The organism is Nonomuraea angiospora (assembly GCF_014873145.1).
GTDB classification, from domain to species: domain Bacteria; phylum Actinomycetota; class Actinomycetes; order Streptosporangiales; family Streptosporangiaceae; genus Nonomuraea; species Nonomuraea angiospora.
Genome location: NZ_JADBEK010000001.1, coordinates 680,013 through 737,683 on the forward strand (window position 1 = coordinate 680,013; position 57,671 = coordinate 737,683).

Annotated in this window: 48 protein-coding genes (1 of these 48 only partly in view); 28 read left to right on the top strand and 20 right to left on the bottom strand. The window is 71.5% G+C overall.

Annotated features, from left to right (window positions below; all coding sequences use genetic code 11):
- Positions 1-79: 79 nt before the first annotated feature.
- Positions 80-538, top strand: coding sequence for a hypothetical protein (locus tag H4W80_RS03035; RefSeq protein ID WP_192783652.1), 459 nt, complete (start codon positions 80-82; stop codon positions 536-538).
- Between the two features lie 32 nt (positions 539-570).
- Here the strand turns inward: H4W80_RS03035 and H4W80_RS03040 are convergent, their stop codons facing one another.
- Positions 571-1,362: an SDR family NAD(P)-dependent oxidoreductase gene (locus H4W80_RS03040; protein WP_192783653.1), complete on the bottom strand. Its 792-nt coding sequence runs from the start codon at positions 1,360-1,362 to the stop codon at positions 571-573.
- 86 nt (positions 1,363-1,448) lie between these two features.
- On the opposite strand from H4W80_RS03040, the gene H4W80_RS03045 reads away from it, so the two are divergent.
- Together H4W80_RS03045 and H4W80_RS03050 are read left to right on the top strand one after the other, a co-directional pair.
- Complete coding sequence (locus H4W80_RS03045; RefSeq protein ID WP_192783654.1) at positions 1,449-2,300, top strand: helix-turn-helix transcriptional regulator; 852 nt, start codon at positions 1,449-1,451, stop codon at positions 2,298-2,300.
- Positions 2,301-2,553: 253 nt separating this feature from the next.
- Positions 2,554-2,787 carry a hypothetical protein gene (locus tag H4W80_RS03050; RefSeq protein WP_192783655.1) on the top strand — a complete coding sequence of 78 codons (234 nt, stop codon included), beginning with the start codon at positions 2,554-2,556 and terminating at the stop codon, positions 2,785-2,787.
- An 86-nt stretch (positions 2,788-2,873) separates the two neighbouring features.
- Here the strand turns inward: H4W80_RS03050 and H4W80_RS03055 are convergent, their stop codons facing one another.
- A complete protein-coding gene (locus H4W80_RS03055; RefSeq protein ID WP_192783656.1) occupies positions 2,874-5,252 on the bottom strand; it encodes an ExeM/NucH family extracellular endonuclease in 2,379 nt (792 codons plus the stop codon).
- A 361-nt stretch (positions 5,253-5,613) separates the two neighbouring features.
- Here H4W80_RS03055 and H4W80_RS03060 point away from each other — a divergent pair, with 361 nt between their 5' ends.
- Together H4W80_RS03060 and H4W80_RS03065 are read left to right on the top strand one after the other, a co-directional pair.
- Complete coding sequence (locus H4W80_RS03060; RefSeq protein WP_192783657.1) at positions 5,614-5,979, top strand: ester cyclase; 366 nt, start codon at positions 5,614-5,616, stop codon at positions 5,977-5,979.
- A gap of 57 nt (positions 5,980-6,036) precedes the next feature.
- On the top strand, positions 6,037-6,750 hold the full coding sequence (locus H4W80_RS03065) for an NAD(P)-binding domain-containing protein (RefSeq protein ID WP_192783658.1): 714 nt from the start codon (positions 6,037-6,039) through the stop codon (positions 6,748-6,750).
- A 34-nt stretch (positions 6,751-6,784) separates the two neighbouring features.
- Here H4W80_RS03065 and H4W80_RS03070 read toward each other — a convergent pair whose 3' ends face one another.
- Positions 6,785-6,997 carry a hypothetical protein gene (locus tag H4W80_RS03070; RefSeq protein ID WP_192783659.1) on the bottom strand — a complete coding sequence of 71 codons (213 nt, stop codon included), beginning with the start codon at positions 6,995-6,997 and terminating at the stop codon, positions 6,785-6,787.
- A 32-nt stretch (positions 6,998-7,029) separates the two neighbouring features.
- Between H4W80_RS03070 and H4W80_RS03075 the strand changes: the two genes are divergently transcribed.
- Entirely contained in the window at positions 7,030-7,770 is a 741-nt protein-coding gene (locus H4W80_RS03075) for a VOC family protein (RefSeq protein WP_192783660.1), read from the top strand.
- 100 nt (positions 7,771-7,870) lie between these two features.
- Here H4W80_RS03075 and H4W80_RS03080 read toward each other — a convergent pair whose 3' ends face one another.
- Positions 7,871-8,899 (bottom strand): helix-turn-helix transcriptional regulator, encoded by a 1,029-nt coding sequence (locus H4W80_RS03080; RefSeq protein ID WP_192783661.1) that lies wholly within the window; start codon positions 8,897-8,899, stop codon positions 7,871-7,873.
- A 137-nt stretch (positions 8,900-9,036) separates the two neighbouring features.
- Between H4W80_RS03080 and H4W80_RS03085 the strand changes: the two genes are divergently transcribed.
- Together H4W80_RS03085 and H4W80_RS03090 are read left to right on the top strand one after the other, a co-directional pair.
- Positions 9,037-9,432 (top strand): RidA family protein, encoded by a 396-nt coding sequence (locus tag H4W80_RS03085; RefSeq protein ID WP_185078401.1) that lies wholly within the window; start codon positions 9,037-9,039, stop codon positions 9,430-9,432.
- A 77-nt stretch (positions 9,433-9,509) separates the two neighbouring features.
- Positions 9,510-9,986 (top strand): DUF488 domain-containing protein, encoded by a 477-nt coding sequence (locus H4W80_RS03090; protein WP_225963210.1) that lies wholly within the window; start codon positions 9,510-9,512, stop codon positions 9,984-9,986.
- Positions 9,987-10,284: 298 nt separating this feature from the next.
- Here the strand turns inward: H4W80_RS03090 and H4W80_RS03095 are convergent, their stop codons facing one another.
- From H4W80_RS03095 to H4W80_RS03115, 5 genes are all read right to left on the bottom strand, one after another.
- Positions 10,285-10,950: a DUF4097 family beta strand repeat-containing protein gene (locus H4W80_RS03095; protein WP_192783663.1), complete on the bottom strand. Its 666-nt coding sequence runs from the start codon at positions 10,948-10,950 to the stop codon at positions 10,285-10,287.
- 175 nt (positions 10,951-11,125) lie between these two features.
- On the bottom strand, positions 11,126-12,013 hold the full coding sequence (locus H4W80_RS03100) for a hypothetical protein (RefSeq protein WP_192783664.1): 888 nt from the start codon (positions 12,011-12,013) through the stop codon (positions 11,126-11,128).
- Between the two features lie 189 nt (positions 12,014-12,202).
- Positions 12,203-12,370 (bottom strand): hypothetical protein, encoded by a 168-nt coding sequence (locus H4W80_RS03105; RefSeq protein ID WP_192783665.1) that lies wholly within the window; start codon positions 12,368-12,370, stop codon positions 12,203-12,205.
- Between the two features lie 167 nt (positions 12,371-12,537).
- Complete coding sequence (locus H4W80_RS03110; RefSeq protein WP_192783666.1) at positions 12,538-13,167, bottom strand: cysteine hydrolase family protein; 630 nt, start codon at positions 13,165-13,167, stop codon at positions 12,538-12,540.
- A 226-nt stretch (positions 13,168-13,393) separates the two neighbouring features.
- Positions 13,394-14,608, bottom strand: a complete 1,215-nt coding sequence (locus tag H4W80_RS03115; RefSeq protein WP_192783667.1) for an FAD-dependent monooxygenase — start codon at positions 14,606-14,608, stop codon at positions 13,394-13,396.
- 192 nt (positions 14,609-14,800) lie between these two features.
- Between H4W80_RS03115 and H4W80_RS03120 the strand changes: the two genes are divergently transcribed.
- Positions 14,801-16,027, top strand: coding sequence for a helix-turn-helix domain-containing protein (locus H4W80_RS03120; RefSeq protein WP_192783668.1), 1,227 nt, complete (start codon positions 14,801-14,803; stop codon positions 16,025-16,027).
- Positions 16,028-16,303: 276 nt separating this feature from the next.
- Here H4W80_RS03120 and H4W80_RS03125 read toward each other — a convergent pair whose 3' ends face one another.
- Entirely contained in the window at positions 16,304-29,647 is a 13,344-nt protein-coding gene (locus H4W80_RS03125; RefSeq protein ID WP_192783669.1) for a Tc toxin subunit A-related protein, read from the bottom strand.
- 393 nt (positions 29,648-30,040) lie between these two features.
- Between H4W80_RS03125 and H4W80_RS03130 the strand changes: the two genes are divergently transcribed.
- Complete coding sequence (locus H4W80_RS03130; protein WP_192783670.1) at positions 30,041-32,857, top strand: hypothetical protein; 2,817 nt, start codon at positions 30,041-30,043, stop codon at positions 32,855-32,857.
- 120 nt (positions 32,858-32,977) lie between these two features.
- Here the strand turns inward: H4W80_RS03130 and H4W80_RS03135 are convergent, their stop codons facing one another.
- From H4W80_RS03135 to H4W80_RS03145, 3 genes are read right to left on the bottom strand one after another with little or no spacing between them, the layout of a single operon-like run.
- Positions 32,978-33,649, bottom strand: coding sequence for an HAD family hydrolase (locus tag H4W80_RS03135; RefSeq protein WP_192783671.1), 672 nt, complete (start codon positions 33,647-33,649; stop codon positions 32,978-32,980).
- A gap of 45 nt (positions 33,650-33,694) precedes the next feature.
- Complete coding sequence (locus H4W80_RS03140; RefSeq protein ID WP_318786676.1) at positions 33,695-35,134, bottom strand: ATP-binding protein; 1,440 nt, start codon at positions 35,132-35,134, stop codon at positions 33,695-33,697.
- Between the two features lie 51 nt (positions 35,135-35,185).
- Complete coding sequence (locus H4W80_RS03145) at positions 35,186-35,944, bottom strand: hypothetical protein (protein WP_192783672.1); 759 nt, start codon at positions 35,942-35,944, stop codon at positions 35,186-35,188.
- Between the two features lie 201 nt (positions 35,945-36,145).
- Here H4W80_RS03145 and H4W80_RS03150 point away from each other — a divergent pair, with 201 nt between their 5' ends.
- From H4W80_RS03150 to H4W80_RS03160, 3 genes are all read left to right on the top strand, one after another.
- Positions 36,146-36,967, top strand: a complete 822-nt coding sequence (locus H4W80_RS03150; RefSeq protein WP_192783673.1) for a hypothetical protein — start codon at positions 36,146-36,148, stop codon at positions 36,965-36,967.
- Positions 36,968-37,435: 468 nt separating this feature from the next.
- The gene (locus H4W80_RS03155) at positions 37,436-37,612 is read left to right on the top strand and encodes a hypothetical protein (protein ID WP_192783674.1); all 177 of its coding nucleotides are present in this window, start codon (positions 37,436-37,438) and stop codon (positions 37,610-37,612) included.
- A 240-nt stretch (positions 37,613-37,852) separates the two neighbouring features.
- Positions 37,853-39,007, top strand: a complete 1,155-nt coding sequence (locus tag H4W80_RS03160) for a glycosyltransferase (RefSeq protein ID WP_225963211.1) — start codon at positions 37,853-37,855, stop codon at positions 39,005-39,007.
- A 16-nt stretch (positions 39,008-39,023) separates the two neighbouring features.
- Here H4W80_RS03160 and H4W80_RS03165 read toward each other — a convergent pair whose 3' ends face one another.
- On the bottom strand, positions 39,024-40,430 hold the full coding sequence (locus H4W80_RS03165) for an MFS transporter (protein ID WP_318786677.1): 1,407 nt from the start codon (positions 40,428-40,430) through the stop codon (positions 39,024-39,026).
- A 107-nt stretch (positions 40,431-40,537) separates the two neighbouring features.
- Between H4W80_RS03165 and H4W80_RS03170 the strand changes: the two genes are divergently transcribed.
- Positions 40,538-40,762, top strand: a complete 225-nt coding sequence (locus H4W80_RS03170; RefSeq protein ID WP_192783676.1) for a hypothetical protein — start codon at positions 40,538-40,540, stop codon at positions 40,760-40,762.
- Between the two features lie 8 nt (positions 40,763-40,770).
- Here the strand turns inward: H4W80_RS03170 and H4W80_RS03175 are convergent, their stop codons facing one another.
- A complete protein-coding gene (locus tag H4W80_RS03175; protein ID WP_192783677.1) occupies positions 40,771-41,187 on the bottom strand; it encodes a RidA family protein in 417 nt (138 codons plus the stop codon).
- Positions 41,188-41,209: 22 nt separating this feature from the next.
- Positions 41,210-41,800, bottom strand: a complete 591-nt coding sequence (locus tag H4W80_RS03180; RefSeq protein ID WP_225963212.1) for a TIGR03086 family metal-binding protein — start codon at positions 41,798-41,800, stop codon at positions 41,210-41,212.
- Positions 41,801-41,858: 58 nt separating this feature from the next.
- On the opposite strand from H4W80_RS03180, the gene H4W80_RS03185 reads away from it, so the two are divergent.
- Positions 41,859-42,347, top strand: a complete 489-nt coding sequence (locus tag H4W80_RS03185; RefSeq protein ID WP_318786678.1) for a MarR family winged helix-turn-helix transcriptional regulator — start codon at positions 41,859-41,861, stop codon at positions 42,345-42,347.
- Positions 42,348-42,368: 21 nt separating this feature from the next.
- On the opposite strand, the gene H4W80_RS03190 is transcribed toward H4W80_RS03185, so the two are convergent.
- A complete protein-coding gene (locus H4W80_RS03190) occupies positions 42,369-43,145 on the bottom strand; it encodes an SDR family oxidoreductase (protein WP_192783679.1) in 777 nt (258 codons plus the stop codon).
- Positions 43,146-43,344: 199 nt separating this feature from the next.
- On the opposite strand from H4W80_RS03190, the gene H4W80_RS03195 reads away from it, so the two are divergent.
- Positions 43,345-44,220 (top strand): helix-turn-helix transcriptional regulator, encoded by an 876-nt coding sequence (locus H4W80_RS03195; protein ID WP_192783680.1) that lies wholly within the window; start codon positions 43,345-43,347, stop codon positions 44,218-44,220.
- A 5-nt stretch (positions 44,221-44,225) separates the two neighbouring features.
- On the opposite strand, the gene H4W80_RS03200 is transcribed toward H4W80_RS03195, so the two are convergent.
- The gene (locus H4W80_RS03200) at positions 44,226-44,828 is read right to left on the bottom strand and encodes a TetR/AcrR family transcriptional regulator C-terminal domain-containing protein (RefSeq protein ID WP_318787601.1); all 603 of its coding nucleotides are present in this window, start codon (positions 44,826-44,828) and stop codon (positions 44,226-44,228) included.
- On the opposite strand from H4W80_RS03200, the gene H4W80_RS03205 reads away from it, so the two are divergent.
- A complete protein-coding gene (locus H4W80_RS03205; RefSeq protein ID WP_264086059.1) occupies positions 44,805-45,149 on the top strand; it encodes an ester cyclase in 345 nt (114 codons plus the stop codon). The genes H4W80_RS03200 and H4W80_RS03205 overlap by 24 nt on opposite strands.
- Positions 45,150-45,151: 2 nt before the next feature.
- Here H4W80_RS03205 and H4W80_RS03210 read toward each other — a convergent pair whose 3' ends face one another.
- Entirely contained in the window at positions 45,152-45,838 is a 687-nt protein-coding gene (locus tag H4W80_RS03210) for a GntR family transcriptional regulator (protein ID WP_192783683.1), read from the bottom strand.
- 218 nt (positions 45,839-46,056) lie between these two features.
- Here H4W80_RS03210 and H4W80_RS60135 point away from each other — a divergent pair, with 218 nt between their 5' ends.
- Genes H4W80_RS60135 through acnA form a run of 11 tightly spaced genes read left to right on the top strand, consistent with a single transcriptional unit; the run spans position 46,057 to position 57,348 of the window.
- A complete protein-coding gene (locus tag H4W80_RS60135; protein WP_225963213.1) occupies positions 46,057-46,611 on the top strand; it encodes a type 2 periplasmic-binding domain-containing protein in 555 nt (184 codons plus the stop codon).
- Positions 46,566-47,201 (top strand): ABC transporter substrate-binding protein, encoded by a 636-nt coding sequence (locus tag H4W80_RS60140; RefSeq protein WP_337960011.1) that lies wholly within the window; start codon positions 46,566-46,568, stop codon positions 47,199-47,201. Before H4W80_RS60135 ends, H4W80_RS60140 begins: the two co-directional genes overlap by 46 nt.
- Before the next feature lie 10 nt (positions 47,202-47,211).
- Positions 47,212-48,960, top strand: a complete 1,749-nt coding sequence (locus tag H4W80_RS03220) for an ABC transporter permease (protein ID WP_192783684.1) — start codon at positions 47,212-47,214, stop codon at positions 48,958-48,960.
- Entirely contained in the window at positions 48,953-50,050 is a 1,098-nt protein-coding gene (locus H4W80_RS03225; RefSeq protein WP_192783685.1) for an ABC transporter ATP-binding protein, read from the top strand. The genes H4W80_RS03220 and H4W80_RS03225 overlap by 8 nt, the downstream gene beginning before the upstream one ends.
- A 5-nt stretch (positions 50,051-50,055) precedes the next feature.
- Positions 50,056-51,126: an isocitrate/isopropylmalate dehydrogenase family protein gene (locus H4W80_RS03230; RefSeq protein WP_192783686.1), complete on the top strand. Its 1,071-nt coding sequence runs from the start codon at positions 50,056-50,058 to the stop codon at positions 51,124-51,126.
- Positions 51,123-51,770 (top strand): aspartate/glutamate racemase family protein, encoded by a 648-nt coding sequence (locus tag H4W80_RS03235; protein ID WP_192783687.1) that lies wholly within the window; start codon positions 51,123-51,125, stop codon positions 51,768-51,770. The genes H4W80_RS03230 and H4W80_RS03235 overlap by 4 nt, the downstream gene beginning before the upstream one ends.
- Positions 51,767-52,972, top strand: coding sequence for a 3-oxo-tetronate kinase (gene otnK, locus H4W80_RS03240; protein WP_192783688.1), 1,206 nt, complete (start codon positions 51,767-51,769; stop codon positions 52,970-52,972). Before H4W80_RS03235 ends, otnK begins: the two co-directional genes overlap by 4 nt.
- Positions 52,969-53,580 carry a 3-oxo-tetronate 4-phosphate decarboxylase gene (otnC, locus tag H4W80_RS03245; protein ID WP_192783689.1) on the top strand — a complete coding sequence of 204 codons (612 nt, stop codon included), beginning with the start codon at positions 52,969-52,971 and terminating at the stop codon, positions 53,578-53,580. Before otnK ends, otnC begins: the two co-directional genes overlap by 4 nt.
- Positions 53,577-54,632, top strand: coding sequence for an Ldh family oxidoreductase (locus H4W80_RS03250; RefSeq protein WP_192783690.1), 1,056 nt, complete (start codon positions 53,577-53,579; stop codon positions 54,630-54,632). The genes otnC and H4W80_RS03250 overlap by 4 nt, the downstream gene beginning before the upstream one ends.
- On the top strand, positions 54,620-54,772 hold the full coding sequence (locus tag H4W80_RS03255; RefSeq protein ID WP_192783691.1) for a putative quinol monooxygenase: 153 nt from the start codon (positions 54,620-54,622) through the stop codon (positions 54,770-54,772). Before H4W80_RS03250 ends, H4W80_RS03255 begins: the two co-directional genes overlap by 13 nt.
- Positions 54,769-57,348 (top strand): aconitate hydratase AcnA, encoded by a 2,580-nt coding sequence (acnA, locus tag H4W80_RS03260; protein WP_378525993.1) that lies wholly within the window; start codon positions 54,769-54,771, stop codon positions 57,346-57,348. Before H4W80_RS03255 ends, acnA begins: the two co-directional genes overlap by 4 nt.
- Here acnA and H4W80_RS03265 read toward each other — a convergent pair.
- Positions 57,296-57,671, bottom strand: partial view of a TetR/AcrR family transcriptional regulator gene (locus tag H4W80_RS03265; RefSeq protein WP_192783692.1) — the end only. The gene runs 377 nt beyond the window's last position; only the last 376 of its 753 coding nucleotides appear in the window; its start codon lies beyond the right edge, outside the window — the gene reads right to left on this strand; the stop codon is at positions 57,296-57,298. The genes acnA and H4W80_RS03265 overlap by 53 nt on opposite strands.

The window sequence follows — 57,671 nt, forward strand, 5'->3', positions numbered from 1 at the left end:
CGACACCTGATCGACTACCGGCGTCGCAACGGACAAGGCCGGCCCACCAGGCTCCGCCCATCAGCGTGAGGAAAGAAAGATGGCATCGATCGTCTTCGGGGCTTTCGCCGTCGTCGCACTGACCGTGGGCGTGGTGCTGTTCCTCGTGCTGAGGCGCAAGCCGCACACCCGGGCCGGGGCGTACGTCAGCGCGGCGTGCCTCTTCCTGGCCGCGGGGTTGCTCGCCATGGGCTCCCTCTCCTTCGCGAGCCTGGAAGCGTCCGCGCTGCGGACCTTCACGCCGGAGGAGCGCGCGGCCGCGGTGCCGTGCGACGCGGCGATCCTGGGGGCCGAGGAGACCTCCAACAAGCTCAACGGACGCTACATCTGGACGTTGCGGCTCCGCGTGACCCCTCAGGCCGGCGAGCCTTACGAGATCGAGCGCACGGCCCGGCTGACCTCGTCCATGGGGGAGCGCCTGGAGCGGGGGAACGTCGTGCTCGCCTGCCTGGTGACCCCCGCCGACCACACCCGGATCGAGATCTCGGCCCTGGCCTGAGCCCGAGCCGCCTCAAGTGCCAGAGCCGGCGGTCAGGCGCGTGCGCCGCCGTCCACCCTGAGGACAGTGCCGGTCACGAAGGAGGCGCGGTCGCTGAGCAGCCAGGCGGCGGCCTGGGCGATCTCGTCGGGATCGGCCGCGCGGCGCAGCGGGGTGCGGTCCTTGATCCGCTCGACGAGACCGGGGGAGTGCTCCTCCCACGTACGGATCATCTCGGTCAGCGTGCCGCCGGGGGCGATCGCGTTGACGCGGATTCCTTCGGGGCCGTACGTGATCGCGGCCGACTCCGTGAGGCTGTTGACGGCCCGCTTCATCGCCCCGTAGGCGGGCAGTTCGGGGTTGCCCATCAGGCTGCCGACGCTGGAGTTGTTGACGATGGCGCCGCTGCCCGCGGTGGCGCGGATGGCGGCGATCTCGGCGGCCATGGCCAGCCACGGGCCCTTGAGGTTCACGGCGTAGAGGCGGTCGAAGTCGGCCTCGGCCACCTGGTCGATCGGGCCGGGCGGCGTGATGGTCGCGCCGTTGTTGAAGGCGACGTCGAGCCGGCCGTACAGGTCCACGACGCGATCGACGGCGGCGCGCACACTGGCCGCGTCGGCCAGGTCGCACACCACGTAGCCGGCGGTGCCGCCCGCCGCCCGTACCTCCTCGGTCACCGCTTTGAGTTGTTCCTCCGTACGGGCCGCGAGCAGCACCCGGGCGCCCTCCCGGGCGAACAGCCGCGCCGCGGCGGCGCCGATGCCGCGTCCGGCGCCGGTGATGAAGGCGACCTTGCCTGCCAGTAGCCCCGTGGACGTCTCGTGGGCGGGAATGGTGTTGTGCATGACAGCGAGCCTGCGCCGGTGCGCCGGGCTTATCCAGGTACAACCGGTACATGCCTGAACTGCGCACATTGGTGCAAGGTGGGAGTATGGACAGACGAGAACTGGCGGCCTTCCTGCGCAGCAGGCGCGAGCGGATCATCCCCGCTGACGTGGGGCTGCCTGCCGGGCCGCGCCGCCGTACGCCCGGGTTGCGCCGCGAGGAGGCGGCGCAGCTGGCCTTCATCTCGACCGAGTACTACACCCGGCTGGAGCAGGCCCGCGGCCCACGCCCGTCGCAGGAGGTGCTGGCCGGGCTGGCCCGGGCCCTCCGCCTGTCCGACGCCGAGCGCGACCACCTCCACCGCCTCGCCGGCGCGCCGCCCGCACGCGTGCCGGGGCCCTCGCGCGAGGTGCGCCAGAGCATCCTCGACCTGCTGCGGCGGCTGCCGCAGGCCGCCGCGATCGTGACGTCCGCGATGCACGAGATCATCGCCTGGAACGACCTGGCCGCCGCGCTCATGGAGGACTTCTCCGCCCTGTCGCGCCGCGACCGCAACCTGGTGCGCCGCGTCTTCCTCGGGCCGCACCCCCAGGGACGGCGGCTGTACGGGGTGTCGGACGCGGACGAGTTCGCCCGCCGCTCGGCCAGCCACCTGCGCGCCACCGCCGCCCGCTACCCTGACGACCCCGAGGTGGCCGAGCTGGTGCGCGAGCTCCATGAGGGAAGCGAGGAGTTCGCCCGGCTGTGGGACTCCCACGACGTGGCCGGCGCACCCGCCATGACGAAGACGTTCCAGCATCCGCTGGTGGGCCCGGTCACCGTCAACTGCGACGTTCTCGACATCACCGACCGGGACCAGCGGGTCGTGATCTACACCGCCGTCCCCGGCTCACCCTCCGAACAGGCGCTGCGCCTGCTGGCGGTCGTCGGCACGCAACGCATGGACGTTCCGACCTGAGATCGTCGCCGGTCAGCGTGGCGACGGCCGGTAAGCTGTTGCGGCTCCACGGCCGCTTGCGCTATTGATCATGAATGTCGTTGGTAAGGGCGATCCGGGCGGCTGGAGCCCGGGCTGGAACTGATCAGCCAGGCCCGCGGCGACAACGGTCAGCTCTGGCTCGGTGCCGCGCGGATCGAGCGGGCGTGGGCGATTCGCGGCGCCTCCTACGCCAGATATGTGGGTGAGGAGCGCCTCGCGCTCGGGTGATCCGGTGACGGCCATGGTGCCGCCGGCGCACTTCGAGATCGTGTGGAGCGAGATCAACGACACCGAGCAACCCGCTCAAGACCTCCTGGAGGCCTACTTCGGCGACTCCGCCGTGGCCGACTCGCTGATCGAGGCGGCCGACAAGTGGCGTGACGGCAACCGGCCGCATCCGCGTGCCCTGGACGCCACGCACCTGTTCGGTGCCGCGTTCGTGCGCCGGGAGCTGGGGCTTGCCTAGGCGGAGGGCTGGCACGTCGGGTCCGGCGGGGACTTCGGGAATGCGGCGGGCCGCGGCGGTGTCGCCGCCGCGGCCCGCGGACGATCTCAGAGCTTCAGGCCCACCAGCAGGGGGTCGTGGTCGGAGGAGCGGAACGGGTCGGGCGCGTACAGGGAGGGCGGGTTGAACTCCGTGTTGTAGTCCATGAACCGGCCCTCGTCGGAGTTGATGTGCCAGATGGTGGCGCCGGTCACCAGCTTGCTCGCCTTCCTGTCGGCCAGCACGTGGTCGAGCTCGCCGGACAGGCCGTCGAAGACGTAGCTGTAGCGGTCGTCCTTCTTGACGTACGTCTTGCTCAGGCTGGTCAGCCCGCCGTCCTCGAACGCGTGGATCGGGTCCTCCTCGCCGTAGGCGTTGATGTCGCCGAGGACGAGCACGTTCTGCAGCTTGAGGCTGTCGCTCAGGGCCAGCACGGCCTTGGCCTGCTTGACGCGCTTGGCGTTGTAGCAGGACTGACCGTCGCCCTGGTCGGCGTCGTCACCGGCGGCCGGGCCGTCGGCGTCGGTGCAGCCCTTGGACTTGAAGTGGTTCACCACCACGGTGAAGGGCTTCCCGCTGCCGCCGGCCTTGGTGAAGGTCTGCACCAGCGGCGGCCGGTTGAAGATCGGGTCGGACGACGACCGCGCCGGACCGGCCGGGGTGACCTTGGCCGGCTGGTAGATCAGCGCGGTCTGGATGAGGTCGGTGCCCGGGTTGGGGTGCGTGATCGCCTTGTACGTGCCGGCGCCGGCCTTGGCGTTGAGCGCGTCGACCAGGGTGTTGAGCGCCACGTCGTTGTTGCGCTCGACCTCCATCAGCCCGGCCACGGCCGGGTTGAGCGTCGTGATGTTGGCGACCAGCTTGGCGAGCTGGCGGTCACGCTCCGCGGCGGTGGTGGCGCCGCGGGACTTGAGCGTGGTGAACCAGTTGAGCGTGTTGAGGCTGGCCACCTGGACGTCGCCGCCGACCTTGGCGGGCTTCGCGGGGCGGGGGTTCTCAGCGTTGAAGACCACCGGCTCGGTCGGCTGGACGCGGTAGGCGTCGAAGCCGTACGTGAGGACGCCGGTCAGGTCCTTGACCTCGTCGCCGATGCGGACGGTGTTCGATCCCGTGGTGTGGTACGGCAGGGTGGGCGGGTTCTGCACGCTCGAGCCGTCGTCGAGGAGGATGGCGCGCCGCGCGTCCTTCTCGGTGTCCACACCCTTGCGGTCCGTCGGCTGCCACAGCCGGCCGCGGCCCGCGAGGGTGATCTCGCCGAACCGGGCGAGGTTGTAGATCTCGGAGGCGGTGAGGTCGCCCTTGAACGTGACGAGCATGCCCTCGTAGCGCTCGAAGGTGACGCCCTTCTTGAGCGGCAGCTTCACCTTGGCCGGCTTGACGACGCCGGTGCCGCACACGGTCACCGCGCTGGCGGGCGAGATCTCGGTGAGGCCGTTGAACTCGATCGCCTTGCCGGAGACGAGCACCCGGTCACCGGCCTTGACCGGCGAGGAGGAGAACACGAACAGCCCCTCGGAGGTCGCCGGGTCGGCGTCCGGCTGGAGGGCCTGGACGTAGAAGCCGCCGAGCTGGCCGGAGCCCTGGAAGGTGCCGGTGACGACGCCCTCGACCCGGACGTTCTGACCGGCGACCGGGCTGGACTCGCCGTTCCCCTGCACCTCGGAGACCCGGTGAGTGGGCGCGGCGTCGCAGCTCTCGGTGGGCGTGACGGTCGGCGTGGGGGTCGGGGTGGGGGTCGGCGTGACGGTCGGGGTGGCCGTCGGGGTCGGCGACGGGTCACCGCCGCCGCAGGGGGCCGCGGCGGTGGCGGTGTTGCGCGGCGCGGGGGCCGCGGTCTCGAAGTCGGCGCCGTTGTCGTCGGTGTCGGTGCAGCCGCCGCCCTTGCGGAACGCGCCCGTGGTGTTGGTGAGCGCGGGGGCGGGGGTGCCCTCGGAGAAGTTCGCGCTGCCGTACCCGACCAGGTCGGCGATCAGCGCGAGCTGGGCGTCGGCGCAGGGGGTGGAGGAGCCGTTGCAGGCCAGCCCGTCGCCCGAGCGGACCAGCGCCACCTTGCCCGCGGTGCCGCTCATGTTGATGGAGCCGGTGCTGTCGGGCTCGGGCAGCGCGCCGCTGGGGGTGGTGCCGGCGGCGAGCTGTACGAGGTGGTACTGGCCGGGGGCGATGCTGCCGGAGAGACCGGCCTTGTTGGAGGCGAAATTCCCGGTGCCGGCGGCGCTGGTGTACTGCACGGACCAGCCGTCCAGGGACACCGGGGCGCCGCTGCGGTTGAACAGCTCGACGTAGTCGTTGGTGAAGGGGGCTCCGGAGTTGCCGCCTCCCCCGTAGACCTGGCTGATGACCACGGTTCCGGGAGCCGCGGCTGAAGAGGGTGCGGACAGGGCTGCGATCGAACCGGCGACGATGCCGGCCGCGACGAGGATCGCTGTGGCCCGGGACTTAACACGCATGCGGGGGAGCGTAAACCGACAAACGCCAAAAACTCTGTATTTAGCGTGGATAGGTCGTGAAATTTCAGACGTTGATCCGGCGTAGGCGGTCGGCGGTCACGGGCCCGAGGGCTGTCAGTCCGACGCGCCGGAGGCGTTCGGGATCGAGTACGGCGATCTGCCGGGGCGGGATCCGGACGGGCCGAGCCTGGGACTGGCTGGGCCAGGTTCGAGGGGGAAGACCTCACTTGTCGGCTCCAGACTGGAGATGCGGCGGCTCGACGCGACCGCGGGCCGCGTACCTGCCCCGGGACAGCCCGGCTGGACGCTCCCTGCGCCGGCCCCAGGGGGCCTGCCACCGTCACCTGAAGTGAGGAACGAGATGAACGACATTATTGGGCAGCGCAACATCGCCAACGCCCGGCTGCTGCTGGAGGACGCGATGCCGAACGGCCGGTTCGACGTCATCCGTTCCCTCGTCACCCCAGACGCTCCCATCCGCCGAGCCGGTTTCGCCGACCTGTACACGGCCACCGGGGACGCGATCCCGACCGTGATGCTGCAGTTCCACATGACCGCGCCGCACTCCGGCACTTTCGCCGGCGCGCCCGGCACGGGCGAACGCGTGGAGTGGGACGAGATCGGCGTGCCGCACTTCGACGACGAGGGCAAGATCACCGACCTGTGGTTCATGTGCCAGGAGCTGAGCCTGGCCGGGCGGCTCGGCTACACGACGCGGCCGAGCTGAGACCTCCACAACGAGATAACAGCCGACAAGACGAGCACGACAGGAGACACCGAGAACATGAGCACGATCGGTCTGATAGGCAGCGGTCTGATCGGCGGCACCGTCGCACGGCTCGCCGTCGCCGCCGGCCACGACGTCGTCCTGAGCAACCGCCGAGGCCCAGAGACCCTCACCGGCCTGGTCGCCGAGCTCGGCCCGCGAGCCCGCGCCGCCACCCCGGCCCAGGCCGCGCAGGCGGGGGACATCGTCGTGGTGACGATCCCGCTGCACGCCTACCGCACGGTGCCGGTCGAACCGCTACGCGGCAAGATCGTCATCGACACGAACAACTACTATCCCGAGCGGGACGGCCGGATCCCCGAGCTGGACGCCGAGACCACGACGACCAGCGAGCTGCTCCAGGCCCACCTGCCCGCCTCGCGCATCGTCAAGGCGATGAACAACATCTATTACGTCCACCTCGGCAGGCTCGCCCGTCCGAGCGGCGACCCCGAGCGTTCGGTGCTCGCCATCGCGGGCGACGACGAGCAGGCCAAGCAGACCGTCACCGCTTTCCTCGACTCGATCGGGTACGACACGCTCGACGCCGGCCCGCTCGCCGAAGGCTGGCGCTTCCAGCGCGACACGGCGGCCTACAGCCGGCCGTACTTCGGCGAGAGCCACAGCCTGGCCGCGACTGAAGAGGACGCCGGACCCGGACCGGGCCGGGCGGTCACCGCGGACGTGATGCGTGCCGCGCTGGCGGCGGCGAAGCGGTATCGGGAGATGTGAGCCCATGATGACCCGGCCCCGGCGGCATGGATCATCACGCTGAGCCGGGGAAGTAGTTCCTGCGCTCCCGCCGTTCGCGGCTGCGGCCCGAGGAGATCGGGCCGCCCCCGGGCGGCGGCGTACGCCGTGAGGAGGTCCGGCAAGGGCCCGCCCCCCGCCGCGGCACGTCCACCAGCTGCTCGACGTGCTCGGCGAAGCCTCTGACCGGCCCGTGGTCGCAAGCTGGGCCCGAAGGTACGCGGTTCATCCTGATGATCTGCTGGGCATAGGGTGGGCGGCATGGGGTTGCAGCTCGTTCAGGTGAACTTCAAGGCTCGGGATGACTCGGCGCTCGGCCGGTTCTGGGCCGACGCCCTCGGTTGGGGTGTCTCCAGCGAGGGACCCGGTGTGACCAACGTCGAACCCGTGGACTTCGTCTGGCCGGACCCTACGGCCGTCTGCGTCGACGTCGTCACCGTCCCGGACCCCGAAACGGTGAAGTACCGCGTGCACCTCGATCTGGCCACCACCTCCGCGGCCCATCAGACGGAGCTGGTCGCGCGCCTGAAGGAGCTCGGCGCGACGCCCGCCGACGTGGGCCAGGGCGACGTCCCCTGGACGGTTCTGGCCGACCCGGAGGGCAACGTGTTCTGCGTGCTGGAGCCTCGGGAGATCTACCGGGACACCGGGCCGATCGCCGCGGTCGTGGTCGACTGCGCGGACCCGCGGGCCATGGCCCGGTTCTGGGGCGAGGCGGTGGACTGGACCGTCCACGAGGTGACCGACGATCATGCGCGGCTGCGCTCCGCCAAGGGTGTCGGGCCGTACCTCGAGTTCCTCCGTACCACGCCCGGCGCGAAGACCGTGTGGAACCGCGTCCATCTCGACCTGGCGCCGGACCGCCGTGACGAGCAAGCGGCGGAGGTGGCCCGGCTGCAGACCCTCGGCGCGACGCGCGCCGACGTCGGCCAGGGCGACGTCCCGTGGATCGTCCTCGCCGACCCGGAGGGCAACGAGTTCTGCGTCCTCGGCCCGGGCTGACGCGGTGCCTGCCCTGCCTGCATGCGCCGCCCCACGCCGCCGCTGACGTCCGGTGCCCGCCCACCTGCCGTACGGCCGCTACGCAGGCGCTGAGAAGCCGCTACCCCCGGCGGAGTCCTGGAGCAGCAGTACCCGCCGGACGCGCTGGCGGGGAAGGACTGCTCACTTCGTAGCGGGAGGCGATCGCCGTGGCGCGGTCGCGCAGGGAGTCGCGCAGCCACTGCGGGGCCAGGGCCTCCGCGCTCATGGCGAGCTGCCACAGCGCCCATTCGGCGTGTCTCGAATCCTGGAAGGACACCTTCAGCCGCAGCCAGCCGTCTGAGTCGGCTTCTTCGGCGAGGACGGCCAGCGCGGTGCCCACCAGGTCCTCCCGCCGCGCCGGGTGCACCCGTACCAGCACGATGACCTGGTCCCCGCCGGTCCGAAACCGCGTGCTGCGTTCCTGCCAGACCCGGTCCAGATCGACCCGGTCCGGTCGCTGCGCGGGTTCGGCGAGCTCCTCGGCGGCCAAGACCCGCGACAGCCGGTAGGTGCGGTCCTCGCCAGACCTCGTGGCCAGCAAGTAGCCCTGCTCGCGTACGGTGACCAGGCCGATCGGGTCCACCGTGCGCCACTTCGGGGTCTGGCCCACGGCCGCGTAGCGGATGCGCAGCTTGTGCCCGGCCAGCACCGCGCGCCGGACCTCGGCCACCACGGCGTCAGGCACCTCCTCATCGACCAGCCGGCGTGAGAGGAGGTCGATCTCCGGGTCGATGAGCAGTCGCTCGGCCGCGCCGGCCGCGGTGTCCCGATAGCTCTCGGGCAGTGCGTCGACCACCTTGAGCATCGCCGAAGCGAGCGCCGAACCGAGGCCGAAGGCCTGCGCGCCGCGCCGCGACCCGGCGATCAGCAGGGCAAGGGCCTCGTCGTGATTCAGGCCGGTGAGCTCGGTCCGGAAACCGGGCAACAACGCGAAACCGCCGTGCCGGCCGCGTTCGGCGTAGACCGGGACGCCGGCCGCGGACAGCGCCTCGATGTCGCGCAGCACGGTGCGGGTGGACACCTCCAGCTCGCGGGCCAGCGCGGCCGCGGACAGCCGGCCGTGCTGCCGCAGCAGCAGCACCAGCGAGACCAACCGGTCGGCGCGCATACGAGAACTTTATCGAAATACACGACACAGGATGTCGTGATTTGCCGAGAGGCTTATCCACGCGACGAACAAAGATGACGGCTACCGAGCCGATGCACGTACCTGATGTCGACGAATCGAATGGAGCTGATGTGGCAATGGAGCGAACGGCGGTCAACCCGTGGGCGTGGTCGGTGGAGATGGGCTACAACCAGGGCGAGATCGTCTCCGGGCACACCCGGACCCTGTACTGCTCCGGGCAGACCGCGATGAGCGGCGAGGGCAAGCCCCAGCATGCCGATGACATGGCGGCGCAGCTGGCGCTGAGCCTCGACAACCTGGAGGCCGTGCTCGGCGAGGCCGGCATGTCCCTCGCGAACCTCGTCAGGCTCAACGTCTACACCACCGACGTCGATCGGCTCTTCGAGCACTACGGCGTGCTGGCGTCGCGGTTGGGCGCCGCCGGGGTGGCGCCGTCCACCACGATGCTCGGGGTGACCCGGCTGGCGATCCCCGACCTGATGGTCGAGCTCGAGGGAACCGCCGTCGCGTGATGCGACCTCGCCGCCTCCGGCAGGGCTGCCGGAGGCGGCGAGCGTAGGAGGCAGGTGGGTGGTTTCCGGTGCTCAAAATGGTGACAATCGGCGTCTACGGCTTCGACGGCGAGTCCTTCCTGCAAAGGCTGCGGCACGCGGACGTCCGCCTGCTGCTCGACGTACGCCGGCGCCGCGGTGTGCGCGGACCCGAGTACGCCTGGGCGAACTCACTCCGGCTGCAGGCGGCCCTCGCCCATGCCGGGATCGCGTACGAGCACCACCGTGAGCTCGCCCCGACCACCGAGTTACGCCGGCTCCAGTACGCCGAGGATGACCGCCAAGGGGTCGGCAAGCGCTCGCGCCGCGAACTCGCCGCCGAGTACACCCGCCGCTACACCATCGAGATCCTCGCCCGCGCCGACCTCGCGCCGATCGTGTCGGCGCTGGCGGGCGGCGGGACCGCAGCGCTGCTCTGTGTCGAGCGCGACCCTGAGGCCTGCCACCGCTCGTTGATCGCCCAGCGGCTGACCGAGGAGCACCGCGTCACGGTCGAGCACCTCCGGCCGTTGTGACGGATGGATTCCTCAGACGTGTCCGCTACGGAGCAGGGCTTCGTTCACGTCCGGAGAACATCCGCCCCCACCATGACCGTGCTGCCATCAGGTCTCTGACCAGCACTATTCGGGGCGGGTCCCTTGCGGGGGCGCGGCCCACCCGGCTGAAGTGCAATGGGCCCGCTGTAGACGAGCGCGGGGTTTCCGCCGGTGTGCTGGGCGGCCCTTGACTCGGGTCCGGCCCCGGGCCGCATGGATGGACCGGGGCCGTTCGTCGTCACCGGGCTTGGCCTGCCTCTCCTTCGGAGGCCGCGGGTCACAGGCTTCGGGCGGTGATGTCGCCGTTGGAGGTGGTGGCGTGGATGTCGAGTTCGGCGGTGCCGTCGTTCTTGAGGGAGTTGGTGATGCGGCCGTAGGTGGTTCCGGCGTCCAGGGCGGCCGAGACGCCGGCGGCGGCGGCGATCGAGATGTCGCCGGACTCGGTACGGAGCACGACCTTGCCGCCGCTGGCCTCGGCGATGCGGATGTCGCCGCGTGCGGTGCTGATCTCGGCGGAGCCGCCCAGCCGGCCGACCTCGACGTCGCCGTCGGTCGCGGTGAGGCGCAGGCCCGCGGTCTCCTCAAGCGTGATCTGGCGGTACGCGCCCTCGAAGGCGACGTCGCCGAGGCGGCCGGCGGTCCGGAGCTCGGCACAGGCGCTCTTCGCCTCGACGCGGGAGCCGGCGGGCAGCTTGACCGTCACGTCGATGGATCCGGACGGGCCGAGGTACTGGTTCTTGGCCGCGGACGTCTCGATGCGCAGGACGCCGTCGGCGTAGGCGACCGTGGTCTGCTCGGCCGCCTTCACGTCGCGGCTCTTGGAGGCGTTCGTGGGCCGGACCTCGACCGTGGTGTCGGTCTGGTCGGCGGCGATGAACTGCAGGCGTCCCGAGGGGATGTCCAGGACGGCGGAGATCGCGGCGGGGGTGTCGAACTTCTGCATGATGTGCTCCTGTGCGGTGTTTCTTTCGATGTCCAGAGCATCGCCGACCGCGCTGATGCCGGACCGTCGCCGTCCTGACGCCGCCGCTGACACAAAGGGCCCTTTGCGTTCAGGGAGCGCCTCGGCGGTGGACGCCGAGTGACGCGATCGTGGCCCGAGTCCGGCGAGGCGCGATCTAGAGTGCGGCCGATGAGCCCTGCTCTCGCCAACCGTTGACGGTCAGGTTGGGGTCGTCGGCCGCGTGCAGCAGCCGACGGCCCCAGCCGTAGGTCATCGGTAGCCAGTTGAAGTCGTGATCCGGTCCGACGATGTCGGCCAGCTCGATCAGCTTCATCAGCTCCACCACCGCGGCGATCAGCTCGTCCCCACGGTGAATGGTCTCCTGCACCATGACCAGCTGTGTCAGGCATGCGCGACGCTGCTCTTTGGAGACCGCCCAGCCGTCCACAGCGCCGAAGTCCTCCGCGAGCCACCAGCGGTCACGGGGTGACATCGCGGTGATGGTGGCGAACGGCGCGATGCGCAATGACGCCAGGTATCGAGTGATGTCCGGTTCGCGAGCCAGCCTCGGCAGGACCGCCTTCAGGTACAGGTCACCCCGGTCGGTGGGCGTGCGCAGCACGGCGGACATGCTCCAGTGCTTGATCTGGCGGCTCGGACCGAGCCGCACGCGACCGGCGGCCTTGATCTCCCCGTCGATGTAGGACTCGGCTCGCTCGAACCAGCCGGGCCGAAACCAGTCGGAGGCGGGCGGCCGGGATCGTGCCGCCCGTCGGTCGAGTACCGGACTCTGCCCGGTCACCGCATCATGACCGTGCCACGCGAACCCATCGGCGGAGACCGGCCGTGCCCGGTCCGCCGCCAGCAGCACCACCGTCGTGAAGTCCAACGGCTCCAGGACCACCGTGGTCAGCCCGAGTTCGTGACGAACGCGATCGGTCAGCTCGCTGTCCATCGGCGGCCACCTGCCGTCGAACCGCATCCGCGGCAGCGCCGGATCGCCGCCGGCCATGTCGCACAGCACGGCACCGCCCTGGTCGACGATCACCAGCACGGCTTCCACGGATTCGGACGACATGGTCAACCCTCCAAGGCTCGACGGAGCTCACGGGAGAACGCGTTGGCGTCATTCATGACTCGCGCATTCGACGAATACTGCCATCGGCTGGTGTGGGTCTGCGTGCTCTGCTGAGGTCTCATGCCGCGGGTCGGTACACCACAAGACACCCTGTATCGAGCGCAACAGCGCAGGTCAGACCCTGTTCTTGGCCAGGAGCTGCGGGCGGGGGACCGTGACACCGGCGGGCATCGTCGGCGGGCCGCCCCTGACCTCCACAGCGGCGCCGACCAGCTGAGTCCGCTGCGCGAAGTCCCCGGCGAGTACGTCGGCGTTCGCCGCCTCGCCGAGCGCCCAAGTCACGTGGCGTATGTTACGCGGCGGATGTCACGCCGAGCGGCGGATGCCATGCCGAGCGGCGCGGAGCCATGTCCTGGTGGTGGGTTGACCGGTCGGGTCGGGGGCGATTGGGTCGCGCGGCGGGTCCGGGACCTTGGTGGCAGATCGTGGTGTGGCCTGTCGCTGTTCGATTATTGAGCGGACCGGACTGCCGTGAGGAGGTCCGCTGTCGTCAGGATGGCGTGTGCGTAGGTCGGCCCGTTCAGCTCGTGAGCCGCGTGCAGCATCTCGGCGGTGAAGGCCGCGGTCGCGTCCCGTACCAGGGTCACGTGGTACCCGAGCTCCATGGCGTACCTGCCGGTCGACTCGATGCAGGTGTTGGCGAGCACGCCGATGATGATGACCTGGGTGATGCCGTGCTGCCGGAGCAGCAGGTCGAGATCGGTGTTGGCGAAGCCGCTCTGTGCCCAGTGTTCTTTGACGACGACGTCGCCGTCCCGGGGGGCGAGATCGGGATGCCACTCGCCGCCCCAGCTGCCCTTCGCGAAGGAATGGCGCTCCTGGATCCCGCGCTGGGTGGGATTGGGGTGGCTCCAGTCGTCGTAGTCCCCGGGCTGCCACTGCCGATGCGGAACGACGAACACCTGGATCCCGGCCTCTCGCGCGGCGGCGACCACTGCGCGTAGATTGTCCAGAAGCCCCACGCGCTGGGCGATCTCCTTCAACCGGGGCCAGATCTTCCCGCCCTCGGACAGGAAGTCGTTGTAGGGATCGACCAGGAGGAGCCCGGTCCGGCTGGCTTCGTAGGACGTGCCGATCATCGCGCGGCAGGTTTCGTGTCAGGGGTGTTCACCGCGGTCAACGGGGCTGTGTCGTGCATCGGTGCAGGCCTGTTCACATCCGTGGTGTACCCGGGTCCCGGACCGCGCTGGACGTTGCGGTCGGAGTCTTGACAAGCTTTTTGTCCCTCTGGCGATCCGTTCGCGAGAGCGAGCTCCGGCGGCAGGGGCCGGACAAGGCCGGCCCGCCCGCCGTTTCGTGACACTCTCAGTATGCCGCGAGCGTGAGCGCGTTGGCGGCCTCGTTGAGCGGCTTCATGATCGGCCGCATCGCCAGGTCCTTCCACGGTAGGCGGTTGACCAGCCGCATCATCGTGGTCTGCATCTTGATCTGCCGCGGGCTGCCCGCGACCATCTGCGCGGCGTTGCTCGCGCCGAGCGCCACGTTCACATCCACGTACTCGCGCATCGCTTCCCGATATCCGGCATAAGCCGCACGGTGGTCGCCCGCCGCCGCGCTCATCTCGCCGGCGAGCACGTACGCGCCCACCAGCGCGAGGCTGGTGCCCTGCCCGGACAGCGGGGACGGGCTGTAGGCGGCGTCGCCGACCAGGGCGATCCGGCCGGTGGACCAGTGGTCCATGCGGACCTGGCTGACCGGCGTGAAGTAGAAGTCCGGCGAGTGCGGCATGGCGCGCAGCAGCGCGTCACTCTCCCATCCGACGCCGGCGAACGCCTCGGTCAGTACGCGCTGCTGGGCGGCCCTGTCGAAGCGGTCGGGCAGGACGGCGGGGCTCGGGAAGACGAACTGCGCCTTCGCGGTGTCGGGCCTGGTGGCGTAGACGTTCACCACCTTGCCGGGCGTCGGGTAGAGCAGCTCCCAGTGGTCGAGCCCGAGGTGGTTGGGGACGGTGAAGACGGCCGCGTGCATCCCGAGGGGGTGGACGTAGCGCTCCGGCGGGCCGAAGGCCAGGCGGCGTACGGTCGAGTGCAGGCCGTCGGCGCCGATGACGAGGTCGAAGCGGCGCGGCGGGGCGTGGCGGAAGGTGACGTCGACGCCGTCGGGGCCTTCGTGCAGAGCGGTGATCGTGTCGCCGAACAGGTATTCGCAGCTGTCACGGGTCGCGCCGTGGAGGAGCTGGGCGAGGTCGCCCCGCATCACCTCGTCGTCGCCGGGAGCGCGCATGCCGATGAGGTCGGGGCCCAGGTTGGCCAGCGGCTTGCCGCTCTCGGCGACCCACGACCCGCCGCGGATGGCGGTGCTTGCCCGCCGTACGGCCTCCAGCATGCCCATCCGCTCGACGACCTGCATGGCCACGCCGCGCAGGTCGACCTTGTAGCCGCCGTCGCGCAGCGCGGGGGCCAGCTCGACCACGGTGGGGGTGAATCCGTAGCGGCGCAGCCAGAAGGCCAGGGCGGGGCCGGCCACGCTGGCGCCGGAGATCAGAACGGTGCGGTTGGCGAGTTGCCGTGAGTTCGTCATGCCAAAAACCGTAACAGCATTGCCAGATGCTTGGCAATAAATTTCCTAATCTCCTTGCCAGAACTGCCCGTGCGCCTCTCCGTCTCTGTCAGAAGCCTTGGCAAGCATTTGCCAGCGCAGGTGGGGGCGGCTAGCATGAGCTGCGGCAGAGGGCCGTTCGGCCCGCGCTCCGACCTGGCAAGGAGACGACAGATGCTGACGCAGCCCGCCTTCGGCCGACGGCTCAAGCAGCTGAGGACCGAACGCGGCCTGACCCAGGCCGAGCTCGCGGGCGAGGGCATGTCCACCGGATACCTCTCCCGCCTGGAGTCCGGGGCCCGGCCCCCCACCGAGGAGGCCGTGGCCCACCTGGCCCGCCAGCTCGGCGTCGCCCCCGAGGACCTGGCCGAACCTCCGGACTGGTCGCTGGCGCGCAGCCTGGCCACCACCGTCGGACTCGACGTGGAGGAGACGGGCGAGCTGCTGGCCCGAGCCCTGCGTACGGCGGGCAGCGAGGACCCTTTGCTGCGTTGGCAAGCGCTGTGGCAAGTCGCCGAATGGCGACGCCGCAACAGGGAGCACGCCGAGGAACGCGTCTGCCTGGACGCGTTGGTGGCGCTCGCCGAAGAGCTCGGCCTGCCCGAGTTGCGCGCCCGAGCCCGGGCGCGGCTGGCGCGCGCCCAACGCGAGGCGGGCCAGGTGCCGGCCGCGGTCGAGACCGCGATCGGCGCCTACCGCCTGGCAGCCGAGGAGGGCCTGACACCACACATCGTGGCCGACACCCTCCTCGCGCTGGTGTCCTCGCTGGCCGAGGCGGGCCGGATGGCCGAGGCCCGGCAGCACGCCGACGAACTCCTCGACGTGGCCGCGGGCCTGCCCGCCGGCAGGCTCCTGGCGGAGGCGGCGTGGACCGTGGCCGGCGTACGGCTGCGCCAGGGCGAGCCCCAGGTGGCGCTGAAGCTGGTCAACGACGCCCTGGAGCAGCTCCAAGGTCGCCTCGACCCGGCCATGTGGGTGCGGCTGCGCATCGTCGCGGCCCGCCTCCACCTCAACCTCACCCCGCCCGAGACCGAGCCCGCGCGGCGCCGGATCGAGGAGGTCGAGGCGTGCCTGCCGTTCGCCGGCACTCCCACGGTCGAGCAGGAACTGCTCGCGCTGCGCGCCCGCCTGGCCTTCCACACCGGGCACACCGACGAAGCCCGCGCCCTGCTCGACCGGCTCGCCGACGCGCACGACCACCTGGGCTACCAGGAGCAGGTCCGCTTGGACGTGCTGCGCAACCAGCTCCTGCTGCTGGACGGCAAGCAGGACGAAGGCATGCGGGGCCTGCGGACGCTGGCCGAGCAGGCGCAGGAGCGCGCCAACTTCGACCTGGCCGCGGAGATCTGGCGCCACGCCGCCGAGTCGCTGGCTCGGACTGGCGGCGAGACCCGGTCATAGGGGCCATGGACCGCCTACGGAAGTAGCGCACCAGCACACTGACCTGCCGCCGGGCGCGATCCGGACCACCGGGGAGTCGGAGCCGGCCCGGATGTAGTGGAAACGCTCTGACCCGAGGCGAGATCGCCTGATTCTGTTCTGTTTTCAGAGATATCCGACCGGCGCACGGCGGATGACGCATTTCGAGGATTCTGCAACTTTGCGCGCCCGCATCCGACGGCCGCGGTATGGCCCGTGCCCCCGGGCCGGGACTGGCGGGGGCACGGGAAGGCCGCGCTAGCGGGCGCGGTAGGACAGGATCAGGCCGAGACCCTCGAGAGCGGACTTGTCACCTTCCAGGACCAGGCGCCAGGTCCCGGCGGTGAGGCCGGGGGTCGGCAGGAGCTTGCCCTCGTTGAGCGTCAGGCGTCGTTCGCCGTTGATGAGGAAGCGGGCCGAGCCGTCCCCGGCCGGCGAGTACAGGGCGTACACGCCGGTGATGGCGCGGCCGGTCATGCCGGGGAACATGTCCGGCGTGAACGGGAGGGTCAGCGTGTCGTCGGAGCCGTCGAGGAACGCGGACCACTCCTCGGGGAACTCCGCCGGGATGTCGCAGTAGCGAGCCGTGGCATAGGGCTTGAGCATGCCCTTGACCGCGCCGGCGAAGAGCTCGCCGCCCTGTTCGGCGGAGTACTTCACGGTGATGGTGACGTCCATGAGCTGCGGGGAGCCGCCGGAAGGCAGCTCCAGGCGCCACCGGGAGACCGCGCCGGTGCCCTCGAAGGGAAGGTAACGGTCGTCGTCGTAGCGGAGGTCGAAGAGGCCGTTGTTGTCCTTGTACTCCTCCAGGTCCGACAGCGCGATCTGCTGGCCGCCGCGCCAGTCGGCGCGCAACGTCGCCGGCATCGGGCCCTTGGGGTCGAGGAGGTACTTGACGGCCTTGGGATCGGCCGCGAGCACCGTCCTGCTGTCCAGCTGGGTCAGCACGGCGTTGAGACCGATCGGGCCCTCCGGGCCGGTGAAGGTGACCGACACCGTCTTGACGCGCCGGCGGTAGTGGCCGGGGAAGTCGCGGTCGAAGAGGGCCTCGGTCAGGGCGAACTCGCAGCGGCCGGTGTTGCGCAGGCCGAGCGCGGCCACCGGGTCCAGCGCCAGCAGCGACGCCTTCTTGATGATCTCCAGGCCGCGGCGGTCGCTCTCCACCCACGCCTTGCCCAGCCGCTCCAGGTCCACCCCGAGGCTTTCCGCGGCGAGCAGGCCGTTGCGCCGGCTCTCCCAGTAGAGCGGCTGGATGTAGTCGGCCTCCCCCTCGGGGACGCCCCGCTCGTACTGGAAGGACCGTTGCGCGGCGCGCGCCATGTCGTACGCCATCGAGTAGGTCTGGAAGTACAGCCCGGCCAGCCGCCCCGACATCCACTGGTACAGCTGGAGGTTGGTGAACTTGCCGGTCATGAAGGCGCCGACGGCCTCCTGGTTGGCGATCTGCTGATCCAGGATCTGCAGCTCGCGCTGGGCGGCCTTGAGCCGGAGCTCGGCGGCCTTCACCTGGTGGCCGAGCTGCTCCAGGTCGTTGCGGGCGACGGCGAGCTGGAAGGTCCAGTCGCCCACCATCCGCTCCTGCTCGGCGCGGATGCCGAGCAGCTCGCCGATGACGTTCAGCGCCTCGGCCGCCGACGAGGAGGCCTCGCCGCCGTGCTCCAGGGCCTCCGTCACCTGCTCGCGGCCCAGCTTGGTGCCCATGATGAACAGGCCCAGCAGGACGTCCGGCAGGCCCGAGGCGATGGCCGCGCCGGCCTGGAAACCGGTCGCGACCACGTGGGCGACCACCGCCGCGGACATCATGCCGAGCTGGGCCTGCTCCAGCGGCGTCAGCCCGGCGGCGATCAGCCCCTCGTAGTGGTCGACCCGGTTCTGCGCGCCCTGCGCGCTGACCTGCACCTCGCTCAGGCCCTGGGCGGCGATCTCCACCTCCGCCTCGCGCACCGCGCGGGTGAGGGACAGGATCGTGCCCTCGTGCCGGTTGTTGAGCAGCGCCAGCTCCTCGGAGTCGCGGCGCTCCAGCACGCTGAGCAGGTCGCCGCCGAACTGCCGCAGCTTGTCCACCAGCTCCTGCGCCTTGCGGAAGACGGGGGAGAAGCGGTAGTGCGGCACCGGCAGGGCAGCGGCGGCGGCGAGCCGGTCGAGCGAGGCTCCCGCCGCCGCCCCGCGCACCAGCGCCATCACGTCGGCCGGCGGCTCGAACAGCGGCAACGGCCGGCTGACGCCCATGATGTCGAGCGAGGCCCGGATCTTGCGCAGCCGGTCCTCGACGCGGTCCCAGTACTCCAGGAAGACGCCGTTGGCGGGGACGTGGAAGTACGGCCCCGCGACGCTGGCGTGCACCTCGCCCGCCTTCTCCAGCATCGCGCCGCCCGCGGTGAGCTCCGGGAGCCCGTCGTCCTCGGGCGCCCGGCGCAGCTCCTCGTAGGTGAGCGCGGGCGTGAGGGCCCGCGGGCCGAGGTCCTCGGGCGGCCGCTCGCCGAGCAGGTCGTAGGCGAAGATGTAGAGCATCCTGGCCTCGTCGACGCTCTCGGCGGTGTACTGCCTGAAGAGCAGGTCACCCCAGTCGAGCAGGTTGTCGACGTACGCCATCACGACCGCGCGCCGGTAGGCCGGCGGACGCAGCTCGGCGATCGCGTGCGGGTCGAAGGGATCCTCCAGGTACGCCTTCAACAGCGCGGCCCGGTCGCCCATGAGGTCGTACTGCTGGCACAGCCGCCCGACCAGGGCGACGCGTTCCAGCAGGCCCTTCAGCGCCGGCCCGGCCCCCGGCGGCGCCTCCAGCGCGTTGAGCGCCTCCTCGATCGGCGCCACCCCGGCGGTCGCCGGCCCGCCGGACGGCAGCTCGGCGAGATAGTCCTTCTCGGCCTGGCTCAGCTCGCGCTGGTGCTGGAAGGCGGGGGCCATCGGCTCCACCTTGACCAGGATCGCCTCCAGGTCGGCGGCCGGCTTGCCCACGTCGGCCCCTCGGACGGAGAGCTCGGCCAGGTCGTCGCGGCAGCTCTTGACCAGCGCCTCGATGTCCGCCGCCAGGAACGGCAGGAAGCGCCAGTATCGCGGCGTGGTGGGGTCGAAGACGTACTCGTACCAGGTGCGGGCGTCGTCGAATTGCTGGGCGGCGTTGAGCGCCTGGGCGATGAGCGTGGGGGCGTGGAAGAAGACCTCCCAGTAGTAGATGCCGTTGCCGCTGTTGAAGTCCAGGTGCGTGGCGGCCGGCACGCCCTGCTCCGCGGTCGACTCGGTGACCAGGATCGTGGTGGCGTCGGAGACCCGCGTGCTGAAGGCCGGCAACTCGTCGAGCTCCTGGATCTCCGGCGCGAGCAGCGCGGGCACGCCGCCCTCCAGCAGCGCCTTGTTCAGCCGGTACGCCGTGCTGGAGGTGAGCCTGATGACCTCGTGCGGCAGCGCGGCGATCTCGTACGGCCGCTGGACCTTCACCGCCGAGGGGTAGGTGACGTACGTGGAGCCGAGGAACAGGTAGAGGTCGCCGGCGTCGAGCACGCCGTCCAGCCCCGTCTCCCAGCCGGCGGGCAGGCCGCTCCAGTTGCCGCTGACCGGGGAGAACTCCGCCATGGACGCCAGCTCCTCGCCGGGCCGCAGCACCGTGTAGTCCTGCTCGCTGAAGACGTAGCGCAGGCCCGCGCGCCGGAAGACGGCCCGGACGCGGCGGCTCATGGGCTTGGGATAGCCGGGGTCGGCCAGCGCGGCCGGGACGCCGTCCTTGAGCGTGTAGCGGACGTACTCGAGGTTCCTGGCGAGGAACAACGTGGCGTCCTGGCCGCCGGTGCCGGCGACGACGTAGGCCGCGTCGACGCCCTCGTCGGTGACGGCCGTCCTGGCCACGCCCAGGGGCTTGACGGGGGACGGCTCGCTCTGGACGTATTCCCTGGGACCGTTGCCGGACTGCCCCCGGCCCTTGCCGGGTTGCTCGCGGGTGATGGACAGGTAGGTGCGGGCGTCGTTGTTGAAGAAGTAGACGCTCTCGCCGTGGCGGAAGGGGGCGCTGACGGGGCCGGACTGCGGCAGGCCGTCCCTGTTGCCCCGCAGCGGGATCGGGCGCTCGTTCGGGCCGTCCCCGCGCCGGTAGGAGTCGCCGCTCACGACGAAGACCTCGTCGCCGCGGAACAGGAGCGCATCCACCGGCGGGTTGCCGATCGCCCACGGCGGCAGGAAGGTCTCCAGGGAGCTGCCGGGACGGGTCCGGCGCAGCCACACGTGCTGCCCGGCCGAGTAGTAGTACTCCACGCCGTTCGCGTCGACGGCGGCGGCGTCCACCCTGTCCCACTGCGGGAAACCCTCTTTGTTGCCGGCGATCGGCTTCGGATAGCCGGCGTCGATCCTGCCGAAGGGGTCACCGGAGTAGCGGTAGTAGTACGCGCCGGAGAACAGGTAGCGGAACCCGTCCTTGACGATGGCCGCGTCGACCCCGGCCGCGTCGTCGTACAGGGGGGTGGCGACGTGTCCCCAGCGTTCGGCCGTCAGCGGCTTGCCGAGGCGGGTGGCGGTCGCCCGGGTCGCGGAGACCTCCACGTAGTAGGGGCCGGAGCCGCTCTCGCCGGTGTTGTTGAAGAAGTACCTGACGCCGCCGGGCAGCTCGACCGCGGCGTGGATCGGGGACCACACCGGCAGCTTGTCGGAATTGCCGCTCAGCTGCCGCGGCTCCTCGCCGCTGCCCTCCGGGGCGATCGGCCGGCACAGGAAGCTGCCGCCCTTGTGGTCGACGCTCATCCACGGGTCGCTCTCGGCCCCCGCCGGCAGGGTCAGCTGGACGACCTTGGACGCCTCGATGGGCTCGCCGAAGATCTGCTCCAGCCGGGACGGCCGCACCGGCTCGGGCACGCCCTCGGCGCGGATCGCGTACAGCTCGGGGGTCAGCGCGAACGCCGACTGCACCTTCTGCGGGCCCTCCGGCTTGGCGACCGTGTACGTGGCGGTGATCAGGATGGTGTCGTGCGTGCCGCCGTCCGGCACCGGCACGGTGGCGGAGGCCTGGACGTACAGGCTGACGCCGTCGACGGGCGCGTCCAGCACGTCCTCCAGCGGCAGGACCTGCGAGGGCACCCATTCGCCGTTGAGGTTGCGGAAGGAGTAGTTGACGCGCACGCGGTACTTGGGCGGCGGCGGGGTGAGCGTACGGTCGTCGCCGCTCTGCTGCTCGGTGAGCGTGGTCTGGGCGCCGGGCTCGGGCGCGACCGCCTCGGCCGTGGGCCAGAAGACGAAGATGCGGCCGAAGGCGTGCACCGGGTAGACGATCTCGGCCTCGACCTGCGCGTCCACCTTCAGCCACGGCTGCCAGGTGGCCGACAGGCGCCCGTCGTCCCTGAACTCCGCCTCGCGGCAGTAGTAGCGCCTCGGCTCGGTCCTGGTCCTGCCGAACAGCACCAGCCGCCGCACGCCCGCCTCTGCGCCGTCCGCGCGGTAGACGTAGCCGCCGGCGATCGCGAGCCTGGAGACCTCGGTGTACTCGTCGAGGTAGCGCTTGTAGGCCTGCTCCACCTTCTCCTGGGTGATCTCGCCCTGCAGCAGGTCGTCCTCCAGAGCGCGGAAGGCGGGCGTCTTGGAGCCGCGCAGCTCGGGGCGCAGGTAGTTCTCCGGGTAGAGGAAGACCTTCCTGTTGGCCTCCCACAGGCGGTAGTTCTTCAGCCACGCCCACCAGGTCCTGATCCGCCGCCTGATCTCCTCCGGGTCCCGCCCGCTCGCGACCGTCACCCGCTCCAGGTCGAGCAGGTAGCGGTGCACGTAGAGCTGGGCGGCCGCGATGGCCTCGCGCACCCGCGAGGTGCGGCCCTGGCCGCCCATCTCGACGTCGGCCAGCAGCAGCTCGTACAGCTCTCCCGGGGTGCCCGGGACGATCGAGACGAGGGCGTCGCGCTTGAGTACATTGATCTCGTCGTGGACGGCGGCCGACAGCGCCTCCCACTCGCCTGGATACAGGCGCTCCATGATCCCGTAGAGGGCGGTGTTCGCGGCCGCCAGGGCGGGCGCCTCGCCGAAGGCGGGCCGCCACACGTCGGTGTAGAGCGCGGACGGGGCCTCCCCGATCCGGCCGGTGAGCGTGAACAGCTCGACCAGGCGGAGCAGGAACTCGACCTCGAAGCGGTCCTCCTCCCACCGCACCGGCGCGGCGCTCACCGCCGCGGCCGCGATGGCCTCGGGCTCGGCGGTCAGGAGCGCGGCGTTGCGCTTGGCCCACCTGATCTCGTCGACGTCCCAGCCGAACAGGTCTGCCAGGTAGGCGTACGGGTCCTGCACCACGGCCGGCGGGTCCAGCAGGAAGGCGGCCAGGCCGTCCGGGTGCCGGCGGGCGAGGTCGACGAACCTGGAGATCGTGTGCACATCGCTCAGCCGGTAGTCGGCCGTGCCGCCCCAGCGGTAGCGGAACCGCTGCGGGTAGGTGCGGTCCACCTCGTGATAGCCGCGGGAGTAGCGTACGTATTCGTCGCCCTTGCACAGGTACGTGCGGCCCTCGAAGACGAAGGCGCCGTCGACGCCCGACTCGAAGCGGCCCGGCAGATCGCCCCAGTCGTCCCGGACGGTACGGGGGTGGCCTTCCTCCACGAACTCCAGCGCGCCCGGACGGTAGCGGACGTACTGCTCGCCCTTGAAGGCGTACAGCTCGCCGGTGGGCGCGGCGAAGGCGGCGTCGATCAGCCGGTGGCCGGCGTCGGCGAAGGCGTTGCGCACCTTGCCGAACAGGGCGTTGACGGGCCGCGCGGCCGGTTCGCCGACCCGCTGGCAGAGGCCGCCCTTGATCAGGTGGACGACGCCGGCGGGGCCCGGGGTGCGGAAGGCCGCGTCGAGGCCGTCGGCGAAGTCCGCGGGCGGGTCCTGCATGCGCAGATCGAGGGCGAGGCCGGGAAGGATGGCGCGGGGGTAGCCGTCGTCGGCGTACTCGTACGCGGTGCCGGTGTAGCGGACGTACTGGTCGCCGGAGAACAGGTAGGTGTGCGCGCCGGCGACGATCGTCGCGTCCACCTTCTCCCTCTCCACGAGGTTGTTCCGGACGCGGCCGAGGACGGCCAGGTCGCGGGTGGCGGTCGCGGCGCGGGAGACGACGTGGCAGGAGCCGCCGGCGAAGAGGTAGGCGGTGCGGCCGTGGGCGACGGCGGCGTCGATCGCGTGGCCGGTGACCGCGTCGTCGAACGACTCCGGCAGGTTGGCGAAAGCCGTCTCGCGCCGCAGGTTGCCGACGATCTTCTTCGGGTAGCCGGGGTCGATGTAGCGGTATTCGGAACCGGTGTAGCGGACATACCGGTCGCCGGAGAACAGGAATGTCGTGTCGTCGCCGAAGACGCAGGCGGCGTCGATCCTGGCGGTCGCGTCGTCGGGCACGAACGGGTTCGGCGACCTGCCCCACCGGTCGCGGATGACGGCGAGCGGGGCGAAGTCGTGCCCGTCATGGCGGGAGTACTGCTCGGACAGGAAGAAGTACGTCGAGCCGTCCGGCGCGGTGAACGCCGTGCGCAGCGCGTCACCGTCCTCCCTGCTGGACTCGAGGACGCGCTCGAATCCGGGCCAGAGCCGCTCGATCGGGCGCGGGTAGGACCAGGCGCCGGCTCTCTCGTCGTACTGCAGGCAGTGCTCGCCGAGCAGCAGGAGCATGGTGTCGCCCGCGAACAGCACCGCGTCGGGCACAGGGTGGCCGGGTATGCGGTACTGCTCGGGCACCTGCCAGAAGCTCTCGTCGGCGATCTGCGGCTCGCCGTCGGGCTCGGTGTAGTCCGTGCCGGAGTAGACGAGGTAGCGCCTGCGGCCGTCCTCGCCGGGCGACTCGAAGACGTACGTCTTCGTGCCGCGGACGTACGCGAGCGCGACGTCGTCCAGTCCGCCCCAGTGCTCGGAGACGAGCCGGGGCTCGCCGTCGATGGTGAGGCCGGGGTTGGGGGCGGCGGTGCCGGCGGGGCCGGGGTCGGCGTAGACGACGAACTGGTCGCCGCTGAACAGGTACGTCCTGCCGTCCCTGCCAACGAACGCCGCATCCACCTTGTTGTCCTGATAAATCGTGTTACGTGGCTTGCCCCACTCCTCGGCGAGGAGGTACGGCCTGTTCAGCCGCGTGTTGACGCAGTTCGGCCCCTTGAACAGGTACGTGGTGCCGTCGGCGCCGCGCAGCACGGCGTCGAGCCCGCGCCGGAACTCCTCCGGCGCCGCGCGCAGCGACCGCGGCGTGCCGGTCTCCTGCGCGAACCCGAACCCCTCGACGGCCTCGACGCCCGCGCGATGGCGCCAGCCGCCGCCGTCCTCCGCCAGCAGCTTGCCGTCCTCCAGGAACGCGCAGCTCAGCCCGATCGACGAGGCGTCGTCGTAGCGGCGGTAGAGGCCGTCGGACACGATGTGGCAGCGGCCGGCGCGGAAGAGGTGGACGTTGCGGCGGTCGGCGAAGGCGGCGTCCACGCCGTCGAGCGTGACGTCCAGGGCCGCCATCCCGGGCTCCCGCGACAGCGCGGACAGGGCGGCCGGATAGCCGTCCTGCACGTATTCGAGCTCCGTGCCCAGGTAACGCACGTACTGGTCGCCGGAGAACAGGTAGGTGTAGTGGCGGTCCACCTTCCTGCCGTCGATCTCCTCCGTCACGGTCCTGGTCAGCGCGGCGTCCACCAGGCCCGTCCGGGCGATCCGGTTGACCACGTTGCCCCAGTACGCGGGGACGGAGGCCGGGTAGCGGTCGTCGGCCCTGGTGTAGTCGCCCCCGGAGAAGCGGGTGTACCGGTCACCGGAGAAGGCGTAGGTCCGGCCGTCCTTGCCGACGAAGGCGGCGTCCACCTTGGTGAAGGGCAGCAGGCTGTCCCAGTGCTCGGCGATCGTGCGCGGCTCCGACCACCAGCGGTGCCGCGCGTCGGACACCACGAAGCCGTCGCCGGCGAAGAGGTACGTGCGGCCGGTGCCGTCGGTGAAGACCGCGTCGATGACCGCGAAGCGGGGGTCGGCGGCCAGCGAGGCGGGCAGGTTCCACCAGTTGTCGGAGACCGGCTTGGGGTAGCCGGCGTCCGGGGTGGCGTAGTCCCTGGTGGAGTAGCGGACGTGGAAGTCGCCGCCGTCGGCGTGCACCTGGATGCGCAGCGGGTTCCTGCGGAGCGTCAGCGCGATGCCCTGCTCGGTGCCGACGTGCCAGGTCCGGTACTCGTCCGTGCCCTCGGCGGTGACGGTGGCGCTCTCGGCCAGGGTCAGGCCGTGCTCCAGGAAGTGGCGGCGCAGCGCGGGCGACAGGCGGCCCTCGTTCAGCTCCGGCTCCTGGGCGAGCGGCACGTCGAACAGGTGACCGCCCTGGCCGAACAGGTACGTCCTGCCGTCCATCACGAAGGCGGCGCCGACCTTGCGCAGCCCTCCCCAGTCACCGGCGATCCGGCGCGGGTAGCCGAGATCGACGACGGCGTAGTCGGCGCCGGAGTAGCGGATGTACCTCTCGCCGCTGAACAGGTACGTCTTGCCGTCCATGCCCACGAGCGCGGCGTCCACGGCGCCGCCGGCCAGCACGTCGGCGACCTTGCCCCAGCGCTCGGCCGTCGGCTGCGGCACGCCGCCGCCGGAGGCGGAGAAGGAGACCGTCCTGCCGTCCTTGAACAGGTGCACCATCCCCGAACCGGGCTCGGTGAAGGCCGCCTCGACGCCGGTGTGGAACTCGCCGGGCAGCCGGGCGAACTCGCTCTCGATCCGCCGCGGATAGCCGTCGTCCACCCGCACGCCGTCGTTCTCCACGCTGTCGGTGTAACGGGCCACCTGGTCGCCGCGGAACAGGTACGTCCTGCCGTCGGGGCCGGTGAACGCGCCGTCGAGGCTCCGCGCGCCGTCGAAGGCGTTGCGGATGCGGCCCCACCGGGCGGAGATCGGCTGCTCCTGCCCGCCGATCTCGAAGTAGCGGCCGCCCGCGAACAGGTGGACATGCCCGTCCACGTCCTGGAAGGCCGCGTCGAGCGCTCCGGTGAACGCCTCGGGCAGCGGCGTGTCGTGGCCCTCGGCCTGCCACCACTCGGCGACACCGCGCGGGTAGCCCTCGTCGACGGTCGTGAAGTCGGGGGTTGAATATCGGATGTACTGGTCGGCGCAGAACAGGTAGGTTCTGCCGTTCTCGTCCACGTACGCGCTGTCGATCCGGCGCGGGGCCTCGAAGTTGTTCCTGACCTTGCCCCACAGCTGGTCACGGGGCGCCCAGCGGATGCTGCCCGGCTCCTTGACGAACAGCCGCGACACCTCCCGATCGGGGGCCTCGTCACCCTCGTTCCGCTCGACGGCGCGGCCGACGATCCACTCGGCGCCGCCGGGGAAGGCGAAGGCGGCGTCGACCCGGGTCAGCCCGGTGAGCCGGGGCGACAGCTCGGTCAGCGCCTTGGGCCTGGGGTCGAGCAGGGCGTACGTGTCGGCGGAGTAGGCCCAGTAGACGTCGCCGGCGAACACGTAGATGCGGCCGTCGGAGCTGTGCAGCACCGCGTCGACGACGTCGACGCCCGGCGGCAGCGCCAGGGGTTCGGGGTATTTGCCGGTCAGGTCCTGGTCGTGGAAGGCGACGGCGACCTCGGTCTCGTCCATGCCGAGCTTGCCGGCCAGCCGCGCGAAGCGGCGGATGCGCTCGTAGGCGGCCTGGAAGTGCGGATCCGACAGCCGCCGGGGGACGGCGATGACCGGCGGGATGAGGATCTCCATCGCCTCGGGCAGCCCGCCGGCGACGCCCGCGCAGATCGCCGCGGCGCTCTCCTGGGGCACCCCGAACGCGTCGGCCAGCGCGGAGGTCAGCGCCTCCTGCTGCTGCCCGGCGCGGCTCTCCAGCGCGGCGGTCACCTCCTCGACCGCCTCGGCGAGCGCCACGGCGACCGCGTGCAGCAGGAAGAACACGTCCCGCTCGAAGTCCTCCAGCCCCTGCAGGGCGAAGCTGACGACGTTCGCGGGGTTGGCGAAGAAGGGGACCGCCTCTCGCGGCACGGACAGGCCGTCGGTGAGGTGTCCCCGCGCGATCAGCTCCTCGACGACCAGGCCCTGCTGCTCGTCGTCGAAGCCGAGCTCGCCCAGCGCCTCCAGGTGGATCCGGTACGGCCGCTCGTCCTGCGCGCACTCGGCGACCCGCCTGGCCACGAGGCCGGTCTCGGCCGCGGTGAACCCGTCGCCGAGCGTCTCCACCTCGGCGACCGGCCAGCCGTCGCTCAGGTAGGTGCCCTCCATCGCGGCCATCGCCCGCTGCGCCATCGCCAGGTCCGCGACCTCGGTGAAGTCCTCGGGGGTGAAGGTGAAAAGCTCGGCCGCCAGCTCGCCGATCTGCCGTTTCGCGGCGTCGAGCACGGCGCTGCGGTGCGGGTGGAATTCGGGCGGCAGCGCGAAGTCGGCGGGCTGGAGCGCGGCCAGCGCCTGCTTGTCCAGATAGCGGCCGTTCTCGTCGATGTAGCCGTTGAAGCGCAGCCCGTCCATCAGCCTGGCCAGCCGCGCCTCGCTGAGCCGCAGCCCCGTGAGAAGCCCGGTGTCGAGGACGAGCGGCTCGGCGCGGAAGGCGTCGACGCGCCGGCGCAGCAGGGTGAGCACCTCGGGGGCCACGTCGGACAGGCCGGCGTTGACGCGGAACGCCTCGACGTTCTCCTCGTCGGCGAAGAACGCCGGATCCTGTACGGCGCCCTCTTCGTCGACGTACCCGTGGTAGATCAGGTTGTCGTAAAGCTCGTCGAGCTGTCCCTGGGACAGGTTGCCGACGGTGGCCAGGTCGGAGGGGTAGAAGGACGAGGTGCCGTTGCCGACGCTGTTGATCAGCTTGAACAGCGCCTCCTTGAACGACGTGAAGTCCCGCTCCAGGTTCAGGGCGTAGTCGGTCTCGGGCATGCCCTCGGTGACGAGCGTGCCGTCGGCGCGCAGCCGTCCGCTGAACACGAGCTGCGCGCGGATCTTGCCGGCCATTCGCTCACCGAGCCCCAGCCCGACGAGGTCGTCGTCGACGATCATGCCGAGGGAGGTGACCGCCTCGTGCGCGGCCGCGGCCACCGTGGCGGGGTCGAGGCGCAGCAGCCGGGCGTCGCGTTCCGACACCACCGCGCCGGCGTGGGCCGCCAGCACGTCGTGGACGGCCTGCGCGGCCCGCGGCCCGAAGCGCTCGCCCTCGAACATGGCCGGCTCCATGGCCACCGCCTGGAACCGCTGGTCGAGGCCCTCCAGCACCGCGAGCCGGTCATCCCCGCCGGACCCGCCGGACCCGCTGGACGCGCCGGACCCGCCGGACGTGCTGGACCCGCTCCCCAGGATCTCGGCCAGCTCCTGCACGCCGAAGCCGCTGTCCTGCATCCACCGGGCGACCGCCAGCAGCGTCTGGGCCAGCCACAGGCCGGAGGCGGGGTCGCCGCCCTCCAGAATGCGGTAGCAGTCCTGCGTCTTCGGCTCGACCCCGCCCATGAGGGAGAACGTGGAATACCGCCACAGCGACGGGTCGCTCTCCAGCACCCCCAGCAGGTCGAACAGCTCCCCGGCGGACATGCCCAGCGCCGAGGTCAGCCTGCCGGTCCGCCGCAGCAGCGCGATCTGCGACGACCCGATCGGAGCGCGGTCGAAGGGGCTCGGCTCCAGGGCGCTGTAGCGGTCGCGGTAGCGCCGCACGGTCTCCGTGATGTCGCTCTCGGAGGTCCCGATCCCGATGGCCAGCTTGCGGCGGTAGTCCTTGTTGTGCGGGCCGAGGATGTCGCCCGACAGGGCGGGCAGCTCCTCGGGCACCGGCTCGACCTCCGCCACCAGCCCGCACACCGCGTCGATGGTGAGGTCGTAGCCCTGCCGCAGGTGCACGGCGAGCGCGATGGTCCGCAGCGCGGCCGCGTCGAGCCTGCCCCCGCAGCACGTGGTCAGGACGCGGTCGAGGTCGTTGAGGCCGAGCCCGGTCCACCTGGCCAGCCGGACGATCCGGCTGATCCGGTCGTACCAGCCGGAGGTGGCACCCTCCAGCCGCGTGCCGTCCGGCGACATGGTGACCGGCCCGCTGCCCTGGTTGACGTAGGAGTCCTTGGGCGGCCGCACGAGGTCGTCCGGCTCGCCGAGCAGCTCCCGCAGTTGCAGCGCCGACAGGCCCGTCGCCTGCTTGAATCGTTCCACATCCGCGAGCGAGGTCAGCGGATCCTGCGGTGCGAGCCCGTAGAACGCCTTGATCCCCGCCTCGTCCGCCGGCGACGTCAGATGCGTGACGGCCTCCGCGGACAGCCCCAGGAACAGCCGGGCCACCGTGTCGGCGTCGGCCACCGGAGCGAAGATCCGGTAGAGCTCGTCCGGTCCGGTCCTGAGGTGCCGCAGGTAGGTCTTGAACCGCTCCTCGTCCAGCGAGAACGGCATCCCGAACGGGTGCTTCAGCCGCTGCCGCATCCGCTCGTACGGCTGGTCCCCGGCGAGCCTCTCCAGCAGCTCGATGACGATGTCCAGGTAGGGAGCCTCGACGAAGGTGTTCTCCCCGTCCAGCAGGACCCTCTTCAGGTCGGCGCGCCGGTCGTCGCCGAGCAGCGACGGCTGCTCCAGAACGGTCTCGAGCAGCCCCAGGAGATCCGCGAGATAGGCCCCCGGCGAGTAGACCGTCCTGGCCTCGTCCTCCTGCCGGTGATCGAGATTCGTGTCGTCGAACAGTGCCTCGTAGCTCGGGAGCGGCTCGTTGCCCGCCATGCGTCCCCCCTCAGAGAAGCCTGCGTAATCCGGACCGACTCCACAGAGAGGTCCACGCCCTCCCAGATACAAGCTCAGAAACGGCGCCACGAATATGGCGGCCAAGCCACCTGTCCTCATGTGGCCAGAGGCGGGCGCCGTCAGGCAGCTCAGAGAAGCGCGCTGTGAAATGTGGCCGACAGGGAACCTTTGCACGCCCGGCCGAAAGGTGGACGATCGATCGGTCGTCAGGCAAGGGGGAGCCTTGAGAAGAATGGCTGGGGGGTCATGAAAAAGACACCGAGTACCGGCGCGAGCAGGAACAAGCGCCAGCGCAGGCGTACGATCGGCGGACCAGAGAAGATCGAGCCTGGCATATCCGATATGTCGGACTTGCCCATAACGAAGCGTGACGTGTCCGTCCCCTCCGCGCCGATCTCCACCTCGACGCCGCCGGGCTGGCAGAAGTTCACCGAGCAGCCCGACCCGGCCACCGCCAAGGTGGTGGTGAAGGCCCTGCAGGACAAGACGTTCCCCGTGCGACAGATGGCCGGGATACTGGCCCAGCGCTCGGCGAAGGAGCGCAGCACGATGTCCCGGCTCATCATGGCGCAGCTCAAAGGCAACCTCGCCCTCGACTTCCTGAAGGCGACCGCCGGGGTTCGTCTCGTCAAGCCCAAGACGCCGCAGAAGCAGGTGCCGCGGCCCGAGGGCGATCTCGCGCCGGGCCGCGACCCATCGCTCGAGGCGCTCGACCTCGCCGTGCCGGGCAAGGGCGCCGTCGACCTGGCCGAGCTCGCGAAGCGGATCGACGACGCGGACGACGCCTCGTCGATGGCCTACCTCAAAAAGGCGTTGGCCGACGTCAACTCGATCAGCGGCGGCAAGAAGCCGTACTCGGAGCTGCGCCGCGAGGCGCTCGGGGGCGTAGCGGTCCCCGGGCAGCTTCACCTCGTCGGCCAGGTGGGCTTCCGCACGGCGAGCAGCAAGCGCACCGGCCAGGGTGGCCTGTCGACCCAGCACGACCTCGTGTCCAGCTACTGGCGCACGTCCTTCGGCGAAGCCCTGGAGGAACTCGCGGAGAAGCTGAAGGTGGACGTGAAAGAGGGCGACATCCTGGTCAACAGCCCGCGCGTGCTGCGCAAGCTCGAGATGGTGCTGGCCCGGGAGGTGCTGGACAACCTCAAGATCCAGCCGCTCAAGGGGGAGACGGGCATCAGCGTGCTGAGGGGCGCCACCGACCCCTCCTTGAACTGGAAGGAGATCCTGGAGGGGATCGGCGCGACGCCGTCGGCGTACCAGCTCTATGAGCTCGCGGAGAAGGACCACCCCCGGCCCAAGCCGAACTTCGCCGTCGACGCGCACGCCGACCTCGCACAGCTCATCACCTCCAGCGCGTTCTCCCGCCTGCAGGACATCGCGCGGGGGAAGGGCGAGCTGGCGCCGGTGTGCGCCACGGTCGAGCACCTCATCCTCGGCCTCACCGACAAGCTCGGCCCGGAGCGCTACGACGCGCTGACCGCCGACGCCCTGCGCTCGCTGAGCCGGCTCCTCGACATCGTCGTCGAGGATCCGAACCCGACGACGGCGTTGCGCGCGGTCGACCTCATGATGGACGAGATCGCCGTCGTGCTCGCCGTGGCCAAGAACTACGGACGTGTCGACTACTGGAAGACGATGCAGGACGTCCTGCTGAAGCGGGCGCCGAGCATCGCGCCGGACGTCGGCACGGAGATCGAGCTCAGCAGCCACCTCATGACCAGCGGCATGGACGCGCTCGGGACGGCGCTGTCCATCGCGCTGTCGGCGCGGCGCGGCGGCGAGGTCTCGCGTGCCACCGAGAAGGTCGACTACTTCGAGACCGGGATGCTGCTCGGCAAGCTCAAGAAGGGGGAGATGGCGAAGCCGCGCAAGGATGTCGTGGTCGCGGCGCTGAACCCGAGCACGCCCTTCGAGTCGTCACCGGCGAAGAGCCTCGTGGAAGGCGTGCTCGCGGGCCTGAAGGACCGCAAGCCGGATGACCCGCCGTTCGCGCTGATACTCGACACCACCGTCGAGGACGTGCTCGACCCGTCCACCGGCCGGACCCGGCTCGATGAGGTGCTCAAGGACCTGAAGGGCGCCATCGCCGACGGCAGCCTCGAGGTGTTCCTGTGCAAGAGCTTCCAGAAATACGCCTCCTTCGGCACCGGCAAGGTGGCCGCCGGCGACCTCACGGTGTTGTCGAAGCAGGACGGCTACGCATCCCAGCGCACGCAGGCTGAGGCGCGGCTTCACGAGCTCGACCTCGATCTCGCCCGGCATGACGAGGGACAGTTCGTGATTCACATGCTCAAGCACGGCAACCAAGACGAGCAGACGCTGATGCGCAACGCCGCGGGTAACGCCGAGTTCGTGAACGAGTTCTGCTGGCCGGTCACGAATACGGACCTGGGGTCTCCGTACGTGGACGGCATCCCCCTGCTCCTGCGCTCGAAGTCCGGGGGCGGGATCGCCGAGCAGTTCCAGAAGCTCGCCCTGGTCGACTGGCGCGGCAGCTTCGCCTTCCTGCGGACGTCGTTCGTCGACCTGATCCCGGGGCCGTGGGGAGCATCGACAGAAAAGCAGAAAGAGGACTGGTACACGCGCATCAACACCGGCCACGAGTCGAAGCAGGCGATGGTCGAGTACTTCTACGCGCTCGGCCACCTGGCGACCGGCATGCCCCCCGGCGCGAAGAAGCCGGCGGAGGTCAGCCTGAACATGAAGGGCGTGAAGGACCACTGGGACGCGCTGGGCGGCGTCAGCGACGAGGACGATGCCGACATCGCGCGATACCGGGACAGCATCAAGGCCTCGTACTGCGCGTTCGCGTGCCAGAACGTGGTGTTCAAGCCGGACGTGCTGCCGATGCTCGTCGCGTTCTTCGCGACGTCGACGACCGGCGTCTCGATCGAGACCCGGCGCTACCTCGCCGGCGAGCTGCTCTCGCGGGCGAATTTCTTGAAAACCCTCGATACCGACACCCTCACGAACCTGTGTAATCGGGCGATGGTGGATTTCAGGATCCCAGGCATGGACAAGCCCGACCCGACCGTCACCCTCGCGGCGCTGTGCCGCGCGGCGGAGGTCCTCCCCGGCTGGTCGATGAAGCCCCAGGCCCAGGGACTCAAGGACAGGCTCGGGCCCCGCGGCGATTCGAAGGAGGAGAAGCGGCTGCGCGATCTCATCGACCAAGCCCTCAAAGCCTGAGGCCGGCGGTCTCACCCGGCCCCGCCTCCGCCCCACCCCCCGGCTCCGGACGCCGCATCTCCCCCGATCGCGGAGTCCCGGGCCGGAGCGGGCGGGCCCGGAGCCCGGCGCGCTGGATCCCTAGAGCCGGGTCATCCCGCGCTCCCCGCTCACCCAGCGGGCAATGACCTCCACCATCTCGGGAAACGCATCGATGAACGCGTCCACGCGATGCCCGTCGAAATCCGCCCGCCGCCTGACGCCGCTCTGCATGCAGGCGATGAAACCCAGCCCCGCCCCGTTGGCGGCCTGCGCGTCACCGGGGGAGTCGCCCACGTACACGCACTGAGCGGGCTCCAGCCCCGTCGCGGCCAGCAACTCGTCGAAAGCCCGGCCGTCCGGCTTGCCGAAACGCACGTTGCCGGCGTGGTAGACGCCGTCCAGCCGGCCCGCCAGGACATGGTCCGGCGCCAGCAGATGCGCCACCTCCGCCTCCGTACGCGAGGTCAGCAGCATGACGCCGTGCCCCGCCGCGGCGAGCTCGTCGAGCGCCCGCAGGTTCTCCGGCGCGACCGCGTCCACCCGGCCGTCCGCCACGTACGCCCCCAGCACCTCCTGATACACAGCGGCGAACGCCACGAGATCGACGCCCGGCGACCGCCGCGGCATCGCCTCCAGCAACGGCAGCCCCCACGTCGACAGATGCACCGACCGGGACATCGGCGCACGGCCGAGGCGCGCCAGGACCTCGTTCTCCAGCTCGAAACACGCCGCCTCGGTCAGGCAGAGCGTGTCATCCACATCGATCACCACGGCGCGAATCACACCGACACCCTAGTGCCGGCCGGCACGCACAGCTCACGAGCAGGCGGGCGGCTCCAACCGGGCGGCCGACCGCTCGTCCTTCGGCTGCGCCGCCGTCTCCTGGGAGCCGAGGAGCGCGCGGGTGAGCGCCTGGCCGTCGCCCGACATCGCCTGCAGCGCCGTGTCGAAATGATCGTCGGTGAGCACCCGCTCGTCCGAGCGCAGCGCGACCAGGATGACCCGGCGCAGCAGTTCTTTGATGAAGGACGCCGTGACCCCCTCGGTGGCGGCGACCACCTTGGCGGTGTCGGCGACGATGGGCCGGTTGCGGGCGTACAGGCGGATCAGGCGTTCGCGCGCCGCCGCGTCGGGCGGGGGCACCTCCACCGCGAGGTCCACCCGGCCGGGCCGCTGCACCAGGGCCTTCTCCAGGGCCTCCACCCGGTTGGTGGTCAGCACGAACGTCACGTCGACGTCGCCGCTGATCCCGTCCATGGCGTCCAGCAGGGAGAACAGCAGCGGGCTGCTCTCGTGGTGGCTGCGGTCCTCGGCGATCAGGTCGACGTCCTCGATGATCACGATGGACGGCTGCAGCTTGCGCGCCACCGCCACCGCGTAGTCGATCTTGCGCATGGCGGGTCCGGTCATCAGCACCGCCGTGTGCTCGCGCAGCCGTCCGACGAGGTAGCGCGTGGTGTGGGTCTTGCCGGTGCCCGGCGGGCCGTACAGCAGCACGCCCCGGCGCAGGTGCTGGCCGGCCTCGGTGAGGCGGTCGGCGTGCTCGGCGATGCCCACGACGTGCTCCTCGATGGCCTCCAGCCGTCCTTCCGGCAGGACCACCTCCTCGGGGGCCAGCTCGGGGCGGGGCAGGAAGGTGAGCAGCTCGTTCTCCCGGTGCTCGCTGAAGCCGAAGCTGAGCACCTGGCCGCGGAACGGGTCGTTGTCCTGTTTGAGCCGGTTCACCTCGTCGCGTACGGCGCTCGCCACGTCCCGCCGGGTCGCCAGCACGGTGAGCAGGCTGTGGCCGTCGTAGTCGTCCTTGTTGCTCAGCCCGATGAGCACCGGCGTGCCGTCGGGCGCGGCCGTGGCGACCAGGCCGAGCTGCACGACCTCGATCGTGGCGTCGGGGCCGACCGGGGCCGTGCCGTAGTCGGGGCGGCCGAGCATGCGGCTGCCCTCACGCATCGCCGCGAGCAGCATGTTGATGATGCTCTCCCAGCGCCGCTCGCCGCCCACGATGCCGAACCACTGCGCGCCGGGGGAGTGGGCGTCGAGGTAGAGGTCGGTGGCGGTCTGCAGCGCGGCGTGCTCGTAGAGCCGGTACTGCTCCTCCACGACGACCATGTCGCCGAGCGGGCAGCCGAGGTGCTCGGTCACCTTGGAGACCAGCGGAGAGGTGGCGTTGGCCTCGCCGATCCGCTCGGCCACCGCGGTGTAGACCTGCCGCAGGCTCTCGGCGAGCGCTCGCGCGTCGGTGAGTTCGATGTCGGTCACATTCTCCATCATGTCGATCGGGGCGGACGAACGCGCCCGATTTATTGCCACTCAAGGAGAGTGCGGCTGGGCGGGCTCCGGCTCCGGGGCCGTTCCGGGACCGCCCCGGGCGGGCAGCCGGGCGGCGAGCAGGGCCAGCGCCCCCGCGATCAGGTGGGGCCAGGCGACCAGGGCGAAAGCGCTGGAGCAGTCGTGCGATGCCGCAGACAGCAACCAGGCGACCGGCTGGAACAACGCGGGCACCAACAGCACCAGGCCGACGAGCGACGCGCTCCGATGCGCGGCCAGCACGGCACCGGCAGCGGCCACGCAGACCCAGCCGTAGAGGGCCTCGGCAAGGTCGAGGTGGATCTGGATCTGCGCCCAGGTGCCCTGAAGCATCGCCCAGCAGCCGACGATGCCGTCGGAGGAGTAGTTGCGAGCCAGGGCGCGGCCGAGCACGAGGAGCACGACGACGCTCCAGACGGCCGCCCGGGCTCTCGGCAGCCGATGCCCCGGGCGGGTCCGCAGGAGGAGGACGGTGGCGAGGGCGTAGCAGGCCACCACGAGCCACTCGCCGCTCGTCCGGCCGCAGGGGCCGGTGTAGGGCACGACGAGGGGCAGCGCGTTGAGCGCCGTCGTCAGCGCCGCGAAGATCGCACCGATCTTCGGGAACTGCCGGGGCGCCCAGAGCGCGAGGAACGCCAGTACAAGGGGCAGCAGCTTCGAGGCGTTCGCGGAGGCCCACCAGACGGCCACCTCCAGCGGGCCCGGCTCCGGCACGTTGTAGGCGAACCAGCCGCACTCCTGAAGCCTCAGGATGGATGACAACTGTGGTGCGGTGGCGGCCAGGATGGCCAAGGCACGGGGCATCGGCAGCCTCTCGCCCGGGGGGATGATCAAGGGAGAGGGTAGCGGACCGGCACGTCTCCCAGCGCCGGCGGTGCGGCGCGGGGCCTGGCCGCCGAACGGCCAAGAGCGCTCGCTAAGGTGAGGCGCCCCCTGTGTTCCCGCCGTCGCTGGAAGTGTCACGTGATCTCTCGTTACCGTCTGGGCCTCCCGGCCCTGCTCCTCACGGGCTTGTACCTTGGTGCGCTGGCAGTCGCCGCGGTGATCGCGCTGACCTTCGGCGGTCTCGGCATGTTGTGGCGGCTGACCCTCTTCACGCCGGTGGACGAATCCACCCCGGCGACGTGGCCGAACGTGCTCGTCATGCTGGCGGCCGGGCTGCCGTCCGCCTGGGGGCTGTGGCAGTGCCTGCGGGGGCCGCTGGCGGGGCCACCGCCGGAGCAGGACCGAGCCGTACGGCGGCTGCGGATCGCGCTGTACGTTGCGGCGGCGTACGCGCTGATCTCTCCGCTCATGCCCGGCGGGGTCTGGACGGCCATGCTCGGCGTCGTGTCGATGGTGTCACTCGTGGTGCTGTTCCCGCCCGTGCTGGGCTCGAGCCTGCGGCACGCGGGTCACGTCCGGATCGTGGGCTTCCTGGGGTACGGGGGTATCGTCGCCTATTTCGTGCTGGGGCTTGCCGGCCTGCGTATGCCCAACTGGCTCTCGCTGATCTTCGCCGGGGCAGGACTGCTCTGGACGATCCTGATCCTGCGGGCGCAGCGGGGGGATGGACGCTGGGCACGGTCCACCGTCCGGTACGGCATCGCCAGCTTGGTGTTTTCCTTCGTGTCGCCGCTGGTGGCCGCGGGGCTCGGACACATGGGGACCGTCTATGCCGATGCCACTTCGGCATTCAGTGTCCTGTTCACGATCTGGCTCGCCCGTTCGGCCCACGAGCTCGCGGGACCGTCCCAGTCCGCCGCGACCGTTGCCGATGAGGTCCCGGCCCCGCAGACGTCGTGACCGTGATTCTCATGGATGCGGTTCTGGAGACCCACGAAACGGCGGACTTCACCGCCTGGCCGATCGCCGAACCGCCCAGGGACGGCATCCTCGCCCTCTCCGGCCGGCTGAGCCCGGCCGAGGTCGGCACCGCGATGGCCGCCATCTTCAGCTACGGCGACCTCCCGACCGCACCGATCAGCGATCTCCACCGGCTGCTGGACGAGCATCTGGCCGACGCCGGAGCGCTGCTCGCTCCAGGCGGGCTAGCTCACTGTCCGCATCGCCGACAGCTGGGTCACAGACCCGGCCACCGGCGCCGAGATCCTGCCGGGGTGCTGTTGCGGCCTGGAGAACTGGCGAGAGTGGCGCAACGTCCTGCACAGGCAGGACATCTGGCTCGGGCACGATCCCGGCACCGAGCTCGAATACATCGCCGGAGCCGTCCGGCTCAGTCAAAAGTCGGGCCCACACTCGCCCGCGCGTGAGGTGGAGATCCAGCTCGACGACCTGCCCGCCCTCCTGGCCACGGTGCACCTGCGACTGCGGGGCTTCCTCAGCCTCGTCGGCCGATGGGCGAGCGAGACCGCCCCGCGTGCCGCCGACCGCCTCGTCACCCTGCTCGACGAGAACTTCGAGATCAGCGGCCCTCTCGAGCTCGGCTGAGAAAACCACGCGCACGCAGGGCTTCGCGAGAACGCTGTCCGTCCGCAGCGGACCACAAACAGCAAAGGCAGGGAGATCCCCCTCCCTGCCACTATCAGGTTATAGCGCACCTGGGGGCTTGCGGCAAGACCCGGGTCGTGCCGCAAGATGGGCGGCCGAAGCCAGGACACCTGCGGAAACGGGGGACTCGACATGCGTGTGGTGTTGTCGACATGGGGATCACGGGGAGACGTCGAACCGTTGGCGGCGCTCGCGGTACAGCTGCGGGAGCTCGGCGCGGAGGCGCGGGTGTGCGCGCCGCCGGACGAGGAGTTCGCGGCGCTGCTGGCGCGGGTCGGCGTGCCGCTGGTGCCGCTGGGCCCCACCGTGCGCTCGGTGGTCGCCGGCCCGAAGCCGCCCTCGTCGGAAGCCGCGTTCCGGCTCGCTCCCGAGCTGGTCGCCGCGCGGTTCGACACGCTCACGAAGGCCGCCGAGGGATGTGACGCGCTGCTGGCGACCGGCCTGATGCCGGCCGGCGCACGGGACGTGGCCGAGAAACTGGGCATCCGGTACGTGTTCGCCTGCTTCCACATCCTGGGACTGCCGTCGCGGCACTTCCCTCCGGGGGCGCGGCCGGGCAAACCGTCCCCATCGGGCGAGACCGACAACCGGGTGCTGTGGGAGCAGGACGCCCAGAGGGTGAACGCGTTGTACGGCGAGGCGCTCAACAGCCATCGGGCGGCGATCGGCCTGCCGCCGGTGGACAACGTCCGCGACCACGTCTTCACCGGCCGGCCGTGGCTGGCGGCGGACGCGACCCTGTGCCCGTCGCAGGGCATGACGGACCTCGACATCGTGCAGACGGGGGCATGGATCCTGCCCGACGAACGCCCGCTCCCGGCGGAGCTGGAGGCGTTCCTGGACGCCGGTGAACCCCCGGTGTACGTGGGCTTCGGCAGCATGGCCGCGTACGCCCCGAAGGACATCGCCCGGGTGGCCATCGAGGCGATCCGCGCGCACGGCCGCCGCGTCCTGCTCGCCCGCGGCTGGGCCGGCCTGGCCCTGATCGACGACCGGGACGACTGCTTCGTCGTCGGCGAGGTCAACCAGCAGGCGCTGTTCCCCCGGGTGGCCGCCGTCGTGCACCACGGCGGCGCGGGCACCACGACGACGGCCGCCCGGGCCGGCGCACCCCAGGTCGTGGTCCCCCAGATCGCGGACCAGCCGCACTGGGCCGCCCGGATAGCCGAGCTGGGCATCGGCGTGGCACACGACGGCCCGACCCCGACCGTCGAGTCCCTGTCGGCCGCGCTCACGACGGCGCTGGCCCCCGGGACCCGAGCACGGGCCAGGGCCGTGTCCGGGACGATCCGCACCGACGGGGCGACGGTGGCCGCGAAACTGCTCCTCAGGTGAGCTGCTCACGCCCGGCTCAACGACGTGGCCCTGGCGCGTCGGTCCGCAGGCTCACGCGGCCGGTCACCTCGTCGCCGGCGGTCCGGGGGAGGAGCAGCGTGGGGATCGCCAGGAGGGCCAGGATGATCGAGAGGAGGACGAACGCCACGCGGTACGGCCCGGCCGCGCCCGCCACTCCGGGGATCGCCTCGCCCAGCCTCACGAGCAGCGCGCCGATCGCCACGCCGAGGCCCGCGCCCAGCTCCTGCAGCGTCGACAGCAGCGTGTTGGCGTGGTTCATCCGGTCCTGGCCGATGTCGGCGAAGGCCACGCTGTTGTACGCGGTGAACCCCGTCGACCGGACGATCCCGCTCACCAGCAGCAGACCGAGGATGACGGGCAGCGGCGTCGTGGGCTCCAGGAACGCCATCCCGGCCAGGCACGCGGCGCCGATCACGATCGACCAGAGCAGGACGGTGCGGATCCCGAGCCGGCGCATCAGCGGGGTGGTGGCGGGCTTGATGCCGACGTTCCCCACGAACAGTGCGATCACCACCAGCCCCGCCTGCGCGGCCGACCAGCCGAACCCCACCTGGAACAGCAGCGGCAGCACGAAGGGGATCGCGATGATCACGCCCCGGTAGACCGACCCGGTCGCCGCCGTGACCCGGAACGTCGTCACCCGCAGGATCCGCAGGTCGACGAGCGGGCGTGGGGCGCGCAGCAGGTGCCGTACCGCCAGGCCCAGACCGGCGACGGCGACCGCCGACGCCAGCGCCGTCGACAGGCCGAAGCCGGAGCCGAGCCCCTCCAGCGCCACGATCAGCCCCGCGACGCCCACCGCCAGGAGGGCGAACCCGGGGCGGTCCAGCGGGTCAGGGGCGTCGGCGCGCAGATCGGGCACGATCCGCAGCGCCACGACGAGCGCCGCGAGCCCGAGCGGCACGTTGATCACGAAGATCCACCGCCAGGACGCGTAGTCGGCCAGCAACCCGCCGACGACCGGCGCCAGCACCGGCGCGAGCAGGCCCGGCCAGGTCAGGTACGCGATCGCCCGGACCAGATCGGACTTCTCCGTCGTCCGCAGCACCACCAGCCGCCCGACCGGCACCATCAGCGCCCCGCCCGCCCCCTGCAGCACCCGCGCGGCGGTGAGCGCGGGCAGCGTCGGGGCCAGCGCGCAGCCGATCGAGGCCACCACGAACAGCACGATCGCCACCGCGAACACCCGGCGCGGGCCGAACCGGTCGGCCAGCCAGCCGCTGATCGGGATCAGCACCCCGATGGTGAGCACGTACGCGGTGATCGCGACGTTGACGTCGATCGGCGCGATCCCGAGCTCCGCGGCGATACGCGGCGCGGCGGGGGTGATCACCGTGCCGTCGAGTATCTCCATGAAGAACGTGCCGGCGACCAGTAAGGCCACCCCTTTCTGGAATTCCACGTCGGCAAGGGTATAGACGGTGCAAAACCGGAAATTCGCCACCCTCCCCGCCGCCTCCCGCCACCGCTCCGGCGACGGTCACACCGTCCCTCGCCGACGTCGCCACGATGCCTGAGTTGTGGTTCGTGGAGGCGGGCGACGCGAGCGCGCAGATCGCCGCGCTCGGGTTCACCGCGGAGGTCACGAGGGCGAACCCGGAGGGGATCGCCGATCCGAAGGAGTGGGTCGTGGCCGGCCAGGCCCCGGGGCCGGGAGCCTCGCTCACCAGCGCGATGCCGATCCTCCTGCAAGTCGTCCCCAAGGAGACGGCGTCACGCCGCCCGGCTCCGTGAAAGCGGGATCAGGTGCCCGCTGACGGGAGCACGGCGACGGCCTCGACCTCGACGAGCTGGTCCTTGTAGCCGAGCACGGTCACGCCGAGCAAGGTGCTGGGCACGTCGTGATCGCCCATGTGCTCCCGGTAGACCTCCCACGCCGTGACCAGGTCGCTCTGCCGGGAGGAGGCCACGTAGACCGTGGTCTTGACGACATCGGTCAGCGCCGCGCCCGCCCCTTCGAGCGCGGTCACGAGGTTGCGCATCACCTGGTGCGCCTGGCCGGCGTAGTCGCCGACCGCGACGGTCGCGCCGTCGAGATCAAGGGGACAAGCGCCGGCCACCCAGATGGAACGCACCGGCGCGTCGGCGACCGCGGCATAGGCGTAGGGCACCTGCTGCGCGAGCCGGTGGTTGCGGATCAATCTGACGCTGCTGCTCATGTCCAGCTCCATTCCGAAGAGTTCACGCGGGCCAGCTCGGCGAGCGGCCCAGGATCGCCACGATCTCATCCAGCCGCGACCCGCCCGACCACGGGAGCGCCGGCGCGAAGGCCGCCCCGGGCGCCAGGCGCGCCTGGCCGCCGGGTACGGCTCGCGCCACGGCGAGGGCGGCCTCCAGCAGGTCCGGCGGGAAGTCGACCGCGACGCCCAGCGACTTGGCGAGGTCCCAGGAATGCACCACGTAGTCGATGAAGTGGAAGCCGATCGCCTGCGCCCCCGGGAAGGGGCTCCCGCTCGTGAACTCGGGCAGCGGGAACATCCGCTCCAGCACGCCGTCGGCGGCGAAGGCCGCCAGGACGTGTTCGGCGGAGGCCCGGTAGCTCGCCGCCGGGTCGTCGCCGAGGGAACGCGTCTTCCACCGGGCGAGATCGCCGTCTCCCCTGGAGGCCGCGGCGAAGCCGTAGTGCTGGGTGGCCATGTGCGCGAGCAGGCCGTACACGGTCCATCCGAGGCAGGGCGTCGGCCGGGACAGGTCCGCGGGCCGCACGCGATCCGCCAGCTCGACGCTGGCGCGGACGGCCTGCGCGTCGAGCCCGACTATTCGCTCATTCATATGCATTCGCATAGGATCTGCAAGTGCTTATTATCTGTCAACCGGATATCTTGGACCCGTGACGGCCCGCCGCGATCTCGCCGAGATGATGCATCCTCTCCTGCAGTCGCTCGTCGCGGCGGAGCTGCCCGTGCTGGCGGCGCATGGGGTCTCCATGTGGGGCTACGCCGTGCTGGGCGCCCTGGACGACGGCTCCGTACGTACCCAGGCCGCCCTGGCCGAGGCGATCGGCGCCGACAAGACCCGCATCATCGGCACCCTCGACAAGCTGCAGGCGGCCGGGCTGATCACCCGTGACCCCGACCCGCGCGACCGCCGCGCGCGGATCCTCACGATCACCGCCGAGGGCCGCGAGGTGCGCAGGTCGGTGCGGGCCGAGATCCAGGCGAACGAGGAGCGCCTGCTCGCCCGCCTGCCCGCGGCCGACCGCCACGGCTTCCTGCGCGCCCTGGAGGCGCTCCACCGGCTGCCCCGCGAGCAGATCACCGAGAGGTCTCCGCTCGACCGGCGGCCCAACCGGCGACCGAACGCGGCCCACGACCGCTGAGGAGCGGCGGGGAACGGGCGGTCAGCTGGGCTGGCCGGTCGGCATGATGGTGACCTGCTGGAGGTTCACCCGCGGCGGGAGGCTCGCGAGGAACCCGACGGTCCGCGCGACGTCCTGCGGCGTGAGCCATTCCATCGTCTCCTTGGCGCCCTCCAGCCACGCCCGGGCCCCCTCGTCGGTGACGTGACTCTGCAGCTCGGTCGCGACGATGCCCGGCTCGAGCGCCGAGACCCGCACCCTCTTCGCGCCCAGCTCGACCCGCAGGTGGCGGGAGAGATGAGTGACGTACGCCTTGGTGCCGGAGTAGACGGCGAAGTTCGGGAAGATGTTCTGGGCCGCGATCGACGAGGTGTTGATCAGGTCGGCCACTCCGCGCTCGGCGGCGGCCCGCACCAGCTGGGGGGTGAACGCGGCGATGGCGTTCATCAGACCGCTGATGTTGAGGTCGATCTGGCGCTGCCACTGGGCGGTGGCCAGCTCCTCGATCGGGGCGGGGAGCATGACGCCCGCGTTGTTGAACAGCAGGTCGGCGCCGCCCAGCTCGGCCGCCACCCGGTCGGCGGCCGCCTGCGCCGCCGCCGCGTCGGTGACGTCGGCGGCCAGGGCCAGCGCCCGGCCGCCGTTCTTCTCGATCCGGGCGACCAGGTCGTCCAGCCGCTCGGCGCGCCGCGCCAGGACGGCGACGCGGGCGCCCAGCTCGGCCAGGTGCTCGGCCGCCGCCTCGCCGATGCCGCTGGAGGCGCCGGTGACGACCGCGACGCGGCCGGTGAGGGGACGGGCAGAAGTCTGCGTGGTCATGGTGCGTACCTTCCAAGGTGGGTGAGATGAGCGGGTGGCCGCGGCTCGCATCGCCGCGGGCTCCCTCATCAGGACACCACCCGCCAGGCCCTCGCAGGCCGTCAAAATGGGCCCTCACCAGGGAGGTCTCCGCGAAACTGGTACTGCCAGGGCCACCCTGGCGAAGGCCCGTCGTGCCAGGCTCGGCCACACTGGAGACATGGACCGAAGCAGCGAGATCGCCGGCTTCCTGCGCTCACGGCGCGCCGGGATCACCCCCGAGGAGGCCGGGCTGCCCTTCGACGGGCGCACCCGCCGGGTGCCCGGGCTGCGCCGCGACGAGGTGGCCCGCCTGGCCGGGGTCAGCACCGAGTACTACACCCGGCTCGAGCAGGGCCGCGCCGGCTCCCCGTCGCCCGAGGTCGTCGAGGCCCTCGCCCGGGCCCTGCGGCTCAACCCCTCCGAGCGCGAGCACCTCACCAACCTGCTGCTGGTCCGCCCCGCCGACGCGCGCCGGGCTGCGGTCAGCCCGCAGCGGGTCAGGCCGGGCCTGCACCTGATGCTGCACACCCTCGAGCACGTGCCCGCCTTCATCCTGGGCCGCCGTACCGACGTCCTGGCCTCCAACCGCCTGGCACGCGAGGTGCTGACCGACTTCGACGCCCTGCCCGCGCCCCAGCGGAACCTGGCCCGCTATTACCTGCTGGACCCCCAGGCTCGCGAGAGGGTCGGCGACTGGGAGCGGATCGCCGCCGAGACCGTCGCCGTCCTGCGCCTGGAGGCCGGCCGCCACCCCCACGACCGCCGGCTCGCCGACCTCGTCGGCGAGCTCACCCTGAGGTCGCCCGAGTTCTCCACCTGGTGGAACGACCATCGCGTGCTGCGCCGCACCCACGGCGCCAAGACCTACCACCACCCCCTCGTCGGCGACCTCCACTTCTCCTACGAGTCCTTCCAGGCCCCCGGCGACGCGGACCAGACCCTGTGCGTCTACAACGTCGAACCGGGCTCGGCGACCGCCCAGGCCCTCCGGCTCCTCACGAGCTGGACGGCGCCGCAGCACCAGGCGCACCCCCGGCCCGAGCACCACGGCTGAACACCTCAGGCGCGCCGGGGGGCGAGCCCGTTCAGCAGCGCGTCCAGGGCGAACTCGAAGCGATCTTGATGGTCGGCGGGCGTGCCGAGCCCGGCCGCGACCGCCTCGGCCAGCACCGGCAGACCGTCGAGGTCCAGGTCCGGGTTGTCCGGTCTGCCGGGCCCCGCCTCGGCCAGCGTGTGGCCGATCGCGAACGTGGCCGTCGCCGTGATCACGTGCAGCGCCTCCGAGGCCGTGAACCCCGCCTCGACCAGCGCCCCCGCCGCCCGCTCCACCGTACGCGGGCCGCCGGGCGTCGCCACCGGCCGGATCGCCACCACCGGCATCAGCCCGGGATGCCTGAGCAACTGCTCCCTGACCGAGACCGCGAACGCCCGCACCCACGCCCGCCACTCACCGGCCGGCTCCACGGCGACGCGCGAGAACACCAGCTCGACCAGGCCGTCGAGCATCGCGTCCTTGTTCGGGACGTAGTAGTAGAGCGTCATCGCCTCGACGCCCAGCGCCTTGCCGAGCTTGCGCATGGACAGCGCCTGCACGCCCTCGCGGTCGACGAGCGGCGGCTGGACGATCTGGGCGACTTTCTGGCGGCCGACGTGATCGACCACAACAAGATCATCGTCGGCGAGCCGGACGAGCCGGGCGCGGCCTTCGAGGGCATCCGGATGCAGCTCGACGCGTTCGACCCGTTCCACCTCCAGGTCGAGGAGGTCGTACGCGAGGGCGACAAGGCGGTGGCCCGCCTGACCATGTCGGGCACGCACAGCGGGACGCACCCCCGCATGCCGGTCCCGACGCACAAGAGCTTCCGGAATGAGGCGATCTTCCTGTTCACCCTGCGCGAGGGGAAGATCGCCGAGGTCCGCGCGGTCAGCGACCGGCTGGGGCTGTTCCTGCAGCTGGGCTGGGACTGGCCGGAGAGCGACTGATTCTACGCACCAGGGTCGGCGTGCTTGCGCAGGCGCCAGGCGGCCTGGGCGCCCAGGCTGGTGTCGATGTGTTCCCGCATGACGGCCGCGGCCGACTCCGCGTCGCCCGCGATCACGTACTCCAGCAGCGCCTCGTGCTCGGCGGCCTTGCGGTCGCGGGCGGCCTGGCCGCGCTCGACCTCCAGGGCGAGGCGGCGGTAGCGGTCGGCCTTGTCCCACAGGCCGTCGAGGGTCTGGATGAGCAGATCGTTGTGGGAGGCCGAGTAGAGGGCGGCGTGGAACCTGCGGTGGGCCACGAACTGCTCGTAGTCAGGGTTGCCGGGCAACGGCTTGAGTCCCTCGTGCGCGGTGCGCATGGCGGCGATGTCGGCCTTGGTGCGCCGTTCGGCGGCCAGCCCGATCGCCAGCGGGTCGAGGGAGCGGCGCAGCTCCAGCAGGTCGCGGGCCTCCTCGGCGGCCAGGGGTGCCACGCGGGCGTCGCGGTGGGCGTCCAGCTCGACCAGCCCCTCGCTCTTGAGCCGGCGCAGCGCCTCGCGCAGGGGAGTGGTGCTGATGCCGATGTCGCGGGCCAGCTGCGCCTGCGCGATGACGGAGCCGGGGAGCAGCTTCCCGGACAGGATCAGCTCCTTGACGCGCAGATAGGCGAAATCCGCCTTCGTCGTGTAGAGCTCGGCCGCTGATTCGCTCATCGCTGTCCTGTCTCGTCGGTGACCGTTATAACCTACATCGCCACTCGGCCTCGTCGGCAAGAGCCAACACACCACATCGTGGCCGCTATAAGCGATCTAAGAGGCTCTTCGCGTTACATTCCGGAAACGAAGGCTTGACGTCATAGGTTATAACGAAGCAGAGTGTGCGGCATCGCAGGCGACGGCTGGTCGGTCGCGCCTGGTCTAGGAGGAAGCACATGACCACCTTCCACCCCACGTTCCGCGCCCTGGGCGTCGCCGTACTCGCACTCGGCCTCCTCACGGCCTGCGGCGGTGGAGGAGAGGCGGCGAAACAGCCGCCGCCGAACACGATCGCGACGGGACAGGCCCCGTCCTACTACCCGAGCGAGTACGCCCAGCTCATCGAGGCGTCCAAGAAGGAGGGCGGCACCCTCACCATCTACTCCAACACCGACCAGGAGAACTGGGCGCCGATCTTCCGGGACTTCGAGAAGAAGTACCCCTGGGTGACGAAGATCGCGGCCAACAACCTGGACAGCGACGAGGTGTTCCAGCGGGTGCTCAGCGAGCAGGCCACCGGTAACTCGCCCGCCGACCTCGTCGTGTCGAACGCCGCCCAGGCCTGGGCCGACTTCGCCGCCCGGCCGGGCACCCTGATGGAGTACGCCTCGCCGGAGAAGGGCAAGCTGCCGGACTTCGGCGAGCTGCTCCCCAACGTGTACGCCATGTCCGCCGACCCCTGTCGATCGCGTACAACACCTCGCTGCTGCCCGAGAAGCCGACCGGGCTGAAGAGCCTGGCGGCGATCCTGGCCAAGGACCCCGCCCAGTACAAGAACAAGATCACCACGCGGGACGTGAGCGGCGCGTTCGGCTTCACCGTCTCGCACGCCTTCGCCGAGGCCCGCCCCGACTCGTGGACCTCGCTGCAGTCGGTGCTCCCGCTGGCCAGGCCGGAGACGTCGTCCGGCACCCAGCTCGAGAAGATCACCTCCGGCGAGTACGTGGCCGGCTTCTTCGTCAGCGCCGCCCCGGCGTACCCGGTGGTGGACAAGAGCGGCGGCCTGCTGGCGATCTCGTTCCTCGACGACGGCACGGTCGTGCTGCCGCGCGGCGTCGGCATCGCCGCCAAGGCGCCGCATCCGGCGACCTCGAAACTGTTCATGGACTTCGTGCTGTCGCAGGAGGGCCAGCGGGCGGTGGCCGAGGGCGGGCTCACCTCCTACCGCGACGGCGTCGCCACCGGCGACGGCCTGCACACCTACCAGGAGCTGGTCCAGGCCGTCGGCCAGGCCAACATCATCCTCGCCAAGTACGCGAAGGTCCCCGACGCCGAGGTCAAATCGTTCACCGGCAAGTGGAACGGCCTGCTCGGCCGCTGAGAGGAACCCGATGACCACCCTTTCCCCGCCGCGTCCGCCGGCGCATCCCCCGCCGCGCTACCGCAGGCCGCTGGGGCTGGCCCGGGAGAGCTGGCTGCAGTACGCCGTGCTGCTCCTGCTGGCGGTCCTGGTGCTGGCGCCGGTCGTCCCGTCGCTCTACCAGTCCTTCCTCGACCGCCCCCTGTACGAGGCGGGCGGCGTGCTCGGCGCCGGCAACTACGTGCGGCTGTTCACCGAGGCGGGATTCGGCCGCGTCGTGCTCAACACGGCGCTGTTCGCGGGGCTGACCACCGTGCTCAGCCTGCTCATCGCGGTGCCGATGGCCGTGGTCGTGGTGCGCACCAGGCTGCCCGGTGGCCGCGTGTTCGCCGCCGCCATGCAGTGGCCGTTCTTCATCTCCTCGCTCATCCTCGGCTTCGGCTGGATCACCATGTACGGCCCGGCCGGGTTCGTCAGCGTCGAGGTCCGCCGCCTGCTCGGCTTCCTGCCGTGGAACCTCTACTCCATCCCCGGCATGGCGCTGACCGAGGCCGTGGCGCTGGCCCCGATCGTCTACACCTTCTGTGCCGGCGCGCTGCGCCAGAGCGACGCCTCGCTGGAGGCCGCCGCCCAGGTGTGCGGGGCCGGGCCGCTGCGCATCCTGCGCTCGGTGATCCTGCCGCTGCTGCGCCCGCCCGTCGTCTACAGCTCGATCCTGGTGGTCAGCATGTCGGTGGAGACGCTGAGCGTGCCGCTGCTGTTCGGCCAGCCGGTGCGCATCGACGTCTTCTCCACCTTCCTGTACCGCAACGGCCTGCAGTCCATCAACCCGGACTACGGGGTGCTGGGCGCGGCCTCGGCGATCATCCTGGTGGTCACGGTCAGCCTGGTCGCGCTGCAGGCCAAGCTGCTGAAGAACGCCCAGCGGTTCGTCTCCGTCCGCGGCAAGGCGACCCGCCCGCGCCCCCTGGACCTCGGCCGGCTGAAGTGGATCAGCATGGCCGCCATCGCCTTCTACGTGGTGATGGGCGCCCTGGTGCCCATCGGCGGGCTGGTCTTCCGCTCCTTCACGCAGGTGTTCACGCCGCTGCAGTCGCCGTTCAGGACCCTCACCGGGGACAACTACGAACGGATCTTCACCTATCCGGTGTACGTGCAGTCCATCGTCAACAGCCTGCTCGTCGCGGCGATCGGCGCGGTCCTGGTCAGCGCGCTGTCGCTGCTGGCGGTCATGGTGGCCAGGCGCTCGACCTTCCGCTTCGCCCGCGCGGTGGAGTATCTGGCGCTCGCCCCGCAGGCGATGCCCGGCATCATCGTCGGCATCGGCCTGTTCTGGGCGCTGGCCTTCGCCCCGTTCGGGCTGGGGACCCTGATCCAGGGCACGCTGTGGGCGCTGATCATCGGTTTCGGGCTGCGCGCGCTGCCCAGCGGGTTCGGCTCCATCTCGCCGTCGATCATGCAGATCGGCCGCGAGCTCGACAACGCCGCCCGGGTCTCCGGCGCCGACTGGGTGCGGACGTTCACCCGCATCCTCGCGGCCCTGCTGCGGCCGGCCTTCGCCGGGGCGCTGATCCTGACGTTCGTGACGCTGCTCAAGGAGTACTCGCCCGCGGTGTTCCTGGGCTCGGCGGACTCCAACATCATCGGCACGACCATGCTCGAGCTGTGGGTGCAGGGCAACACCGGCTCCGTGGCCGCGCTGGCCAGCCTGCAGATCGCCATCACGGCGACCTTCGTCGGGCTCGCCGGACTACTTCTCAAGGGGCGTACAGATGCCTGAGGTCAAGGTCGCCAACCTGTCCAAGCGATTCGGGGACAACGCCGTCCTGCGTGACATCTCCTTCACCATCGCCGACGGCGAGTTCTTCACGCTGCTCGGCCCCAGCGGCTGCGGCAAGTCCACCACCCTGGCGTGCATCGCCGGCCTGGAGCGGCCGACCACCGGCAGCATCGCGGTCGGCCCGGCCACGTTCGTCGACGCCGGCACGTTCGTGCCGCCCGAGGGGCGCAACCTCGGGATGGTGTTCCAGTCGTACGCGCTGTGGCCGCACATGACGGTCGCCCAGAACCTGGCCATGCCGCTCAAGATCCGCAAGGTCGACCGGCGCACGCAGGACGGGCTCATCACCGAGGCGCTCGGCAAGGTGGGCCTGGCCGAGCTGAAGGACCGCTACCCGCACCAGCTGTCCGGCGGCCAGCAGCAGCGCGTCGCCCTGGCCCGCGCCCTGGTCTACTCGCCCAGCGTGCTGCTGCTGGACGAGCCGCTGTCCAACCTGGACGCGCAGCTGCGCGAGCAGGCCCGCGCCTGGCTCAAGCGGCTGCAGGAGGAGCTCGGCATCACCACCGTGTACGTCACCCACGACCAGGAGGAGGCCCTGGCCCTGAGCGACCGCATCGCGGTGATGTCCAAGGGCGACATGGTGCAGATCGGCACCCCGAAAGAGATCTACGAGACCCCCGCGACCGCCGAGGTGGCCGCGTTCGTCGGCCGCTGCAACTTCCTCACCGGCACGACGACCGGCCCGTCGCAGGTGCGGCTGGACTGCACCGGGCAGACCGTCACCGTCCCGGAGGCCGCGCCGGGCGGGCGCGTCACCGTGGCCGTCCGGCCCGAGCGGCTGGAGATCCTCCCGCCCGGCCGCGGCGCCCCCTCCGACGTGAACGTGCTCACCGCCGAGGTGCTCACCAGCTCCTACATCGGCTCCCGCTACGAGTACGGCCTGCGCCTGGGCGACCACGTCATCCAGGCCGAGACCGCCCGCCCGGGGCTGAGCGGCGAGGTCACGCTCGTCGTCGAGCCCGCCGCCTGCCTGCTCTACCCGACCACCGACGCCCTGCCCGAGGACGTCGAAGCACTCGTAAGGACGTAAATTTCGTGACTTCCTACCGTCTTGGCGTACTCGAAGGCGACGGCATCGGCCCCGAGATCGTCCCCGCGTCCGTCCTGGTCGTGGACGCCGCGCTGGCCGCCGCCGGCGCCGCCCCCGTCGAGTGGGTCGAGCTGCCGCTCGGCGCCGCCGCCATCGACACCCACGGCGACGCCGTACCGGAGACGACGCTCGCCGCCCTCGCCGAGCTGGACGCCTGGCTGCTCGGCCCGCACGACAGCGCCGCCTACCCCGAGCCGCACCGCTCCAGGCTCAACCCCAGCGGCACCATCCGCAAGCGCTTCGACCTGTTCGCCAACATCCGCCCGGCCAAGTCCTTCGACGGTGCCGACGCCGTCGTCCCCGGCACCGACCTGGTCATCGTCCGGGAGAACACGCAGGGCTTCTACGCCGACCGCAGCACCTACAGGGGCAGCGGCGAGTTCATGCCCACCCCCGACGTGGCCATCGCCATGGGCATCATCACCCGGCCCGCCGTCGAGCGGATCGCCGTCGAGGCGTTCGAGCTCGCCTCCCGCAGGCGCGGCAGGCTCACCATCGTCCACAAGGCCAACGTGCTGAAGCTGACCACCGGGATGTTTCGCGACGTCTGCCGCGAGGTCGCCGCCCGCTATCCGGACGTGGCCGTGGACGACTTCCACATCGACGCGATGACCGTGCACCTGGTGCGGCGGGCGAACGACTTCGACGTCATCGTCACCGAGAACATGTTCGGCGACATCCTGTCCGACCTGGCCGGCGAGATCGCCGGATCGCTCGGCATCGCCCCGTCCATCAACGCCTCCCACGAGCGCGCCATGGCCCAGGCCGCGCACGGCTCCGCCCCCGACATCGCCGGCCAGGACGTCGCCAACCCCATCGCGATGATCCTGTCCAGCGCCATGCTGCTCGACTGGCTCGGCGCCCGCCACCAGGACCCCGCCCTGGTCCGGGCCGCCGTCCTGATCGAGACGGCGGTCGCCGACACGGTCCGGGGCGGCACCCGTACCCGTGACATGGGCGGCACGGCGGGCACCAGAGCGTTCGCCGAGGCCGTCGCCGCCGGTGTGAAGCGATGAACCCGACGATCGCGGTCGTCAACGCCACCCCCGCCTCCATGCGGCCCGCCGCCGACGCGCTCGGCGAAGGGTTTCCCGAGGCCAGGGCCTGGCACCTCCTGGACGACCGGCTTGTCACCGAGGCCGACGCGGCCGGCGGCATGACGCCCGCGCTGACGCGCCGCATGCTCGCCCTCATCGACTACGCGGTCCGCGGGGGCGCCGACGCGGTGCTGCTGTCCTGCTCGATGTACGGGCCGACCGCCGCGCTCGCCCGGCGCTCGCACGAGGTGCCAGTGACGGGCTCGGACGAGGCCATGTTCGCCGAGGTCACCCGGCGGCGGCCCGGCACCGTGCTCGTGCTCGGCTCGCTCGCCTCCGCGGCGGCGGACTCGGCCCGGCGGCTCAAGGAGGTGGCGGGCGGCGTCGAGGTGCGCGCGATCGCGGCGCCGGGAGCCGCGGCCGCGGCCGGCGCCGGCGACTGGCCGGACCTGACCGACGCGCTCGCGCGGGCCGCCGCGCCTGGCCTCGACGGCGTCGAGCTGGTCCTGCTCGGGCAGTACTCGATCAGCCCCGTACGCGCCGAGCTGGCCGACCGGCTCGGCCTGCCGGTGCTGAGCCCGCCGCTGGCGGCGGCCCGGGCGTTGCGCGAGGCGCTGGCATGAGCCCGCTGCTGGGCTGCGTGGCCGACGACTACACCGGCGGCACCGACGTCGCCGCCGCGTTGCGCCGGTCGGGCCTGCGTACGGTGCTGATCTTCGGCGTCCCCGGGCCCGCGACCGCGCTCCCGGACAGCGACGCCGTCGTCGTCGCGCTCAAGACCCGCTCGATCCCGGCCGGGGAGGCGGTCGCCGCGTCGCTCGCCGTTCAGCGGTGGCTGGGCGAGCGAGGGGTCCGGCGCCTGTACGTCAAGTACTGCTCCACCTTCGACTCCACCGACCAGGGCAACATCGGCCCGGTCGCCGACGCGCTGACCGAGGCGGCCGGGGCCCGCCTGACCGTGGTGTGCCCGGCCGCTCCCGAGCACGGCCGCACCGTCTACCAGGGGCACCTGTTCGTCGGCGACCGGCTGCTGTCGGAGTCGTCGATGCGCCACCACCCGCTGACCCCGATGACCGACCCCGACCTGGTCCGCGTCCTGGGACGGCAGACCCCGCACCGCGTCGCGCTGGTCGCGCACGAGACCGTCCGGCGCGGAGCCGGCGCGGTGCGCGCGGCGCTCGACGCGCTGGGGGCCCAGGACGTCCGGTACGCGGTCACCGACGCCCTCGACGACCGCGACCTCGACGTCATCGCCCGCGCCACCGCGCACCTGCCCGTCGTCACGGGCGCGGCCGGGCTGGCCGGAGCCTTGGAGACCGCCCGGCACGAACAGGCCGTGCCCGCCCTCCCCACGGGACCGGGGGTCGTGCTCGCGGGCAGCTGCTCGGCCGCCACGCTGGAGCAGGTGGCCCTGGCCCGCCGGCGTATGCCCTCCTACCGGCTGCGCGCCGAGCAGGACGGGCCGGTCGAGGAGGCGCTCGGCTGGCTGAAGGCCAACCTCGCGGCGGAGGGCCGCGCCCTGGTCTACTCCTCCGCGCCCCCGGAGGAGCGCTCGCCCGGCGCGGCCGGCCCGCTGGAACGGGCGCTGGCGGCCGTCGCCGTCCGCGCCGCCGGGCTCGGCGCCCGGCGCATCGTCGTCGCCGGCGGCGAGACCTCCGGCGCCGTGGTCAACGCGCTCGGCGTGACCGGCGCGGTCGTGGGCGCCGAGGCCGACCGGGGAGTCCCCTGGCTGCTCACCACCGGCCACCCGAGCCTGGCCCTGCTGCTCAAGTCCGGCAACTTCGGCCGTCCCGACCTGCTCGTCACCGCTCTGGAAACACCATGACCGACATTTCCTCACAGATCGCCGAGCTGGGCGCGTCCCTGTACCACCGGCGGCTGACGCACGGCCGCACCGGCAACCTCAGCGCCCGCACCGGCGACGCCTTCCTCATCACCCCCACCGGCGGCTCCCTCGGCGACGTCGCACCCGATCGGCTGTCGCTGGTCAGCCTGGCGGGCGAGCACCTGGACGGGCCGCGCCCGTCGAAGGAGGCCTTCCTGCACGCCGCCTTCTACCGCGCCCGCCCGGACGCCGGCGCGGTCGTCCACCTGCACAGCACCCACTCCGTCGCCGTGTCCTGCCACGACGGCCTCGACCCGGACGACGTGCTGCCGCCGCTGACCGCCTACTACGTCATGCGCGTCGGGCGGCTGCCGCTGCTGCCCTACCACGCGCCCGGAGACCCGGCGCTGGGGCCGATCGCCGAACGGGCCGCCCGCACCGCGCACGCGCTGCTGCTGGCCAACCACGGGCCCATCGCCGCCGGCGCCGACCTCGCCTGCGCCGCGGACGTCGTCGAGGAGCTGGAGGAGACGGCGCGGCTGTGGCTGCTGCTGCGTGACCGTCCCGTCCGGCCGCTCACCCCCGACCAGATCAGGAGCCTGTCGTGATCCCCGCCGCCCAGCTGATCTCCTTCGGGATCGAGGTCCTGACCTCGTTCGGCGTCCCCGAACCGGACGCGCGGCTGGTCGCCGACAGCCTGGTCACGGCCGACGCGTGGGGGCACCCCTCGCACGGCATGCTTCGCCTGGAGTGGTACGCCGACCGCCTGCGCTCCGGCGCCATGCGCGCGGTGACCGACGTGGCCACCGTGCTCGACGGCGGCGCCGTCGCCGTCCTCGACGGCCGCGACGGCATCGGCCAGGTCGTCACCGCGTACGCGGCCCGCGACGCCGTACGCCGCGCCGGCGAGCACGGCGTGGGCGTGGTCGCGGTGCGCGACAGCAACCACTTCGGCACCGCCGCGTACTTCACCCGCATGATCGCCGCCGAGGGCTGCGTCGCCCTGCTGACCACCAACGGCAGCCCCGCCATGGCCCCGTGGGGCGGCCGGGAGAAGAGCGTGGGCGCCAACCCGTGGTCCATCGCGGTGCCCGGCGGCCGGCGCGGCCCGGTCGTGCTCGACATCGCGAACACCGTCGTCGCCCGGGGCAAGATCTACGCCGCCCTGGAACGCGGGCACGCCATCCCCGAGGGCTGGGCCCAGACGGCGGACGGCGTCCCCACCACCGACCCCGCCCTGGCCGTCGACGGGCTCATCCTGCCCATGGCCGGGCACAAGGGGTACGGCATCTCGTTCATGATGGACGTGCTGTCGGGCGTGCTGACCGGCAGCTCCTACGCCACCGACGTGGCCGGCCCCTACGTGCCCGACCGCCGCAGCGGCTGCGGCCACCTGCTGCTCGCGCTGCGCCTGGACGCCGTGGCCGACCCCGACGACTACGCGCGCCGCCTCGACGACCTCATCGACCGCACCAAGGCCGTGCCGCTCGCGCCCGGCTTCGACGAGATCTTCTATCCGGGCGAGATCGAGGACCGCAACGCCGCCGCGTCCGCCCTGGCCGGAGTGCGCCTGCCCGGCAGGACCCTGCGGGGCCTGCGCCGGCTCGCCGAGGCGTGCGCCGTCCCGCGACCCGCCTGGATGGACGCATGCTCGTCGTGATCGTCCGGCTCCAGGTGCGGCCCGGCCGCCTGGAGACCTTCCTCGACGGCATCCGGGCCAACGCCCGCGCCACCCGCGGCGAGCCCGGCTGCCTCCGCTCCTTCTGCCATCCCGTCTCGCTCCAAGGGCAGGCCACGTGACCGACTTCCTCACGGTGGGATCTCGCCGTTACCGCATCCACACCGCCGACGCGCCCGCGCGCTTGCCGTACAGCCTGCGCGTCATGCTGGAGAACCTGCTCCGGCACGCCGCACCCGCCGAGCAGGTGCGGGCACTGACCGGGTGGCGGCCGGACGCCGCCCGGACCGCCGCCGTGGACCTGCACCCCGCCCGGGTGTTCCTGCACGACACCAACGGCGTGCCCGTGCTGGCCGACCTGGCCTCCATGCGGGACGCCATGGCGGCGCTCGGCGGCGACCCCGCCTCGGTCAACCCGGCCATCCCCGCGGAGCTGGTCGTCGACCACTCCATCATCGCCGACGTCTTCGGCCGCCCCGACGCCCTGGCCCGCAACGCCGACCGCGAGTACGAGCGCAACGCCGAGCGCTACCGCTTCCTGCGCTGGGGCCAGGCGTCGCTGCGGGGCTTCACGGTGGTGCCGCCGGGCAAGGGCATCATGCACCAGATCAACGTGGAACACCTCGCCCGGGTGGTCATGACCCGCGGCGAGGAGGCGTACCCGGACCTGTGCCTGGGCACCGACTCGCACACCACCATGGTCAACGGGCTCGGCACGCTCGGCTGGGGCATCGGCGGCATCGAGGCCGAGGCGGCCATGCTGGGCCAGTCGGTGTCCATCCTCGTGCCCGACGTGGTGGGCGTGCGGCTGCACGGCGAGCTGCCCGTCGCCGCCACCGCGACCGACCTCGTGCTGACCCTCACCGAGCTGCTGCGCGACCACGGGGTGGTCGGCAAGATCGTCGAGTTCCACGGGCCGGGGGTCACCGCGCTGCCGGTGACCGACCGGGTGACGATCTCCAACATGAGCCCGGAGTTCGGCTCCACGGCCGCGCTGTTCCCCGTCGACGCCGAGACGATCCGCTACCTGCGCTTCACCGGCCGCGCCGGCGACCACGCCGACCTGGTCGAGGCGTACGCCAGGGCGCAGGGCCTGTGGCACGAGCCGGACGCGCCGCCCGCGTACACCGCCGACCTGGACCTCGACCTGGCCACCGTCGTCCCGTCCGTCGCCGGCCCGCGCCGCCCCCAGGACCGCATTCCCCTGGAGGGGGTGAAGGACGCCTTCCGCGCGCAGGAGCGGCCCCCCGTCGCGGCGGAGCGGGAGATCACGCACGGGACCGTCGCCATCGCCGCCATCACCTCCTGCACCAACACCTCCAATCCGTCGGTCATGGTCGCCGCGGGGCTGCTCGCCAAGAAGGCCGTCGAGCGCGGGCTGAGCGCCAAGCCGTGGGTGAAGACCACCCTGTCGCCCGGCTCGCGCGTCGTCATGGACTACTACGGCGAAGCGGGCCTGACCCCCTACCTGGAACGGCTCGGCTTCACGCTGGCCGGGTTCGGCTGCATGACCTGCATCGGGGCCTCCGGCCCGCTCGTCGAGGAGGTGTCGAAGGCCGTGGCCGAGCACGACCTCGACGTGGCCGCGGTCCTGTCGGGCAACCGCAACTTCGAGGGCCGCATCCAGCCCGAGGTGCGCTCCAACTACCTCGCCTCGCCGCCGCTCGTCGTCGCCTACGCCATCGCCGGCACCATGGACCTCGACCTCACCACCGAGCCTCTCGGCACCGATCCCGGCGGCGAACCCGTCTACCTGCGTGACCTGTGGCCCGCCCCGGAGGAGGTGCGCGCGGTCATCGAGCGGGTGATCAGGCCGGAGATGTTCGCCCGCGCCTACGCCGACGTCCTCGACGGCGACGAACGCTGGCAGCGCCTGGACGTCTCCAGCTCCGCCACCTACCCCTGGGACCCCGCCTCCACGTACGTGCGCCGCGCCCCCTACCTCGACGGCATGTCGCCCGAGCCGCCGCCCGTCACCGACCTCACCGGCGCCCGCGTCCTGGTCAAGCTGGGCGACTTCATCACGACCGACCACATCTCACCGGCCGGGGCCATCCTCCCGTCCAGCCCCGCCGGGCGCTACCTGGCCGGTCTCGGCGTGCCACGCCACCAGCTCAACACCTACGCCTCCCGCCGCGGCAACCACGAGGTCATGATGCGCGGCGCCTTCGCCAACGTGCGCCTGCGCAACCAGCTCGCCCCCGGCACCGAAGGCGGCCTCACCGCCGGCTTCCTGGACGGCGGCGCGATCACCACCGTGTACGAGGCCGCCCGCGCCTACCAGGAGGCCGCCGTACCGGTCGTGGTGCTGGCCGGGGAGGGTTACGGCGCGGGCTCCTCCCGCGACTGGGCCGCCAAGGGCCCCGCGCTGCTCGGCGTGCGGGCCGTCATCGCCAAGTCGTTCGAACGCATCCACCGCTCCAACCTGGTCGGCATGGGCGTCCTGCCGCTGCAGTTCCTGCCCGGTCAGGGCCCGGACGAGCTCGGCCTCACCGGCCGCGAGGTCATCGGCGTCACCGGCCTCACCGCGCTCGACGGGCCGCGGCTCCCGCCCACCCTGACCGTCACCGCCGGCGACGTCACGTTCCAGGCCCGCCTCCGCCTCGACACGCCGCGCGAGGCCGACTACTACCGGCACGGCGGAATCATGCCGTATGTCCTGCGCGGCCTGCTGGCAGCTGCGCGCCGATCCCGTTGAGCACCCGATCCAGCCCATGCCGGAAACGCTCGGCGGGGGAGAGGTGCGCGGTCCCGGATTCCTGGAGGGACCGGCTGAACAGGGGATAGGCGCCCGACTCGACGATCTGCCGCACGTACGGCCCGATGTAGTAGCGCTTCCAGCGCTCCGGGTCCAGGCCGGTGCGGCGGGCCTCCTCCAGCCAGCCGATCTCGCGGCGGATCGCGCTGTGGACGTAGTCGTCGACCATGCTGACGAAGCCGGTCATCTCGTCAATGCCGAGGCCGAGCCCGTCGAGTGCGCCCAGGGCGAACTCGTGCACCCGCAGCAGCTGCGGGCCCAGG

Coding starts and splice junctions, on each gene's coding strand:
- H4W80_RS03035 (WP_192783652.1), top strand. CDS start 80: ATGGCATCGATCGTCTTCGGGGCTTTCGCCGTCGTCGCACTGACCGTG.
- H4W80_RS03040 (WP_192783653.1), bottom strand. CDS start 1,362: ATGCACAACACCATTCCCGCCCACGAGACGTCCACGGGGCTACTGGCA.
- H4W80_RS03045 (WP_192783654.1), top strand. CDS start 1,449: ATGGACAGACGAGAACTGGCGGCCTTCCTGCGCAGCAGGCGCGAGCGG.
- H4W80_RS03055 (WP_192783656.1), bottom strand. CDS start 5,252: ATGCGTGTTAAGTCCCGGGCCACAGCGATCCTCGTCGCGGCCGGCATC.
- H4W80_RS03060 (WP_192783657.1), top strand. CDS start 5,614: ATGAACGACATTATTGGGCAGCGCAACATCGCCAACGCCCGGCTGCTG.
- H4W80_RS03065 (WP_192783658.1), top strand. CDS start 6,037: ATGAGCACGATCGGTCTGATAGGCAGCGGTCTGATCGGCGGCACCGTC.
- H4W80_RS03070 (WP_192783659.1), bottom strand. CDS start 6,997: ATGAACCGCGTACCTTCGGGCCCAGCTTGCGACCACGGGCCGGTCAGA.
- H4W80_RS03075 (WP_192783660.1), top strand. CDS start 7,030: ATGGGGTTGCAGCTCGTTCAGGTGAACTTCAAGGCTCGGGATGACTCG.
- H4W80_RS03080 (WP_192783661.1), bottom strand. CDS start 8,899: ATGCGCGCCGACCGGTTGGTCTCGCTGGTGCTGCTGCTGCGGCAGCAC.
- H4W80_RS03085 (WP_185078401.1), top strand. CDS start 9,037: ATGGAGCGAACGGCGGTCAACCCGTGGGCGTGGTCGGTGGAGATGGGC.
- H4W80_RS03090 (WP_225963210.1), top strand. CDS start 9,510: ATGGTGACAATCGGCGTCTACGGCTTCGACGGCGAGTCCTTCCTGCAA.
- H4W80_RS03095 (WP_192783663.1), bottom strand. CDS start 10,950: ATGCAGAAGTTCGACACCCCCGCCGCGATCTCCGCCGTCCTGGACATC.
- H4W80_RS03110 (WP_192783666.1), bottom strand. CDS start 13,167: ATGATCGGCACGTCCTACGAAGCCAGCCGGACCGGGCTCCTCCTGGTC.
- H4W80_RS03115 (WP_192783667.1), bottom strand. CDS start 14,608: ATGACGAACTCACGGCAACTCGCCAACCGCACCGTTCTGATCTCCGGC.
- H4W80_RS03120 (WP_192783668.1), top strand. CDS start 14,801: ATGCTGACGCAGCCCGCCTTCGGCCGACGGCTCAAGCAGCTGAGGACC.
- H4W80_RS03125 (WP_192783669.1), bottom strand. CDS start 29,647: ATGGCGGGCAACGAGCCGCTCCCGAGCTACGAGGCACTGTTCGACGAC.
- H4W80_RS03170 (WP_192783676.1), top strand. CDS start 40,538: ATGCCTGAGTTGTGGTTCGTGGAGGCGGGCGACGCGAGCGCGCAGATC.
- H4W80_RS03175 (WP_192783677.1), bottom strand. CDS start 41,187: ATGAGCAGCAGCGTCAGATTGATCCGCAACCACCGGCTCGCGCAGCAG.
- H4W80_RS03180 (WP_225963212.1), bottom strand. CDS start 41,800: ATGAATGAGCGAATAGTCGGGCTCGACGCGCAGGCCGTCCGCGCCAGC.
- H4W80_RS03190 (WP_192783679.1), bottom strand. CDS start 43,145: ATGACCACGCAGACTTCTGCCCGTCCCCTCACCGGCCGCGTCGCGGTC.
- H4W80_RS03195 (WP_192783680.1), top strand. CDS start 43,345: ATGGACCGAAGCAGCGAGATCGCCGGCTTCCTGCGCTCACGGCGCGCC.
- H4W80_RS03210 (WP_192783683.1), bottom strand. CDS start 45,838: ATGAGCGAATCAGCGGCCGAGCTCTACACGACGAAGGCGGATTTCGCC.
- H4W80_RS60135 (WP_225963213.1), top strand. CDS start 46,057: ATGACCACCTTCCACCCCACGTTCCGCGCCCTGGGCGTCGCCGTACTC.
- H4W80_RS03220 (WP_192783684.1), top strand. CDS start 47,212: ATGACCACCCTTTCCCCGCCGCGTCCGCCGGCGCATCCCCCGCCGCGC.
- H4W80_RS03225 (WP_192783685.1), top strand. CDS start 48,953: ATGCCTGAGGTCAAGGTCGCCAACCTGTCCAAGCGATTCGGGGACAAC.
- H4W80_RS03235 (WP_192783687.1), top strand. CDS start 51,123: ATGAACCCGACGATCGCGGTCGTCAACGCCACCCCCGCCTCCATGCGG.
- otnK (WP_192783688.1), top strand. CDS start 51,767: ATGAGCCCGCTGCTGGGCTGCGTGGCCGACGACTACACCGGCGGCACC.
- otnC (WP_192783689.1), top strand. CDS start 52,969: ATGACCGACATTTCCTCACAGATCGCCGAGCTGGGCGCGTCCCTGTAC.
- H4W80_RS03255 (WP_192783691.1), top strand. CDS start 54,620: ATGCTCGTCGTGATCGTCCGGCTCCAGGTGCGGCCCGGCCGCCTGGAG.